Source organism: Labedella phragmitis (assembly GCF_004078635.1).
Lineage (GTDB): Bacteria > Actinomycetota > Actinomycetes > Actinomycetales > Microbacteriaceae > Labedella > Labedella phragmitis.
This window is the reverse complement of sequence record NZ_RZNB01000005.1, coordinates 112,073-168,614: the sequence shown is the minus strand read 5'-3', so window position 1 is coordinate 168,614 and position 56,542 is coordinate 112,073. Positions and strand designations below refer to the sequence as shown.

Genomic DNA, 56,542 nt, shown 5'->3' with positions numbered 1-56,542 from the left:
TCCGCGACGGGCTTGCCCTTGGCCTTCGCGAGTTCGCGGATGTTCTCCCCGACGGTCTGGTCGAGGTGCACCGCCCCGTGGCCCTCGGGCCCCGTGACGATCTTGTCCATGTAGAACACGGTCGACGCGTCGAGCATCGTGCCGCGGTCGGAGACCGCGATCATCGAGATCGCGTTGGGTCGGCCCGTCGCGGTGAGCGACGTGCCGTCGATCGGGTCGACCGCGATGTCGCACTGTGGCCCGGAGCCGTTGCCGACGTGCTCGCCGTTGAAGAGCATCGGGGCCTCGTCCTTCTCGCCCTCGCCGATCACGACGACGCCGTCGAAGTTGACGGTTCCGAGGAAGGTCCGCATCGCGTCGACCGCGGCGCCGTCGGCGCCGAGCTTGTCCCCGCGGCCGATGAACGGCACGGCGCGGATGGCGGCGGCCTCGGTGGCCCGGACGATCTCGAGAGCGAGGTTCCGATCCGGATTCGAGGCGTACGAGGGGGTGTCGTTCTGGACGGTGGGCATGGGTCCTCCCGGGGAGCGCGAGTCGGCGGCGATCAGTCGTAACGGGCGGCGGGTACCCGTCATCGAGTTTAGTGCCGCCCCCTCGATAGACTCGACCCACAGCACCCGTTCGACCGCTAAGGAGCAGTCATGCCCATCGCCACCCCGGAGCAGTACGCCGAGATGCTCGACCGAGCGAAGTCCACGGGCTTCGCCTACCCGGCATTCAACGTGTCGAGCTCGCAGACGATCAACGCGGTGCTCCAGGGCCTCACCGAGGCCGGCTCCGACGGCATCATCCAGGTCACCACGGGTGGTGCCGACTACTTCGCCGGTCACACCGTGAAGAACCGCGCTGCGGGAGCGCTCGCCTTCGCGGCGTTCGCCCACGAGGTCGCGAAGAACTACCCGATCACGGTCGCCCTCCACACCGACCACTGCCCGAAGGACGCCCTCGACGGTTTCGTGATGCCGCTCATCGCGGCCTCGGAGGAGCGCGTCAAGGACGGCGGCAACCCGATCTTCCAGTCGCACATGTGGGACGGCTCGGCCGTGCCGCTCGACGAGAACCTCGAGATCGCGAAGCAGATCCTCCCCCGTATGAAGGCCATCAGCGCGATCCTCGAGGTCGAGATCGGCGTCGTCGGCGGCGAAGAGGACGGCGTGAGCCACGACATCAACGAGCACCTCTACACGACCCTCGACGACGCGATCGCGACCGTCGAGGCGCTCGGCCTCGGCGACGACGGTCGCTACATGGCGGCGCTCACCTTCGGCAACGTCCACGGCGTCTACAAGCCCGGCAACGTGAAGCTCAAGCCCGAACTCCTCGGCGACATCCAGGCGGGACTCGCGGCCAAGTACGGTACCTCCGACAAGCCCCTCGACCTCGTCTTCCACGGCGGGTCGGGCTCGACGGACGAGGAGATCTCGACGGCCGTGGCGAACGGCGTCGTCAAGATGAACATCGACACGGACACGCAGTACGCGTTCACGCGCGCCGTCGCCGGTCACATGTTCTCCAACTGGGACGGCGTCCTCAAGGTGGACGGCGAGGTCGGCAACAAGAAGACCTACGACCCGCGCGCCTGGGGCAAGGTCGCCGAGAGCGCGATGGCGGCCCGTGTCGTCGAAGCGACGCGCCAGCTCGGCTCCTTCGGTCACTCCCAGAGCTGATCGGACGGGCTCCGGCAGGAGCTGAGAAACGAGGAGGGCCCCCGACCGCGGTCGGGGGCCCTCCTCGTTTCTCCGACGGTCACCACGGTTCGAGCCATGTGCCGCGAGCAGGACTCAGGGCGTCGGCGGGGTTCCCGCCATCTCCTGGATGTAGGCCGCGATCGCCGGGTCGATCATCATCGCCGACCCCACGCACACGAGCACGACGACGTTCGCGACGACACCGGCGACGAGCGGGATCCACCAGCTCGACCGGCCGCGGCCGACCCGGCGCTGCACGAGCACGAGCGCGAGCACCCACAGCGCGATGTACACGACGAGCGCCACGAGGCCGAGGACTCGTCCCGCCCCGACAGGACCGTAGGCGTCGAGGTCCTCGGGGGCGAAGAAGGCGTTGATGGCGGCGGGAAGATCGAAGAGGGCGACGGTCGACTGCAGGATGCTGAAGAGACCGAGCCCGAGCAGTCCCCAACTGATGAACCGATCGACGGGGGCGCGCGCCGCGTCACCGGCCGGGCGGGGCGCCTTCGGAGCGGAGGGAACCGATCGTGAGGGAGCCAGGCGTGAGGCCGGACGATCCGCTTCCACGGGGACGGGCTCGGACGAAGTGACGGCATCCGGCACGGCGATCGCCGCGCGCTGCTCCTCGGGCGTCGCGAGTTCACCGAACTGCGGCCGAGGCCGTCGCTCTCCCTCGACGGGCTGATCGTTCACGGGGTGCGCCTCCCGCCCATGGCTCGGGCGTCGCGCGCGCCGTGACGGTCGGTGCGCAGCTCCTTGGGGAGCGAGAACACGAGGTCCTCCTCCGCCGTGGCGACCTCCTCGACGTCGACGTAGCCGGCCTCGGCGAGTTCCGCGAGCAACTCACGTACGAGCACCTCGGGAACGGAGGCGCCGCTCGTCACCCCCACGGTCCTGACGCCCTGGAACCACTCCGGCCGCACCTCGTGAGCGAAGTCGACGCGGTACGCCGCCTTCGCCCCGTATTCGAGGGCGACCTCGACGAGCCGGACGGAGTTGGACGAGTTCGCCGAGCCCACGACGATGACGAGATCGGAGGCGGGAGCGATCTTCTTCACCGCGACCTGCCGGTTCTGCGTGGCGTAGCAGATGTCGTCGGAGGGCGGATCGGCGAGCGCCGGGAAGCGCGTGCGCAGTCGACGGACGGTGTCCATGGTCTCGTCGACGCTCAACGTGGTCTGCGAGAGCCACACGACCCGTTCGGGGTCGGTCACTTCGACGGTGTCGGCGGCCTCCGGCGACGTGACGAGGGTCACGTGATCGGGCGCCTCGCCCGCGGTGCCCTCGACCTCTTCGTGTCCTTCGTGGCCGATGAGGAGGATCTGGAAGTCGTCGCGGGCGAAGCGCGTGGCCTCACGGTGGACCTTCGTGACGAGCGGGCATGTGGCGTCGATCGCGTGAAGACCCCGCTCGGCGGCTGCGGAGACGACGGCCGGAGACACGCCATGAGCGCTGAAGACGATGTGCGAGCCGCTCGGAACCGCGTCGACCTCGTCGACGAAGATCGCGCCCTTCGACTCGAGTTCCTGAACGACGTGGACGTTGTGCACGATCTGCTTCCGGACGTACACGGGGGCGCCGTACCGCTCGATGGCCTTCTCGACCGCGATGACCGCTCTGTCCACACCCGCGCAATATCCACGAGGTGCCGCGAGGAGCACCCGACCCGTACCGGTCATCGCGGTATCCTTGAGCCGGCCACGAGGGCCCGGCACACGGGGTGTCGGCAGTCCGAGAGTCGTCGTGGTCACCATTCGATTCTACGTGGGCGCCGTCGCGCGTCGGCTGAGAGAGGCGGGTCGCGCGTGAGCGAAACACGGACGCCGCGATTCCCCGAAGGCGAACGCGGTCCGGCCACCGCCGAGTCCCCGTGGCCCGTCGCACTCCTCGGCGCCAAGATCCGCGACTACATCGACCGGCTCGGCACCATCTGGGTCGAGGGTCAGATCACGCAGTGGGGCGTCTCGGGCGGCAACGTCTACGGCAAGCTCAAAGACCTCGAGGCGGACGCCACGGTCGGCTTCACCGTGTGGTCGTCGGTCCGGGCGAAGATCCCCGCCGATCTCAAGCAGGGCGATCACGTCGTCGTGCTCATGAAGGCGAACTACTGGGTCAAGGGCGGCAGCCTCACGATGCAGGTGCTCGCGATGAAGCACGTCGGCCTCGGCGACCTGCTCGAGCGGCTCGAGAGACTGCGCTCCTCCCTCGCCGCCGAGGGACTCTTCGACCCGTCGCGCAAGAAGGCGCTGCCGTTCCTCCCCCACCGCATCGGGCTCATCACCGGCAAGGACTCCGACGCGGAGAAGGACGTCCTCCGCAACGCGCAACTGCGGTGGCCGCAGGTCGACTTCCGCATCGTCCACGCAGCCGTTCAGGGTGACCGCACGGTGCCGGACGTCGTCCGCGCGATCGAACGACTCGATGACGACCCGGAGGTCGACGTCATCATCATCGCCCGCGGCGGGGGTGACTTCCAGAATCTGCTCGGCTTCAGCGACGAGAAGGTCGTGCGAGCGGCGGCCGCCGCGACGACCCCGATCGTGTCGGCGATCGGTCATGAGGCGGACAAGCCCCTCCTCGACGACGTCGCCGACCTGCGCGCGTCGACACCCACGGACGCCGCGAAGCGCGTCGTACCCGACGTCACGGAGCAGTCCGCGATCGTCTCGCAGCTCCGGAGCCGCGTCACCGTGCGCCTCAGTTCGATCCTCTCGACGGAGATGCAGCGCCTCGAGTCCCTCCGCACCCGACCGGTCCTCGCGAACGCGCACTGGATCGTCGATCGACGCGCCGAGGACCTCACGCGCTACGTCGCTCGCGGCGTCGAACTCACGGAGCGGGTGGTGCAGCACGAGGAGCGCGTCGTCGCCGAGTCGACCGCTCGACTGCGTGCCCTCTCCCCCCAACGCACCCTCGCTCGCGGCTACACGATCACCCAGACGGCGGACGGTTCGGTCGTCCGGGCCGCGGGCGACGCCGCCGCGGGCGAGACCCTCCGGGTCACGACCGCCGACGGCGCGTTAGGCGCCGTCTCGAGCGGTCCCGTCGACCACTGAGCACCCGACAGCACTCGATAGAATGGACACCATGACCACGCCGAACGACGTCGCGACGCTGAGCTACGAAGAGGCTCGCGACGAACTCGTACGCGTCGTGTCGGAGCTCGAGCAAGGCGCTCCAACGCTCGAGCAGTCGCTCGCCCTGTGGGAGCGCGGCGAGGCGCTCGCGCGTCGGTGCGAGGAATGGCTCATCGGGGCCAAGAAGCGGCTCGACGCCGCTCGCGCCGCGTCCTCGTCCGCGGACGACGCGTGAGCGACCGGACGCCCGGCGCCCGGCGTCCCTCGCGTCAGGGCCGCGTCGTCGCAGAGCTCGGCCGGCCGGAGACGCCCGAGGAGACCGCCGCACGGAAGGCCGAGAACTCCCGCAACCACCGCGCCAGGCAGACCGTCAACAACCTCGTGTTCTCCCTGCTCGCGACCGTCGGCGTCGTCATCCTCATCGTGCTCGTCGTGCCGCGCTCCGACGAGCCCCTCGATCGAGCGGTCGACTGGATGGGCGTCGCGGCGGAGGCCCAGCAGTCCCGCCCGGAGACGCTCGTGAGCCCCGACCTCCCCGACACCTGGTCGAGCAACTACGCGGAGATCCGGTCGACCGGGACGGGCGGCGTCACCTCGTGGAACGTCGGTTTCGTCACGCCGAGCGAGGAGTTCGTCGGCGTGATCCAGGGCTTCGACGCCGACCCCACGTGGCTCGCCGCGCAACTCAACAGGTCGATCGCCTCGTCGGTCACGACGATCGGCGGACTCGAATGGACCGTCTACGACAACCGCGAGTCGACCGACGACGTCGGCAACGTCCACTACGCGATGTCGACCGAGGTGGGATCGAGCACCATCGCGGTATTCGGCACCGGGACGGTCGACGAGATCACCACGGTGGTCGAGGCGATAGCACCTCAAGCAGCCCTCAACGCGTCGAACGGAGACGAGTGATGCCCACGAAACGACCCGGCACGGCCTGGCGCGAGATGCAGCGCGGCAACGCGCGCTTCGTCGCGGGTGAACCGCGACACCCTCGCCAAGACGTCGAGCGACGCCACGAACTCGCGCACCACCAATTGCCCGACGCCGCCCTCTTCGGCTGCGCCGATTCACGGCTCGCCGCCGAGATCATCTTCGACAAGGGTCTCGGCGACCTCTTCGTCGTCCGCAACGCCGGACAGGTGATCTCCGACTCCGTCGTCGGCTCGCTCGAGTACGCGGTGGGCGTGCTGAACGTCCCGCTCATCCTCGTCCTCGGCCACGACGAATGCGGTGCCGTCCGTGCCGCGATCGATTCGCGCGCCGCCGACGCCGCTCCCCTCCCGCCGCACATCGACGGCCTCATCCAGCAGATCGTTCCCGCCGTCACGCGCGTGGCGGGCACCGGCGCCGTCGACCCGACGACGGTCGACGCGTCGCTCGTGGGCAAGGAGCACCTCCGCGACACGGTCTCGGGTCTCCTGGAGCGTTCTGTCATGATTAGCGAGGCGGTTGCGGCGGGAACGCTCGCGATCGTCGGGGCGAACTACAAGCTCCTCGAAGGCACCGTCGTTCCCGATGTCATCGTCGGGAACATCGAGCCGACCGGAGTCGCGTCGTAGCACCGCCCCGACGCCGCCGAACCCCAGAGCCGCAGAACCCCGAAGCACCGAACCCCAGAACCACCGACCTCGGCAGACTCGTCCACGAGAGCCGATCGGACGCAGAGCTGCGTCCCCGCGTAACAAGGAGATCCCGTGTCACTTTCGTCCCCCTCGTCCGCAACCGGAGAATTCCGCGTCGAGCACGACACGATGGGAGAGGTGAGGGTCCCCGCGAACGCGCTGTACGCGGCGCAGACGCAGCGCGCCGTCGAGAACTTCCCCATCTCCGGCACGGTTCTCGAGCCCGCCCAGATCGCGGCGCTCGCTCGCATCAAGAAGGCAGCGGCCGCAGCGAACGCCGAGCTCGGAGTCCTCGCCGAGGACATCGCCGCGGCGATCGGGGCGGCCGCAGACGAGGTCATCTCGGGCGCCCACGACGCCGAGTTCCCGATCGACGTGTACCAGACCGGGTCCGGCACCTCCTCGAACATGAACATGAACGAGGTGCTCGCGACGCTCGCGACCCGCCACCTCGGTGCCCCGGTCCACCCGAACGACCACGTGAACTGCTCGCAGTCCTCGAACGACGTCTTCCCGACATCCGTCCACATCGCCGTCACGAGCGCCCTCATCGACGACCTCATCCCGTCGCTCGACCACCTCGCCGTCGCGCTCGAGGCCAAGGCCGCGCAGTGGAAGGACGCCGTCAAGCCGGGTCGCACGCACCTCATGGACGCCACGCCCGTCACCCTCGGTCAGGAGTTCGGCGGGTACGCGCGGCAGATCCGGCTCGGCATCGAGCGGATCCGCACCGCTCTCCCCCGCGTCGCCGAAGTCCCGCTCGGCGGCACGGCCGTCGGCACGGGCATCAACACGCCCGCCGGCTTCCCGCAGCGCGTCATCGCGCTCCTGCAGGAGGACACCGAGCTTCCCATCACCGAGGCGGCGGATCACTTCGAGGCTCAGGCCAACCGCGACGGTCTCGTCGAGGCGTCCGGCGCCCTCCGGACCATCGCCGTGAGCCTCACGAAGATCTGCAACGATCTCCGCTGGATGGGCTCGGGCCCCAACACCGGTCTCGGAGAGCTGCACATCCCCGACCTGCAGCCCGGTTCGTCGATCATGCCAGGCAAGGTGAACCCCGTCATCCCCGAGGCCGTCCTGCAGGTCTGCTCGCGCGTCATCGGAAACGACGCCGCCGTCGCCTGGGGAGGAGCCTCGGGCATGTTCGAGCTCAACGTGCAGATCCCGCTCATGGGCACCGCGCTGCTCGAGTCGATCCGCCTCCTCTCGAACGCCAGCCGGGTGCTCGCCGACAAGACGATCGACGGCCTCGAGGCCAACATCGAGCGCGCGGCCGCCCTCGCCGGCATGTCGCCGTCCATCGTGACGCCCCTCAACAAGGTGATCGGCTACGAGCAGGCGGCCAAGATCGCCAAGCACTCCGTCGCGAAGGGCATCACCGTCCGCGAGGCGGTCGTCGACCTCGGCTACGTGGAGCGCGGAGAGGTCACCGAGGAGCAGCTCGACGCCGCTCTCGACCTCCTCTCGATGACCCACCCGGGCTGATCGAGACGATCCGACGCGTCCGAGCAATGATCGTCCACACGACGGGCGGCGGCCCTCTCGGGGTCCGCCGCCCGTCGTGTCGTTCCGTGGAGAGTGACGGCGACCTCCGCTACGTCTCGTTCCACAAGCGGCGGTAGTAGTCGATCCTCTCGGCGTCGGGCTCGATCCCATAGCCCTCGAAGTACACGTGCTCGAGGCCAGGGCCGTAGTTCCATCCGATGCTCATCGACCCGACGGCCAGATCCGCCCACCGGTCGGCGAGGCCGAGCATTCCCAGGTCGACATGCGCCACGGGGTTCCCCTCGTCGTCGAGCAGGGTGTTCGGCACGCACGGGTCGCCGTGGCACACGACGAGTCGATCGATCGCTGGAGCCTCGATCAGGTCCGCCGGGACCGCGACACCGCGGTCCGTCGCCTCCGCGATGCGCTCGGCGACGCTCCACGAGAAGCGGCACTCGTCCGAGGGCAGGGACTCGTGGAGGACGCGGAGGCCGGCGCCGCACGCCCGGACACCCTCGATCGGACGGGCGACCCAGCGGGGATCGACGGCGGAACGCGCGTCGATCGTCTCGGTCACGAGGACGACACCGGATTCGGTCTCCGCGTCGTCGAGTTCGATGACCCGGGGGACGCGGAGCCACCGGGAGGCCCAGCTGAGTCGGCGCGCCTCCTCACGGAAGAGCCCGGCGTACGTCGGCGGTCCCCACTTGACGTGTCGGCCGCCATCGAGGCCGTCGAGGCGGTAGGTGAGGCCGCCGTCGGCGTTCTCCCACACGGGCGTCACGGTCGCTCGACCGAGGTGGCGGCGGGCGCGTTCCGGGATCTCGCCACCGGGCGGAGGGATCGTCACCCGTCCAGTATCCTCCGTGCCACCACCACCGCCCGGCCGCGGACGAACGGCCGCTGCGGAACGGCTACGGCTGAACGCCTCGGTCGTCGCATCACGCGACGGAGACGACGGCCACCCAGAACCCGACGAGGAGGAACGGCCCGAACGGAATGCTGCGCGCGCGAACCCTCAGCAGGACGATGAGCCCGACGACACCGCCCGACAGGAAGGCGATGACCGCGGCGAGGACCACCGCGTCAGGCCGCACGAGCGCGAGCACACCCGCGAGCACGACCGCGAGCTTCACGTCGCCCATGCCCATTCCGCCGCCGATCGAGAGCACGACGAAGACGAGCGCCGCGCATCCCACCGTGGCGAGAGCCGCCGTCGCCGCATCCGCGTCGACGACGCCCGAGGCGATGACAGCACCGGCCGTGAGCGCTCCGCAGGGGTACACGAGACCGTTGGGCAGTCGCCGCGCCACCACGTCGACCCTCCAGAGCACGGGAGTCACGACGGCGAGCGCGAGAGCAGGCACGAGAGCAGGAACGGGCCCGAATGCGACGCCGGCGAGGATGGCGAACACCATGCCGACGAGGGCGTCGGCGGGATAACGCCGCCATCGCGAGAACTCTCGCCACCACGGCGAGAAGGGCGCGACTCGCTCGTCGAACGGGGCGTCGTCACGAGGCGCGGAGGACGGACGGAACTCGACGGAAGGCGGCATCCGCAGAGGCTAGCGACGTCACGCCGGCCTCGTCGTCGTTCTCCACACGCGGACGAGGTGAACTCGGAGGCGGAGCAGCTTCCGTCAGTCCCTCAGCGGACGAAGCCCGCGTGCAGCCGACCACCGGCGCGGGACAATTCTTCGTCCACACGTGCAGCGAACGCTGCGACATCCCCGGCGAGCAGCGGCGACGCGAGCAGGTCGGCTCGAGTGGGACTCAACTCGCGAAGCCGTCGCGGCAGGTACTTCCCTGTTCCGATCCAACGTCCGTCGACCAGGAGCATCAGCTCGGCCAGCTTCTCGAACAGAGACCACGCGATGACGTGTCGCTCCAGGTCGTCCACGGCGTCGCGAAGATCGTCCAACAGGTCGGTGATCGCGTAGCGCCGCGTCGCGAGTTCGTGTTCGCCCACGATCGGACCGTCGGCGAGACTCTCCCGCCAGCGATCGCGGAGAGCGGCCAGCGCCTCGCCTCCACGTACCTCCCGGCCCTCGAGGAGCATGTGGACGATGACGGGCCTGTACTGGCTGATGCCGTCGCGTGCCCATTCCGAATAGCCGTCATGGGTGTACGCGAAGACCTCGAAGACCTCGCCCTCGAAGCCGTAGGTCGCCGCCAAGCCCGTGGCATCGTCCGCGAACAGATCGTCGCCGACGATGAGGAGGTCGATGTCGCTGGAGGGAGTGCGGTCGCCGCGCGCTGTGCTGCCACCGACCACGGCGATCTCCGCTGCCGGGAACTCGTGGATGATGAAGCGCTCGCACAGTTGGACGTACCTCATCCAGGCATCGTAACGAGACGGCGCTTTCCTGAGGAAGCGGCCCCGCCGTTGGCGGAGCCGCTCCCATCAGTCGTCGGGGCCCGGCCCCGAACGTGCCGTCCCTCCCCCGATCAGGCGAGCTCGTTGGACTCGAGGAGCTCCGCCACGAGACCGGCGATCGCACTGCGCTCCGATCGCGTGAGTGTGATGTGGCCGAAGAGGCGGTGCCCCTTGAGGGTCTCGATCACGGACGCGACGCCGTCGTGCCGTCCGACCCGCAGGTTGTCGCGCTGGGCGACGTCGTGCGTGAGGACGACGCGGGAGTTCTGACCGATGCGGGACAGCACCGTCAGGAGGACGTTCCGCTCGAGGGACTGGGCTTCGTCGACGATCACGAACGCGTCGTGGAGGGACCGACCGCGGATGTGCGTGAGCGGCAGGACCTCGATGATCCCGCGTTCCACGACCTCTTCGAGGACGTTCTTCGAGACGACGGAACCGAGGGTGTCGAAGACCGCCTGGCCCCAGGGATTCATCTTCTCGCCCTGGTCGCCCGGGAGGTAGCCGAGCTCCTGACCGCCGACGGCGTAGAGCGGCCGGAAGACCATGATCTTCCGGTGCTGCTGCCGTTCGAGCACCGCTTCGAGTCCCGCGCAGAGCGCGAGCGCGGACTTCCCCGTCCCTGCTCGCCCACCGAGTGAGACGATGCCGATCTCGGGATCGAGCAGCATGTCGATCGCGAGGCGCTGCTCCGCGGAGCGGCCGTGGAGTCCGAACACGTCCCGGTCGCCGCGAACGATCGCGAATTCGCGCTTGCCCGTGACGCGCCCGAGTGCCGAGCCGCGGTCCGAGTGGATGACGAGACCCGTGTTGAGGGGCAGCCCGTCGACCTGTGTCGAGGACCCGATCTCGCTCTCGTACAGGTCCGCCATCTCGTTGGAGGACATGTGCAGATCGGCGATGCCGGTCCAACCGGACTCGACCGCCTGTTCAGCGCGGTACTCCTCGGCAGCGAGACCGATCGACGCCGCCTTGACCCGCAACGGCATGTCCTTCGAGACCACGGTGACCGCGAGTCCCTCGTTCGCGAGATTGAGGGCGACGGCGAGAATCCGCGAGTCGTTGTCGCCGAGCTGCAGACCGCTCGGGAGGACGGACATGTTCGAGTGATTGAGCTCGACGCGGAGAGTGCCGCCCTCCGGGCCGGTGGGCACGGGGAAGTCGAGCCGCTCGTGCTCGACGCGCAGGTCGTCGAGCAGCCTCAACGCCTGGCGGGCGAAGTAGCCGATCTCCGGGTCATGCCGCTTCCCCTCGAGTTCGCCGATGACGACGATGGGGATCACCACCGAGTGTTCGGCGAAGCGGAACAGCGCGCGCGGATCGGACAGGAGGACGGAGGTGTCGAGGACGTACGTGCGTTCGGCCTGGTCGGGTGCGCGACCCGCCCCCGACCGCCCGCTCGTCCTGATCTCCGGAGTCCGTCCGCCGACTGTCGCCGTGGAGGTTTTCATCGTTGTCACGAGCACTCCCACCCCGAGCATCGCTCGGAATCTCTCGACGAGCGGCCACGTAGTGGTAACGAGTCGAACGTGTGTGGCCGGCTCGATCAGGCGCCATACCTGATATTGAGGAGGCTACGTCCCACCCGAGACGGCGCATCGTCGACACGCTGGCCCTGAGGTTTCGGGGACGTTAACACTGGGGGCGGATCAGACGGCCAGAGTCGAGTACGAGATGAGGGCGTCGCGCAGCATCCCGAGCGTCTCGGCGCTCGTCCCCGCGTGCACGCTCAGCCGCACGCGACCCTGTCGCGTCGTCGTGGTGATGCCGTGATTGTGGAGGGAGGCGGCGAAGGCGCCGAGGCCGTCGGTTCCGGGCTCCAACACGACGATGCCCGCCCGCTCGTGCTCGGCCCGAGGCGAGTAGACGGGAATGGCGAACTCGTCGGCCATGTCGATGAGCACGGCGACACGCTCGGCGATCGCGGTGGCGATCGCGGGCACACCCGTGGCCACGACCTCCTCGAGCGACGCCGACAGCCGGGCGAGCGCGACGAGATCGGGGTTGGAGACGGAGAAGGCGGACACGTCGTCGGCCGGCTCGGGCACGTCGTCCCACGGCTCCACCCCTCCCGTCCCCGTGAACCCGGAGAGAACCGGGGTCAGGAGCTCGCGCGCGCGATCGCCCATCGCGAGGTACCCGGTCCCCCACCCGGCGCGCAACCACTTCTGCCCGCCGCCCGCGATGACGTCCGCCACATCGTACGGCGCGTCGACGACACCGAAACCCTGGATGCAGTCCACGACGAGGAGCCGGTCGCCGATGACGGAGCGGATGCCCTCGAGGTCCGCGACGAAACCCGTCCGCGGGTCGACGAGACTCACGGCGACAGCGGTCACGTCGTCGTCGAGGTGCGCGGCGATCGACTCCGGTGTGACCCGGCCGTCCTCGGGGCGGAGCCACCGTGGCGTCATCACTCCGAGAGCGTCGGCCGCCCGGCGTGCCGCGACCGGAAGCGACGGGAACTCGGCGGCGGACAGGACGACCGTGCCGCTGAGCCCGAACATGACGTGGAGGAGTCCGTGGCTCGTGGCCGGCTGCGCCACGAACTGGTCGGGCCGGAACCCGCTCACGGCGCTCAGTCCCGCTTGCGCTCGACTCCACGCGCCGGCGAGCGAGTCGAATGCTCCGTAGCGGAAGCGCGAGAGCACGTCGTGCGCGGCGTTCGCCTCCGCAAGCACGGCGGCTGAGAGAGGACCGACCTTCGCGTAGTCGAGGTAGCCGGGGTCTTCGGTGAACCCCGCGACGAAAGCCTCGGCCGACGCGGCGGTCTCGACGGGATCGCCGCCGGCGACGGACGCGGACGTGGAGGGGTCGATGATGCTCATGCTGTCGTGCCTTTCACGATCGGGCGGGTCAACCGCCGAACCGTCGATGACGGCGGGCGTAGTCGCGCAAGGCGCGGAGGAAGTCGACCTCGCGCATGTCGGGGCCGAGTGCTTCCATGAAGTAGAACTCGCTGTGCGCGCTCTGCCAGAGCATGAAGTCGCTCAGTCGTTGCTCTCCCGAAGTCCTGATCACGAGGTCGGGGTCGGGCTGACCGCCCGTGTACAGGTGCTCGCCGATGAGGTCGGGCGTGAGGAGCTCGGCGAGTTCGTCGAGACTGCCGCCTTCGAGGTGATGGTTGCGCACGATCGTGCGCATCGCGTCGACGATCTCATGACGGCCGCCGTAACCCACAGCGAGATTGACGTGGAGACCCGTGTGATCGGACGTGCGCGCCTGGGCAGAGGACAGGGCGGATGTGAGCGGGGCGGGCAGCCGCGCAGCGTCTCCGACGTGCTGGACGCGCCAGTTTCGGAAGTGCGAGACGTCCTCGGCGAGATCGGCGATGATCTCGATGAGTTCACGCAGTTCGTCCGACGGCCGGTTGGTCAGGTTGTCGCTCGAGAGCAGGTAGAGGGTCACGACGCCGATACCGAGATCGTCGCACCACGTGAGGAACTCACGCATCTTCGCCGCTCCGGCGCGATGGCCGTGAGCGACGGTCTCGTAGCCCGATTGACGGGCCCACCGACGGTTCCCGTCGATGATCATCGCGACGTGGTGGGGCAGGGAGTCGGGAACGAGTGCACGCCGGAGCCGCTTCTCGTAGAGCCGGTACAGAACCCCGCGGCCCAACGGCTCCGTCCACCCAGTCACAGGGATACGGTAGTGCACTTCGCTCCGAGAGACTGTCAGCGGACTCCGTCCGGTTGACGGGTAATCTGGAGGACATGGCGACCCCCCATCGCGATGACCGTTCGTCGTCGGCGCCCGCACGCGCGACCCCCGCACCCGATGAGGCGGATCGCGCCGTCACGGCCGACGAGCGTGACGCGCCCGATCTGCCGAGCATCCCCGTCGTCGACGCGACGGCCGCACACCCGGGCGACATGCGGCCCACCTGGCGCGGCTGGATCCACGCGGGGACCTTCCCGATCGCGATCATCGGGGGCATCATCCTCGTGACCCTCGCAGATGGTCCCGTCGCGAAGTGGGCCTCCGCGGTGTTCGCGATGTCGTCGCTCCTGCTGTTCGGCATGTCGGCGCTCTACCACCGATTCGACTGGTCGCCGCGGACGAAGGTCCTCCTCAAGCGGTTCGACCACTCGAACATCTTCCTGCTGATCGCCGGGAGCTACACGCCGATCGCCTTGCTGGCGCTGCCGCCGTCGAAGGGCGTCGTCCTCTTGGTCTCGGTCTGGGCCGGTGCCCTCATCGGCATCGGCTTCCGCGTCTTCTGGATCACCGCACCGCGCTGGCTCTACGTCGCCCTCTACATCGGCCTCGGCTGGGCGGCGATGATGTACATCGTCGATATTCTCAATGCCGACGCCCTCGCGATGATCCTCGTGATCATCGGCGGGCTGCTCTATACCGGCGGAGCCGTGATGTACGCGCTCAAGCGCCCCAACCCCTGGCCCGGGCACTTCGGGTTCCACGAGCTGTTCCACGTCTGCACCGTCATCGCGTTCCTCTGCCACTGGACGGCGATCCTGCTGCTCGCGACCGCGCCCGTCTACAACGGCTGAACGCAGCGAGCGCGTCCGAGGCCGAGCCCGGCGAGCGCGCGCGGCCCAGAGACGGTGCGCGGTCGGAGCGATCGGCTAGCGGCGGTCCGAATCGTCCGGTGCACCGGCGGTCGGCGGCGCGAGCGGGTCGTGACCGCCCGCTTCTGATTCGGCGAGCTCCCGCTCCTCCGCGTCGAGCTCCTCGGCGATCTGGGCACGGTAGTTGACGCGTCGCACGCGACGGACCATGTCGAGCACGAGCAGGATGACGAGGATCGCGAGGGCGAACGTGACGACGAAGCCGACCACGCCCGGCGTCACCTGATCCGTGTCGTAACTCGCGGGGCTCGGCGTCGGCGTGACCTCGGCGAGTGCCGCGAGTCCCCAGCCGACAGCGGTGGTGGTGGTGAGCGTCATTCGGTGTCCTCGATCCCTTCGAACAGGTCGTCCTCCCGGTCACGCACCGGGACGGTGCTCTTCGCGAGCTCGAAGTCCTCGAACGGCCACGCCGTGCGCTGGAGATCGTTCGACCAGAAGAAGAACCGCGAGTCGGGGGCGACCTGGCACTCGTGCGCCAGGAGCGCCTCGTCGCGCTTCTCGAAGAAGTCGCCGACCGGGATGTGCGCCGTCGCCCGGTCCGGGCGGCCCTCGACCCACGCGAGCATCTCGGCGAGCTGCTCCGCGAGCGGCGAGTCGGGCTCCTCCGCGAGGAGCATGTCGACGTTGGCCTTCGTGCGCGGATAGTTGAAGATCTGGTCGTAGTAGACCTTGGAGATCTGCCAGGGCTCCCCCGCCGCCGGGTAGGCGTCCCTCGACGCTGCTGCCTCGAACGCGAACATCGAGATCACGTGGCAGCGGATGTGGTCGGGGTGCGGGTACCCGCCGTTCTCGTCGTACGTCGTCATCACGTGGGGACGGAACTCCCGGATGACGCGGACGAGCGCCTCACCCGAGATCTCCACCGGGATCGACGCGAACGAGTTCGGCGGGAGCGAACCGTCCTCCGACGGCATCCCGGAGTCGAAGTAGCCGAGCCAGCGGTGCTGGACGTCGAGGGCGCGCGCGGCGGCGGCCATCTCGAGTCGCCGGAGCCCCGGCAGATCGCGTTCCGCCATGGCCATACGACTGAGGGCGGGATTCAGCACCTCGCCCCGTTCCCCACCGGTGAGGCTCACGACCAGGACCTCGACGCCGCGCGCCCGATACGCGGCCGTCGTCGCCGCGCCCTTCGAGGACTCGTCGTCGGGGTGAGCGTGAACCGCGAGCAGTCTCAGCGTCATAACTCTTCGTCCTTCGAGGCCGGCCGAGGCCGGCGGGTGGAGATGGAGGTGGTGGAGGTCTGGTGGAGCGAAGCGTCGCGTCGGACCGGGGCGGCACGACTCGACGTCGTGCGCTGCTCAGGTCCGTCGGAGCGGGAGCGACTACCCTGGTAACAAGAGTAATCGCTCTCGCTGACAGCGACGGGACGACGGACGAGGAACACATGACGGACACCGAGAAGCGGCCGCCGGGCGCTCCGGACCTCGACGCACGCTACGGGCGCGGGCAGCGGTCGCGCCGCCTCGAGAAGCGCATCCTCTGGTCGCTCGGCGGTTTCATCGTCGTCGTCTTCGCCGCGTGGGTCATTCTCGTCGCCTTCGACGGCGACGGTGCATCCCTCGAGACCCGCGACGTCGCTCACACGATCGTCGACGAGCACTCCGTCGAGGTCTCGTTCTCGATCAACGTCGCCCCCGGCACGCCGACGGTCTGCGCCGTCCAGGCGCTCAACGAGGCCCACGCGATCGTGGGGTGGAAGATCGTCGAGGTCCCGGCGTCCGACGAGCGGAACCGCGTCATCACCGAGGTCGTCCGCACGAGCGAACAGAGCAACACGGGTTTGATTTCCCGTTGCTGGCTGCCTTAAGATTCTCGGAACACACGATCCGATGATCGTCCACCACGCCCTGGCCCCGCGGTCAGGGCGTCTGTTTTCGTTCAGGAGCATTTCCCATGGTTGATTCGACGAACGTGTCCTTCCTCACCCAGGAGGCCTACGACCGGTTGGCCGCCGAGCTCGAGCACCTGTCGACGACGGGCCGGGAGGAGATCGCCAAGCGCATCGAGATCGCGCGCGAGGAGGGCGACCTCAAGGAGAACGGCGGCTACCACGCCGCGAAGGACGAGCAGGGCAAGCAGGAGGCCCGCATCCGCACTCTGCAGAACATCCTCAAGGAGGCGAAGGTCGGCGAGGCGCCGACCTCGAACGGCGTGGTCGTTCCCGGTACCGTCATCACGGCCGACGTCGCCGGCGGCGAAGAAGTCTTCCTGCTCGGCAGCCGCGAGATCGCGAGCGGATCGGAGCTCGACGTCTACAGCGAGCAGAGCCCGCTCGGCGCCGCCATCCAGGGGCTCAAGGTCGGCGAGTCGACCTCGTACATCGCGCCCAACGGCAAGGAGATCTCCGTCTCGATCAAGAACGTCGAGACGTACAACGGTCAGTGACCCGGCTGCGGGGGCGCGAGTGCGTCCCCGCAGATCGTCCGGCCCGCGAGAGAACCCTCCGGGCCGCCGACCGGCTCGGGTCAGTCGATGACGAGCGGGTCGTAACCGGCTCCGCGAAGCGTCTCGACCACGAGACCCCGGTGCTCGGGGCCGCGAGTCTCGACGCTGAACTCGAGCACGACGTCGTTGATCTGCATCCCGGGTGCACGCCGTGTGTGCAGGACCTCCACGACGTTCGCGTTGACGCTCGCGACGAGCTCCGCGATACGGGCGAGCTGGCCGGGACGGTCGGGCAGCGGGACTCGGATCGTCAGGTACCGGGCCGCCGCCGCGAGACCGTGGCTCACGACGCGCTGCATGAGCAGTGGGTCGATGTTGCCGCCCGAGAGCACGGCGACGGTGGGACCGGAGTTCGTGACGCGTCCCTCGAGGATCGCCGCGACCGCGACCGCGCCGGCGGGCTCCACGACGAGCTTCGCCCGCTCGAGCAGGACGACGAGCGCCTTGGCGGTCTCGTCGTCCGACACCGTCACGACCTCGTCCACGAGCTGGTCGACGATCGCGAAGTTGCGTGTGCCCGGACGACTCACCGCGATGCCGTCCGCGATCGTCGGTTGGATCGGCACGTCCATCGGTGCGCCGGCGGCGAGGGATGGCGGATAGGCCGCGGCGTTGGCCGCCTGGACACCGATCACGCGCACCGTCCGGCCGTCCTCGGCCGCCCGCTGCTTGATCGCCGCCGCGACCCCGGAGACGAGTCCGCCTCCCCCGATCGGGACGACGACGGTCTCGACGTCCGGCCGGTCGCGGTAGATCTCGAGTCCGAGGGTGCCTTGCCCCACGATCACGTCGTGGTGGTCGAACGGGGGGATCAGCACGGCGCCGGTCTCCTCCGCGAACTGCGCGGCCGCTTCGAGCGGCTCGCTCACGGTGTGGCCGCGCAGGATGACCCGCGCTCCGTAGTCGCGCGTGGCCTGGAGCTTGGGAAGCGGCACACCGACGGGCATGAAGATGGTCGACTGGATGCCGAGCTCGCGCGCCGCGAAGGCGACGCCTTGCGCGTGATTGCCTGCCGAGGCGGCGACGACGCCGCGGGCCTTCTCCTCGTCGCTCAACTGCGCGAGCCGGTTGTAGGCGCCCCGGATCTTGTACGAGCCCGTGCGCTGGAGGTTCTCGCACTTGAGATAGACCGGGGCACCGAGGAGATCGCCGAGGAAGCGGGAACTCTCGATCGGTGTCGGTTGCACGACGGCCGAGACCGTGACGAGCGCTCGTTCGAACTCGGCCAGGGTGGGGATGACGGAGTCGGACGTCGGGTCGAGGGACGCGGACGATTCGGTCGTCGAGAGGTCGGTCACGGGCGGTCTCCCTGTCGGGGTCGTGGGGTGTCGTTGTCGGGAAGGGTCGGCGCGGTTCCGGTGCCGGCGGCCGAGCCCGACGGCTCGACCCGGCGCGATCGTCGGGGGCGGGGCGGTTGTCGCGGGACGGTCTGCCACAGGACGTCGCCGTGATACCGCAACGGGTCGTCGGAGGTCCGCCACGCACCGCTCGCGATGTAGCCGATCATGACGTTGACGACCGCCGCGATGGGAACGGCGAAGAGGGCGCCCGGGATCCCGGCGAGCATCGATCCGGCGGCGACGACGAGGACGACCGCGAGCGGGTGCACCTTGACGGCCGCGCCCATCAGGAGCGGCTGGAGCACGTGGCCCTCGAGCTGCTGGACACCGAGGACGACGGCGAGCATCGCGAGGGCGATGCCCGGACCGTTGTAGACGAGCGCGATGAACACGGCGACGCTGCCCGTGAGCACGGCGCCGACGATCGGCACGAACGAGCCCAGGAAGACGAGGACGGCGATCGGGATCGCGAGAGGAAGCCCGAGGAGGAAGGCGCCGGCGCCGATGCCGACGGCGTCGATCGTCGCGACGAGGATCTGGGTGCGTGCGTAGTTGACGAGCGTGTGCCATCCGGCACGACCGGCTCCGTCGAACGCCGGGCGAGCCCGGGTCGGGAGGATCCGCACGACCCACGACCAGATGCTCCTGCCGTCGATGAGGATGAAGAGGAGGCTGAAGAGCGCGAGCAGGACACCGGTCACGACGTGACCGAGCGTCGACCCCACCGACAGGGCTCCGCTCCACAGTGCCTGTCCGTCCTCCTGGACGGATTGCATGACCGATGCGATGAAGCCGTTCAGTTGCTCGCTCGTGATGTGCAGCGGGGAATCGAGGAGGAACGCCGTGAAGGTCCGGTAGGACTCGACGGTGCGCTGCCGCACGGTCGGGAACTCCGAGGTGATCTGCTGGACCGCGAGCCAGAGCAGGCCCGAGACGATCCCGATCGCGACGATCATGGCGACGGCGATCGCGATGCCCTTCGGCCATCGCCTCGCGACGAGGAACGACACGAACGGGACGAGCAGGGCCGACACGAGGACGGCGATGAGGAGCGGGATGACGATGAGACGCAGCTGGACGACGAGGACGATCGCGAGCCCGAGCGCCGCCGCGATGACGATGAGTCGCCAGGACCAGGCCGCCGCGATCCGAACGCCCGGCGTGACGTCGTCGGCCTCCGTCGAGCGGACGGGGACGGCCGGGCCGGGGTCCCGGACCGCGCTGAGGGCCGGGTCCTCCTCGACCGGATCGGCCGACGTCGGTGTCCCGGCGACCTGCTCGGGACGCGCGCGACGGCGGGGGTGCCACGGCAGCCCGAGACTCGACCATCGCTTGTCGTTCACCGGGTCAGTCTACGTCCGCGATCATCCGGCGCCCGGCATGCCCACAGGCCGATCCGGAGGTCGATCGCCCCGCCACCCGGTGCCGGCATCGGGCGTCGGAGGTGCTTGCTAGGGTTCGAGCGATGACCGAGACGATCTCCCTCGACGCCGCGCGCCGCGTCGCCCTGGCAGCGCAAGGCTTCCACCGCTCGCGGCCGGTCTCGCCCACCGCCGACGGTGCGGCGACGTCGGTGGGGATCCGTTCCCTCCGCGCCCTCGTCGAGCGGCTCGGCGTCCTGCAGATCGACTCGGTCAACGTGCTCGAGCGCAGTCACTACCTGCCGGCCTTCGCGCGCCTCGGCCCCTATGCGAAAGCCGACCTGGATCGCCTCACTCATCGGGCCGGTTCCGGGCTCATCGAGTACTGGGGGCACGAGGCCACGTTCATGCCGATCGCATCGTGGCCCCTCTGGCGGTGGAAGATGGCCGCTCGACGCGACAAGGCGGCCGCGGATCCGCAGCACTGGTCGCACGCGAACCAGGCGATGCTGACGTGGCTGCTCGATGATCTCCGGGCGAGCGGTCCCCAGCCCGCGAGCGCCGTCGAGCATGAGGCGTCGGGACGACGCGGTCCCTGGTGGGGATGGTCGGACGTCAAGCAGGGCCTCGAGGTGCTCTTCGCGTGGGGGCTCGTCGTGTCAGCGGGGCGGACGACGGGCTTCGAGCGCATCTACGCGCTTCCCGAGCAGGTCGTCCCGGCCTCCGTCCTCGACGTCGACGTGAGCCGGGGCGACGCGATCCGTTCGCTCGTGAGGCACGCTCTCCGAGCGACGGGATTGGGGACCGCGGCCGATGTGGCCGACTACTACCGCCTCCCGGTCGCCGACACGCGCTCGGTCCTCAGCGAGTTGCAGGACGATGGCGAGGCCATCCCGGTCGTGGTCCGCGCAGCGCGCGGGTCGGAGCGCCCGCGTGCGCAGCCCTCCTGGATCCACCGCGACGCCCACCGTGCGCGCCGCATCCCGCGCGACTCGATCCTCTCCCCCTTCGATCCGGTCGTCTGGACGCGCGGGCGGGCCGAACGGTTGTTCGACTTCCACTACCGGATCGAGATCTACACGCCGGCGCCCCGCCGCGTGTACGGGTACTACGTCCTGCCGGTGCTGCTCGACGGTCGCATCGCTGCGCGCGTCGACCTCAAGAGCGACCGGAGCAGTCGGCGGCTCCTCGTTCAGTCGGCATGGCTCGAACCCGAGGCTCCGGCCGACGCCGCGAACCGCCTCGCCGCCGTGCTCCGGGGCGTCGCCGAGTGGCAGGGTCACGAGAGCATTTCGGTCGGAAACCGCGGCACCTTCGCCGACGCCGTCGCGAGGGAACTCGCCGCCGATCGTCACGAATCGCCCTGACGACCGGAGAGGCCCCATCCGCTTCCCGTCCCGAGGTGCCCGAACCACCGTTCCGGCCCCTCGATATGGGGACTTCTCCCCCGTGTTCGCGCGGATCGTCGCTGGTAGGTTTGGCTCGATCGCATTCGACCGAAGGGGAAGACACAGACATGGTCGCCGACAACAACCCGCCGCAGACACCCGAGCAGGGCCCGCAGGGACAGGGCTCAGCACCGCAGTGGGGTCCGCCTCCCGCGGGCGGCCAGCAGCAGCCGAACACGGGCGCGTACCAGCCCCAGCAGGGATCGAGCGCGTACCAGCCGCAGCAGGGATCGGGGGCGTACCAGCCGCAGCAGAACGCGAGCGCCTACCAGCCGCAGCAGGGATCGGGCGCGTACCAGCCCCAGAACTCCGGCTCGTACCAGCCCCAGCAGGGTGCCACCCCGCCGTCGCAGCCGCAGAACACCGGGTCGTACCAGCCGCCGCAGTCGCCCAACGGCGGTTCCTACCAGCCCCCGCAGGGCGGCGGAGCGGTCCCGCCCCAGAACGGCGCCTACCCCACGACGAACGCCTATCCCGCCGGAACCGGCGGGTACGGTGCGACGCCCCCCGGCGGCCCCGGCGGACCGAAGCGCCCCGGCAACCCCAACAAGAAGAAGATCATCCTCTTCAGCGCCCTCGCCGGCGGACTCGTCCTCCTGCTGATCATCGGTGCCGTGGTCGTGAACGTCGTGAACTCCTCGGTCTACGGACCCGACGCCACCGTGCGCTCGTACCTCTCCGCGATCGCCAAGGGCGACGCGGCGGCCGCCAACAAACTCGCCGATCCGGGCGTGAAGGACGAGCAGGCGGCCCTCCTGACCGACGACGTGTTCGGCGAGGCGAGCGCCTTCATCGAGAACCCCAAGGTCACGAGTTCGCGCGTGAGCGGCGACATCGCGACCGTTCGCGTGTCCTACAGCCTCGACGGGACCGCGTACGACGGCTACATCGAGCTGTCCAAGGCGGGCAAGCAGGGCCTGTTCTTCGACACGTGGAAGATCGACTCGCCGCTCGTCGGCGAGCTGCCCGTCTACGTCTCCAACTCCCCAGCCGAGACCACCGAGGCGGCGATCAACGGCACGACGGTCACCTTCGGCGATGAGTACAGCCTCGCGGCGTACCCGGCCGTGTACACCGTCGGAGCCCCGGGCAACGACTTCTTCACCGCCGAGGAGCAGTCCTACACGGTCGCGACCGGCTCGCGTGCCAGCTACGACGGCGTGACGCTCGAGGTCGCACCGACCGAGGCCCTCACGTCAGCGGTTCAGGAAGCGGTCAACGCCCACCTCGACGAGTGCGTGACGTCGACGGAGCTCGACCCCGAGGGCTGCAACCTGCGGCTCACCTGGTACAGCGACTTCAGCTCGGTCGACAAGGTCGCCTACAAGATCAAGACCTACCCCACGGTCGAGGTCGACGAGTACGGCAGCTACTTCGACGCCACGGGCGGCTCCTACACCGCCGACGTCACCGGAACGACGTACGACGGCTCCAAAGCCTCCCTTCCCTTCGGCCTCGACGACGACTGGGGTCTCACGGGATCGATCGTCATCGATGGAGACACGGTCACGATCGAGGATGTGTACTGATCGGGGTCCCACGACTCTGACGCATCACCGCAGAGCGGGGATCGACCGACCGGTCGATCCCCGCTCCGGCGTTCTGCATAGCGCTGTCCGCTGTCCGCTGTCCGCTGTCCGCGACGATGAGGCATGGTCGGCATGGCGCGCACCCGACACTCAGCGCGACGGTCGGACGATCGTGCTCACGGATCGTCCGTCACCCGAGAGAGATTCTCGGCGGGCCCCGGTGAGGCGTCGGGCCGGACGGTCAGAACTGGACGCGCGGGGGCTCGGCGATCGCAGCGCCGTCGGCGACCTCGAAGAAGTCGCGCTCTCGGAAACCGGCCCGGCGGGCGAAGAGGTTGTTGGGGAAGACCTTGACCTTGGTGTTGAGCTCGCGCACACCGCCGTTGTAGAACCGGCGCGACGCCTGGATCTTGTCCTCCGTGTCGACGAGCTCGCCCTGGAGCTGCAGGTAGTTCTGGCTCGCCTGCAGCTGCGGATACGCCTCGGCGACGGCGAAGATCGACCGCAGCGCCTGCTGCATGTGGTTCTCGGCGACGGACGCCTCGGACGGGCTGCCGGCCGACAACGTCTCGGCCCGGGCCTTCGTGACGTTCTCGAAGACCCCGCGTTCGTGCGCCGCGTACCCCTTCACGGCCTCGATGATGTTCGGGATGAGGTCGGCTCGGCGCTTCAATTGGACGGTGATGTCGCTCCACGCCTCGTCGACGCGCACGGCGAGGCCCACGAGCGAGTTGTAGGTGACCCAGAAGTACACCGCGATGACCGCGACCACGGCGACGATGATCAGGACAGGAATCAGCCATTCCATGCGGGGCTTCCCCTCATTGTCGTGAGCCGGCCTCTTGCCGCACGGCTCGTCCGTCAAGTCTACGTCGTGCGCATCGACGCTCCCGCTGCCGACGTGGGCTCCGGCGCCTTCAGCCTCTCAGGCTTTCAGGCTCCGAGGACGCGGTCGAGGTACGGGTTCGCGAAGACACGCTTCGGGTCGAGGTCGTTCCGGAGGGCGACGAAGTCGTCGAACCGCGGGTACAGCTCTCGCAGTTCGTCCGCACCGAGGTAGTGGATCTTGCCCCAGTGCGGTCGTCCCCCGTGCCGACGGAAGACCTCCTCGACGGCGCGAAAATACTCCGTGTGTGCATCGCGGTAGTACCGGTGGACAGCGACGTAGGCCGTCTCGCGGCCCGACGCCGTCGACAGCCAGAGGTCGTCCGCTGCGGCGAAACGCACCTCGAGAGGGAACGAGATCCTCCACCGCTCGATGTCGATGAGCGCGCGGATCTCCGCGAGCACGGCCGGCAGCTCCGACACCGGTATTCCGTACTCCATCTCCGCGAAGCGGACCGAACGCGTCGTCGTGAAGACACGGTGGGAGTGATCGGTGAAGCGTCGCGAGCCCGTCAGGCGCGTCGCGGCGCGGTTGAGCGTCGGAACGACCGCCGGCACGACGACGCCCGTCGCGCACACGGCCCGATACACCCCGTTGGCCATGACGTCGTCATCGAACCAGCGGCGCGCTCTCGGGAGCGGCTGCCGCCGGCTCCCCGCGGGCAGCCGCGTGTTCGTCTTCGTGAGCGCGGCGTCGGTGTGCGGGAACCAGTAGAACTCGAAGTGGTCGCTCACCCGCGCTCGCGCCTCGGCGGCTTGCACCGTCTCGGCGAACGGTTCCCGGGCCTCGACGGCGCTCAGGACGAAGGCGTCGACGCACTCGACGGTGATGTCGACGAGGACACCGAGCGCGCCGAGGGCGAGTGCGACGGCCGGAAGCAGCTCCGGCGATTCGTCAGCCGAGATGCGACGGAGCGTCCCGTCCCCCGTGACGAGCGTCACCGCGCGGACACGGCCCGCGAGACCCGTGAAGCCGATGCCCGTACCGTGCGTTCCGGTCGAGAGGGCACCGGCGATCGTCTGACGGTCGATGTCACCCAGGTTCTGCAGGGCCAGACCGTGTGGTGACAGGAGCCGGGACACGTCCGACAATCGTGTGCCGGCGAGGATCGTCGCCGAGCGCCGCTCGCGGTCGACTTCCACGAGGCCCGAGAGGTCGTCGAGTTCCAGGAGAACGCCCGTCGCGACGGCGATGCCCGTGAAGCTGTGCCCGGCACCGGCCGCCTTGAGGGGCAGCCCGGAGGCTGCGGCCGCGCGGACGGCCCGCTGCACTGCTCCGGCGCTCGAGGGTCGTTCGACGCGGATCGGGCGCGCGGTCTCCGTCCGCGCCCAGTTGCGCCACGCTGCTCCCGTCGCGGTCATACGAAGCTCCGGCCCTCGCCTCGGTACGTCGGCAGGTCGTCGGTCACCCTCACGATCCCGTCCTCCGCGGCGTCGAGCCAGTGGAAGCGGTCGACGCGTTCCGACAACTCGCCGGACTTCGTGTGACGGAACCACACCCGGTCCCCGATGCGCAGCGATCGCGCCGCGCCGCCGCGGAGGGGAGTCTGAACCTCTCCGGCCGACTCCCGCGGAATGTACTCGAGACCGGCGGGCCAGACGGGAGACGGCAGCCGATCCGGTCCGGGCGGACCCGAGGCGACGAAACCACCGCCCAGGACGGTCGCGACGTCGGCCTCGGGACGGCGGACGACGGTGAGTCCGAATGCCGCGGCGGGCGCGGGAGCGAAATGCCCGTACCCGTCGAACAGGTGCCCGGCGAACACGCCGCTTCCCGCCGCGACCTCCGTGATCGATGGATCCTGCGTCGTCCGTTCGAGCGACCCGGTCCCGCCGCCGTTGACGAACTCGAGATCGGCGATGCGGCGGACGCGCTCCACGGCAGCTCCGCGTCGATCCAGGAGCTCCGCCATGGACCGGTTCTGCATGAAGGCGACCGTCGCGTTGTAGGCGCGTCGGCCCGCACGATCGGCGACACCCGCGATCTGCGCCTCGTACGACATGATCCCGACGAGGGAGAAGCCCGGGCGATCGACGACGGCGCGCGCGACCGTCTCCAGTTCGTGCGGCTCGTGCAGGGGCGAACGGTGCACGCCGACCGTGCCGAGCGGCCCGCGAGAGCGCCAGGAGGCGTCGAGTTCGAGGCAGACCCGAATGGTCTCACGCTCGGCGGGTGCGCGGACGGAGTCGATGAGGTCGAGGTGCTCGACGCTGTCGATCATGACGGTGACGCGAGCGGCGCCGCGCGGGGACGTCGCGAGTCGTTCGAGCGCACCACGGTCGGCGGTCGGATACCCCACGACGACGTCGTCGATCGTCTCGGACAGCCACAGCGCCTCGGGAAGCGTATAGGCGAGGACGCCGGCGAACCCGTCGAGTTCCAGGAGCGCCTCGATGACCGACCGCACGCGCAGCGACTTGGAGGCGATCCGCACCGGTTTGCCCGACGCCCGGCGGACGATGTCGTGCGCGTTGAAGCGCACCGCGTCGGCGTGCAGCACCGCAACGGGCGCATCGACGGACGCCGTTGCGTCGGCGATCGACTTCCAGTGGGCGGCGGGATCCCGCCACGGCGCGCGTGCGACGCTCGCGCGACCGCCGTTCTCGAGGGATATCGGCATGCGTCCTCCGTTTGGCTCACCCTAGCGTCGTCGGGGTGAACAGTGCATCTCGATACGGCGCGGAGGCTTGACCTCATGGCGGCGCGACCCTAGACAGGATGCAGGTGGGAACGAGGGAACCGGCGAAGCGCGATGCCGAGCGCACAGTGGGAGCGTCGATCGCGGCGAGATCCCCCGTCGGTCGAGCCCTGGGCATCCTCGTCGCCGTCATCGCTCTCGTGGCCGTGATCGGCGGTATCGGGCTGAGCGTACTCGTTTCGCCGCAAGCGGCGGCGGCTTCGTCCACCGATGTCGAACCCGCGTCGACCGAGCCGTCGTCGGGGTCGGCCCCGACCTCGCCCGCCCCGATCGACCCTGCCTCGACCGAGCCGACGCCGATCGATCCCGCCTCCACGGAGCCCGCACCGACGCCTTCGAACCCCGCTCCGTCGCCCGACGAGCCCGGGCCGGCAGCTCCCACGATCGTGTCCCCCGCCGACGGCTCGGCCGTCACGTCGGCTCGGACGCTCATCTCCGGAACGAAGAGCGCCGGGACCGGCGTGATCGTCGAAATCGGAGGTGGAACCGTGCTGTGCGTCGTGGACGCAGGGCCCGCCACCTCGTTCTCCTGTTCCGGCGTGGCCCTACCCGCGGGAGGCGCCGTCGTCCTGCGGGTTATCGGCACGGGAACCGACGGAAACGCCGCCGGGAACGGATCGTCGATCGCTGTCACGAGTGTGCCCCCGCCGACCGTTGCGACCTCGGGCACCGCGCCCGTCAACGGCCTCGTCCGCGGAAACGGCATTCCCGGGGCTCGAGTGACGGTCACCTCCACGTCGGGCGAGTCGTGCGGCCTGACCGCCGACTCGAGCGGTGCGTGGACCTGCCTTCTCACCGGATCCGCGCCCGACGGCGCCTACCGGTTGTCGGCGACGCAGGAGGCTCCGTTCGCTCCCGGTGTCCGGTCCGACCCGAGCGGCTCCGTCCGGATCGTGCTCGATCGCACCGCTCCCGTTCCGCCCGTCGTCTCGGCACCGGCAGACGGGGCGACCCTGCCCGTCGGCGAGGTCCGGTTCGCCGGAACCGGCGAGAACGGCGCGACGGTCACGGTCTTCGTCGGTTCCGCGTCGGTATGTCAGGCAATCGTCTCGAGCGGGCGGTGGTCGTGCGTCGCTGCGCTGGCACGCGGAGAGGGGCGGATCGTCGCCGTTCAGCGCGATGTCGCGTCGAACTCGAGTTCCGGAAGCGAAGCCGTCGGCGTCGCGATCGGCGCGCCCTCCACGTCTCCCACGCCGACCCCCACGCCCTCGTCGCCCGCCCCGACGCCGACGGCAGATCCGAGTGACGGCGCGACGCCCGCGCCCGGGACGACGGACTCACCGGCCGACGGGACGCAGCCGGGCGCGCCGGCCGCTCCACCGCCTCCCGGTGCCCGGCCGGGCTCCCCGACAGCCCCGGACGCCTGGGATGCGACGACCCCCTTCTCCGCGCCGCTCTCGCCGCTGCTCGTCTCCGCGACGGGAGCCGACGTCGCGAGGGCCGTCGTCCTCGCCGCCCTCGTCGCGTCGACGATCGCTCTCGGCGCGCTGCTGCTGCTTCGTGGCTCTCCCGCGGCGGAGCACGCCGGTGCCACGCGCCGCATCGTGCTGGCCGGTCGGAACCGGCGTGATGTCGTCGTCACCCGCACTGCTCCGCCGGTCGACGCCTCGCCCGCCTCGGCGACGACGGTCGTGTTCGCACTCCTCGCCGTCGCCGCGCTGCTGATCCTCTCGCGCCCCGTCGACGGAACGCCGGCCTACGCCCGCTTGCTCTTCGCCGCCGTGACGGCGACGGCGGTCATCGCCCTCGTCTCCGTCGTCGTACCGTCGCTCATCTCCCGCTGGCTGGGTGGCGGGCGCCTGCACACGACCGTCGACCCGCGCGGTTTCCTCATCGTCGCCGGCGCCGCCGCCGCGTCGCGGATCCTCGACCTCCACCCTCCCGTGCTGTTCGCCCTCGTCGTCACGGCCAGCACGGCCGCCGCCGTCGGACGCGCGACCGAGGGACGAATCGCTCTCGCTCGCATCGGCGCCCTCGCGGTCCTCGGCGTGCTCGCAGGCGGCGCCGGACTCCTGCTCTCCCCCGCCCTCCAGCCCGGCTTCGCATCGAGCCTCGTGATCGAGACCCTCAACGTGCTCACCGCGGCGGCACTCGGATCCGCCACCATCATGCTCATCCCACTCGGAACGTCCACGGGACGATCGCTGTGGGCGTCCTCTCGGATCGGCTGGCTCGCACTCGCGATCGTCGTGGTCGCGCTCGAGGTCGCGCTCCTCGGCTCGCGGTCGACGGAATCGGCCGACGCCGTCGCGACCCTCGGCGTCGTCGGCGTCGTCGCGTGCGCGACGCTCTTCGTGTCGGTGTGGATCTGGCGGCGCTTCGTGGCCCCGGAGCTCGCTCGTGAGGGCTGAGGGGCACAGGCCGGGCGGCGACGGACGCGTCACACGGTGCCCCCGCTGGGATTCGAACCCAGACTGAGGCGATTTTAAGTCGCCTGCCTCTGCCGATTGGGCTACGGGGGCGGTCGAGCACGAGCCGACCGAGGTGGGTGTCCGCCGACGCGTCCAGCCTATCCATGCACGTGACGGCCGCGGATACGACGAGGGACCGGGCCGATCGGCCCGGTCCCTCGTCGGTCGTCGGTCGTCAGTCGACGCCGAGCAACCGTTGACTACTTGTCGGCGGAGACGGGCTTCGAGTCCGTGCCCTCGGCGGCGCCGCCGTAGGACTCCGCGGGGTCGGCACCCGTGGGCTCGTCGGCCGGCTCGGCCGCTGCCGGCTTCTTGGCCGGGGCCTTGCGTGCGGCGGGCTTGCGGGCAGGCTTCTTCTCCTCGGCGGGAGCGGCGGCGGGCTGCTCGGCGGCCGGCTTCTTCTCCTCGACGGCGGGAGCTTCGGCTGCAGGCGGCTTCGGGCGAGAGGCGAACTGCTCGAAGACGGCGCGCGGGTGCTCGCGCGCCTCGATGCCGACGATGTCGCGACCGAGCCAGATGTTGTTCCACCAGCCCCACACGACGCGGAGCTTGCGCTCCCAGCTGGGCATCGCGAGGCCGTGGTAGCCGCGATGGGCGACCCACGCCGGGAACCCCTTGATGGCGAGCTTGCCGGACTGGAACACGCCCGTACCGAGACCGAGACCGGCGACGGCTCCGAGGTTCTTGTGCATGTAGTTCTTGGGGTCCTCGCCGCGGAGCGTCGCGACGAGGTTCTTCGCGAGCAGCTTGCCCTGACGGACGGCGTGCTGGGCGTTGGGCACGCAGTACCCGCCGACACCGCCGCCGCTCAAGTCCTTGATGGCCGAGATGTCTCCCGCACCCCAGGCGTCGGGCACGATCGTGTCCTCGTCGCCCACGCGGAGGTCCGTACGCACCTTGATGCGACCGCGCTCCTCGACGGGCAGGTCGCTGTTGCGGACGATCTGCGGGTTCGCCATGACGCCCGCGGTCCAGATGATGAGGTCGGACTCGAAGCTCTCGCCGGTCGAGAGCTCGACCTTGCCGTCGACGGCCGACTGGAGCTGCGTGTCGAGGTGCACGAGGGCGCCGCGCTCGGCGAGGTTCTTGAGGACCCAGTGACTCGTGGGGAGCGAGACCTCGGGCATGATGCGCCCCATGGCCTCGATGAGGTGGAAGTGCACGTCGTCGAACGAGATCTGGGGGTAGGACGAGAGCAACGCCGACGCGAACGACCGCAGCTCGGCGAACACCTCGATACCCGCGAAGCCGCCGCCGACGACGACGACGGTGAGCAGGCGGTCGCGCTCGGGCCCGGCCGGGAGCGTCGCCGCGCGGTCGAAGTTGCCGAGGATGCGGTCGCGGATGGCGACGGCCTCCTCGATCGTCTTGAGGCCGATGGCGTTCTCGGCGATGCCCGGGATCGGGAACGTGCGCGAGACGGCGCCGCCCGTGACCACGATGATGTCGTAGTCGAACTCCCACGCGTCACCGAGCTCCGGCGTGATCGTCGCCTTCTTCTCGGCGTGGTTGATCGCCGTCACCTTCGCGGTGATGACCTCGGTCTTCTTGAGGTGACGACGCAGCGCGACGACCGCGTGACGTCCCTCGATCGACCCGGCCGCGACCTCGGGGAGGAAGGGCTGGTAGGTCATGTACGGGAGGGGGTCGACGATCGTGACGTCGGCTTCACCGGGTCGGAGCTGCTTCTCCAGCTTCCATGCGGTGTAAAAACCGGCGTAGCCGCCGCCGACGATGAGGATCTTGGGCACGGTGAATGCTCTCCTACACGTGAGTGTTTGTGTCTTGACTCGATCAGATGATGTACTTGCAGGCCGCCCGCGAGCAAGGCCGGGTGGCTCCGACGACACCGAGCGCATCGAGTCTATCAGCCAGGTTCACAGGTGATTCACTCCTCGCTGTCCCCCGTCTCCCGTCGAGGGCGACAGCTCGACGTCACTCGCCGTCGTCGATGACGACGCACTGGCAGCGCGACGGGCTCCACGTCGAGCGCTCGAGCGCGAGGTCGCCGATGGGGTTCACACCGGGGCCCGCGGCGAGCGAGTGCGCCGCCAGGGCGTGGAGGCACTTGACGCGCGACGGCATCCCGCCAGCGGAGAAGCCCACGATCTCCGGGACGACGTCGACGGCCTCGCGATCCGCGAGGTAGCGCCCGTGCGCCGAGCGGTAATCCGCGGCGACCTCGGGATCCTCGAGGAGCGCGGAGAGCTCCGGCATCACCTGGGTGGCCTCGAGAGCCGACATCGCGGCCGTCGCCGCTGGGTGCGTCAGGTAGTAGAACGTGGGGAACGGCGTCCCGTCCGGCAACCGCGGGGCCGTGACGACGACGGTCGGGCGCCCGCACACGCATCGCGCGGCGATTCCGAGGACGCCGCGCGCCGGCCGACCGAGCTGGGCGCGGAGGACGCGCAGGTCCTCGTCGGTCGCGGGTTCGCCGACGCCGAACGGCTGCGGGACATCGGTGCTGCGGGAGGTCATCCTTCGATTATCCCGCAGGCTGCGCGGGCGAGGCACCGCGTCTGCGGCTGCACGGGCCACCGGGCCCGGGAGCGGGGACCTAGGACGACTATTCGGGAGCCTGCACCTCGTCGGCGTAGGCGGCCGAGAGCAGCGAGGCGAGGAGAGCCTCGGTCCAGTCCGTGTCTGTCGTCGTCAGCTCGTCGCTCACCGGTTCATCGACGTCGGCGAGCACGGCCGGGTCGAGGTCGTTGATGATGAGGAAGCTCACCTCGCCGGGATTGACGTAGAAGAACCGCTCGCGCGCTTGTGTCATGACGAAGGTCGAATCGTCCCACCGCTCCCGCTCCGCCGTGAGTCGCTCGACGGTTTCGCGGTCTTCCGAGAGCTGCGCGTTGAGATCGGCGATCTGCTGCCGCTGCTCGACGAACGCCTTGATGTTGGGGGCGAGAACGACGACGCCGAGGACGAGCAACCCCATCATGAGGAGCGAGAAGCCCGAGAAGCGGATGCCCCGGAGCCAGACGGAGCCCGGCGAGGTGCGCACGGGCACGCGCGGCTCTCTCGTGTTCGGGGCCATGCGTCCTCCGTCGTCTGGATCGGTCTCGACGCCGGCTGGGAGCCGACGCCTGCGTGTATGAGGGTGCGGGCGGAAGAACGGACTCCCCCGGCCGCCCGGTGGTCACCGGGCGAACGAGGGAGTCCGACACGACCGTGTCAGGCCGTGTAGCGCGGGAACGCCGAGCGACCGGCGTAGACGGCTGCGCCGCCGAGGAGCTCTTCGATCCTCAGGAGCTGATTGTACTTCGCGACCCGCTCGGACCGGGCAGGCGCACCGGTCTTGATCTGGCCGGCGTTCGTCGCGACCGCGAGGTCCGCGATCGTCGTGTCCTCGGTCTCGCCCGAGCGGTGCGAGAGGATCGCGGTGTATCCGGAGCGCTGCGCGAGAGCGACGGCGTCGAGGGTCTCCGTGAGCGTTCCGATCTGGTTGACCTTCACGAGGAGCGAGTTGGCCGCGCCGCGTGCGATGCCGTCGGCGAGGCGCTCCGGGTTCGTGACGAACAGGTCGTCTCCGACGATCTGGACCTTCGAGCCGAGAGCCGGCGTGAGGTGGGCGTAGCCGGCCCAGTCGTCCTCGGCGAGCGGGTCCTCGATCGTGACGAGCGGGTACGCGTCGACGAGCTCGGAGAAGTAGGCGGTCATCTCCTCGCTCGAGCGGGCCCGGCCCTCGAACTGGTAGGCGCCTTCGCGGTAGAACTCGCTCGACGCGACGTCGAGGCCGAGCGCGATGTCGGTTCCCGGCGTGAAGCCGGCCGTGCCGATCGCCTCGACGATGAGGTCGAGCGCCGCACGGTTGTGCTCGAGGTCGGGCGCGAAGCCGCCCTCGTCGCCGAGACCCGTGGCGAAGCCCTTCGCCTTCAGGATGCTCTTGAGCGCGTGGTACGTCTCGACGCCCCAGCGGAGGCCCTCCGAGAACGTGGGAGCACCGATCGGGAGGACCATGAACTCCTGGATGTCGACGCCCGTGTCGGCGTGCGCTCCACCGTTGATGATGTTCATGAGCGGAACGGGCAGGACGTGCGCGTTCGGTCCACCGAGGTACTGGTAGAGCGGGAGGTCGGCAGAGTCTGACGCGGCCTTCGCGACCGCGAGGCTCACGCCGAGGATGGCGTTCGCGCCGACGCGCTTCTTGTTGTCGGTGCCGTCGACCTCGATGAGCGCCTGGTCGACGAGGCGCTGGTCGATCGCGGGGAGCCCTTCGATGGCCGGGCCGAGCTCGTCCTCGACGGCCTCGACGGCGCGACGGACGCCCTTGCCGAGGTAACGGGCGGAGTCACCGTCGCGCAGCTCGTAGGCCTCGAACGCACCGGTCGACGCGCCGGAGGGAACGGCGGCCCGTCCGACGGTGCCGTCCTCGAGCAGGACCTCCACCTCGACGGTCGGGTTGCCGCGCGAGTCCAGGATCTCGCGAGCTGCTACAGCCTCAATGAGTGCCACGGTAAATCTCCTCTGAGTGTGGGTTCGTGGGTGATCCGCACCCACCTGGACAGTCTAGCGAGGGGCCCGCCGGGCTCCCCGCACACGTTCAGCAGCTGTTCACGCGAAGGAGCGGAACTCGAGCCGATCGGCCGTCAGGTCCTCGCCCGCGTCGCGCGGGACGGTGGCGAACCGGCCGAAGCCGTCGGCGGCCACGCGGTCGAGGAGCGCCTTGAGGTTCTTCACGCGGCGCTCGAGGCGCACGCGCCCGGCGCCGGCAGCGATGAGCTCGGACTTGAGCCGCAGGAGCACGCGCGGGTCCGCGTCGCCCTCGTGGACGAGCACCACGGCGTCGTCGTCGGGACCGTCGCCCGCGGCGACGATGTCGACGATGCGCTCGAAACCGATGGAGAAGCCCGTCGCGGGGACGTCCTGGCCGAGGAACCGGCCGATCATGCCGTCGTAGCGGCCGCCGCCGCCGAGTGAGTACCCGAAGTCGGGGTGCTCGATCTCGAAGATCGGGCCCGTGTAGTAGCCCATTCCGCGCACGAGGAAAGGATCGAACACCACGAGGTCGCGCGCGAACTGCGGGTCGCCGGGCGGCGGCGCGTCGACGCGTGACTGCGCGGTCGCCGCGAGGCCGATAGCGGCGAGGTCCGCGACGACCGCGTCGTCGGCGCCCTCGGGCAGCGCTCGGCGGATCTGCTTCTCCCCGAACGGCACGAACTCCATCGTCTGCGGGCGCCCGAAGAACGTCTCGAGGGCGTCGACCGCGGAGGCCGTCACGCCGCGCTCGCGCAGCTCCGCGACGACGCCGTCGTGGCCGATCTTGTCGAGCTTGTCGACCGTGATGAGGACGCCGGGGTGCTCGTCCTCCGGGAAGCCGAACCCGTCGAGCATGCCGACGAGCAGCCGACGATCGTTGATGCGGATGCGGAAACCGTCGATCCCGAGAGCGCGCAGGGCGGACGACGTCGCCGAGAGGAGCTCGACCTCCGCGAGCGGACCCGCCTCGCCGATGATGTCGATGTCGCACTGCACGAACTGGCGGTAGCGGCCCTTCTGCGGCCGCTCGGCCCGCCAGACCGGCGCCACCTGGAGGGAGCGGAAGACGGGCCCGAGCTCGGACCGGTGGCTCGCGTAGAAGCGGGCGAGCGGCACCGTGAGGTCGAAGCGGAGGCCGAGGTCGGCGAGGGACGCCGCTCCCGCACCATCCGCAGCCGCGCGCAAGGCGTCGGCGTCGAGACCGCGCTTCAGGATCGAGTACGCGAGCTTCTCGTTGTCGCCGCCGAGTCCCGAGTGCAGCCTGGCGTGGTCCTCGACGACGGGGGTCTCGATCTCGTCGAAGCCGTGCGTGCGGTACACGCGACGGATCGTCGCGAGCGCCGCCTCCCGTCGCGCCTTCTCTGCCGGCAGGAAATCGCGCATGCCGCGCGGCGGGGAGATGGGTGAAGCCATGCCCCGATTGTGCCATGGGCGCCGTCGCCCACTCGTCCACCCGTGCGCGCTACGCTTCGATGGACTCCCCTCCGAGCGAGCGCCCCCTGGAGGTGCGGATGACCCAGAAGCCACTCGTGACGCGCCCGCCCGCACCGCCGGGAGCCGGCGGCATCGTCGTGACGGGGCTCCGGCGTTCCTTCGGCGATGTGCACGCCGTCAGCGACATGACGTTCTCGGCGAGGCCCGGCCGGGTCACGGCCCTCATCGGACCGAACGGCGCCGGGAAGACGACGCTCCTGCTCATGCTCGCGACCCTCCTCGCGCCCGACGCCGGGACGATCTCGGTCGCAGGCCACGACCCCGTCACCTCACCGGAGGCGGTCCGTCGCGTGACCGGGTGGATGCCCGACGTCCTCGGATCCTGGAACACACTCTCGGTACGGCGGGCGATCCGGACCACAGCACTCCTCTATGGCATGTCCGCCGAGCGGGCGACCGAGCGGGCGGAGGAACTGATCTCGCTCGTCTCCCTCGACGCGCTCGCGAATGCGCAGACCCGCTCGTTGTCCCGCGGCCAGAAGCAGCGCTTGTCCCTCGCGCGCGCCCTCGTCCACGACCCCTCGGTCCTCCTGCTCGACGAGCCCGCATCGGGACTCGACCCGGCGGCGCGTGTCGCCCTCCGCGAACTCGTGCGCGGTCTCGCGCGCGACGGCCGCACCGTGCTCGTCTCGAGTCACGTCCTCGCCGAGCTCGAGGAACTCGCCGACGACGCCGTGTTCGTGGAGGCGGGGTCGACCGTGAGCGCGGAGCGGCTCGCCCGAGCGGCGTCCGCGGCCCGCCCGTGGCGCATCCGCGCCATCGGAGCCCCCGACGCCCTCGCCCTGGCGCTCTCCGAGCTTCAGGTCCCGCGATCCGCCGTGTCGACGATCGGCGACTCCGTCGTCGTCTCGGTGACGTCCGAGGATGTGGCGGCCGACCTGCTCGCGGGTCTCGTCCAGCGCGGCGTGCGCGTCACGACGTTCGCCCCCGCCGTCGGCGACTTCGAGCGCACGTTCCTCGACCTCGACCGGGAGCCCCACGCCGGTCGACCGGGCGGCGGCACCGCCGCCTACCCCGCAGGACACGATGGGCCCCGCGAGTCAGGAGACGCCCGATGATCCCGTTCACGCGTGGTCTGCGCATCGTCGTCGGGCTCGAGCTCGCGCAGCGCGTCCGGGGCGTCGCCGTCTACGTCCTCCTCGGTCTCTTCACCGCCCTCGTCGCGGCCGTCACACTCCTGCTGTGGGCGACGTCGAACAACAGCGGCATGGACGGCGGCACCGGGACGGGCGGCTACCTCTTCTCGACGATCGTCTACTTCGTCCTGCTGCTCGGAACCCTGCTCGCTCCCGCCCTCGGCGGCGCGGCCGTCAACGGAGACCGGGAGGCCGGTACGCTCGCGACGACGCAAGTGACGCTCGTCTCGACGAGCCAGATCGTCATCGGCAAGTTCCTCGCGTCGTGGATCACGTCGCTCGCGTTCCTCGTGGTGTCGCTCCCGTTCCTGCTGTTCTCGTTCACGCTCGGGGAGCTGCCGCCCCGGACGGTCCTCGTCTCGCTCCTCGTGCTCGTGATCGAGCTCGCAGTGGTCTCGGCCGTCGGCGTGGGCCTGTCGGCGGTCATCGGCCGACCGCTGTTCTCCGTGGCGACGACCTATCTGGTCGTCGCAGCCCTCTCCATCGGGACGCTCATCGCCTTCGGTCTCGGCGGCCTCGCCGTGCAGACGGAGCAACGCAACACGTACATCGGTGTCGACGCCGCCTACTACGAGGAGGGCGAGACGGGCGCGCCCGACTGTCTCCCTCCGGAGGTCTACACGACGCAGGTGCCACGTTTCGACCTCGTCTGGGGGTTCCTCGCCGCGAACCCGTACGTCGTGCTCGCGGACGCGAGCGGCGGGGATTTCGACGCGAGCGGTTCTCCCGTCGACCTGTTCGGCGCGTTCGCGCTCGGGGCGCGCGCCGCCCAGATTCCGCCGGAGGCCGAGACGGTCTACGACGAGTGCGCCGCCCTCCGATCCGGAAGCATGGAGGACCCGGCGCCGACACCCGAGGACATCTGGAACTCGACGACACCGTCGTGGTTCGTGGGACTCGGCGCCCACGTGGTGCTCGCCGCCGGCCTCCTCGTCTGGGGGATCGCCCGCACGCGCACCCCCGCGCGTCGGCTCCCGAGCGGGCAACGGGTGGCGTGACCGTGAGCGCCGGGAGGAGCAATCGGATCGCCGTCAGCCGTCGGCCGGTTCGCCGTCCCGGTCTCCTCGTGAGCGTTCCGCCGCTCTGACTGTCTCCTGCATCTCCACCGTCGCGCGACGGAGCGCACGCTCGGGATCGAGTCCGGAACGCGCGGCCGCGGCGGTGATCCCGAGGAGGAGCCGACCGAGCGCCTCCTCGTCCCCCGGCACCTCGACGACGGGCGGGGGGACCTCGACGCCGAGCGCCGAGCGCTCGATGCGTCCGATGGTCTTCGCCGCCAGGGCGAGGGCGGGGAGCGCCGACGGGAGACCGTCCATGATGCTCTCGCGAGCGGCCTTCTCCTCCGCCTTGGCGGCGCTCCACACCCGCAGCACGTCCTCGACCGTCGGAGCGTCGACCCCCGCGAACACGTGCGGGTGCCGCCGGATCATCTTGTCCGCCGCCTCCGCCGCGACCTGCTCGACGCCGAAGCCCTCCGACGGCGTCCGCGCGGCGATGGCCGAGTGGAAGACGACCTGCAGGAGGACGTCGGCGAGCTCCTCGCGGATGTGATCGGGCTCGCCGGACTCGACCGCGTCCACGAGCTCGTAGCTCTCCTCGACGAGGTAGGTCAGGAGCGACTCGTGCGTCATGGTCCGGCTCCACACGCAGCGATCGAGCACGTCCTCCATCGCCGCGACGAGTCGCGCCAGTTCGGGAAGGTCCGTCATGGGCGACGCTCCCCCCGTCGCGCGCCCGTACGGGCGATGACACGTCGGATGACCGACTCCCGCCGGGGGGTGAAGGGCGGATACACGAGCGCGAAGGTGTCCGGGGCGAGGGGCTTCCTCAGCACCGCCTTCTCGTGCGTGAACGTGTCGAACGACCGCTTGCCGTGGTACGCACCGGAGCCGCTCGCGCCGACTCCGCCGAACGGCAGACCCGGTACGAGCAGATGGGCCGAGGGCACACCGACACCCACCGCCCCCGACGACGTCTCGCGCAGCAGCCGCCGTTCCACGGAACGCATCGCAGTGAAGACGTAGAGCGCGAGGGGCTTCTCGCGGGACCGGATGACACGAATCGCCTCATCGAGGCCCGCGACGTGCACGATCGGCAGGATGGGGCCGAAGATCTCGTCCGCCATGAGCGCCGAATCGAGCCGGGCGCCGTCCACGACGGTCGGCGCGATGTAGCGGGCGGCCCTGTCGACGGAGCCTCCGATCGCGGGTTGTTCGCCCTCGAGGAGCGCCGCGAGCCTCGCGACGTGCTGATCGGCGACGATGCGGCCGTAGTCGGCACTCGCCCCAGGGTCATCCCCGTAGAAGGCGGTGATTGCGCGGCCGAGGGCCGCGGTCAGCCGCGCGGCCACGGCCGGTGTCGCGAGGACGTAGTCGGGCGCGACGCACGTCTGGCCCGCGTTCATGAACTTCCCCCACGCGAGTCGGCGTGCCGCAGCGTCGACGTCGACCGTGTCGTCGATCCACACGGGCGACTTCCCGCCGAGCTCGAGCGTCGTCGGGGTCAGGTGCTCGGCGGCCGCGCGAGCGACGATGCGGGCCACTCGGGCGCCTCCCGTGAAGAAGATGTGGTCGAAACGCTGCTCGAGCAGCGCCGTCGTGGCGTCGGCCGCACCCTCGGCGACGGCGACCGCTCGGGAGTCGAGGTGCTCCGGCACGAGTCGCGCGAGCACCGCGCTCGTCGCGGGCGCGACCTCGCTCGGTTTCAGGACCACGGCGTTGCCCGAGGCGAGCGCACCGACGAGCGGACCGAGGAGGAGCTGGACGGGGTAGTTCCACGGCGCGATCACGAGGACCACCCCGAGGGGCTCCGGCACGACGCGCGCCGTGGCGGGCGCGACCGCGTAGGGCACGACGACGGGCACGGATCGCGCCCAGCGGCGGAGGTGCCGGAGAGCATGATCGATCTCGGCCATCACGACGCCGATCTCGGAGACCTGGGCCTCGGCCGGCGACTTCCCGAGGTCGCTCACGAGCGCCGCCTCGAGGTCTGGTCCGCCCTCGATCAGTAAGCGGCGGAGGGCGCGCAACTGGGCGCGCCGCCACGCGAGCGGTTTGGTCGTTCCGGAGCCGAAGGTCGCACGGAGGAAGGCCACCAGTCTGGCCGCATCGGTCCCGCTCGTCGACCTCGCGCTCGACCCACCCGCTGGATCCGTCGGCGCAGGTCCTCCATCAGTGGGTGTCACAGCAGATCTCCGTCCGTATCGCTTGGGCTCAGGATATGCCGACAGCCCCGGTAGACTGGAGGACGGAGAGCCGGGAAGTCTGGTCGGCACGCTGCGTACCGCAGCGGAGAAGAACGATCACGCCCACACGAAGGACGGTCATGACCGACACCCCTCCTCCCACGCCCGGTTCGGACGAAGCCGGTCGCCCGGCTCCCGACGCCGACGGATCCCCCTCCCCCCGTACCCCGCCGCTCGAACCGGCTCCCCCGGCCAAGAGCCGCGTCTTCGGGCGCGGAAGCTACGGCGAGGCGCTCCGGATCAACGAGATCCTCCGCAAAGAGAGCGTCGGAGGGGCCCTCCTCCTCGTCGCCGCCGTCGCGGCACTCGTGTGGGCGAACTCGCCAGCATCCGCCGCCTACTACGCCGTGCGCGACTTCACCATCGGCTACGAGCCCTGGCACCTCGAATTGAGCATCGGCCATTGGGCCTCTGACGGCCTGCTCGCCATCTTCTTCTTCATCGTGGGCCTCGAGCTCAAGCGCGAATTCATCGCGGGAGACCTGAAGGACCCGAAGACGGCCGTCGTCCCCGTGCTCGCGGCATTCGGCGGTGTCATCGTGCCCGCTGTGATCTACGCGCTCATCAACGCATCGGACCCGGAGACGGTCCGGGGTTGGGCGATCCCGACGGCGACCGACATCGCGTTCGCCGTCGCGGTGCTCGCGATCATCGGCTCGAAGCTGCCCTCGGCCCTGCGGATCTTCCTCCTGACCCTCGCGGTCGTCGACGACTTCATCGCCATCGGCATCATCGCGGTCGTCTTCACGAACGACATCGACCTCGTCGCCCTCGGACTCGCCGTCGTCCCGATCGCGCTCTTCGGCTTCCTCGTGCAGCGCTTCCGTCGATTCTTCGGCGGACGGAAGTGGACCGGCTGGGTCGTCCTCGTGCCCATCGCCTTCGTCGCGTGGGCGCTCGTGCACGCCTCGGGAGTGCATGCGACGATCGCGGGCGTCGCGCTCGCCTTCACGGTTCCTGTCCTCCGGAGTGCGGCGGCGGGTGGGCCCGACGCCGGTCCCGGCCTGGCCGAGATCTTCGAGCATCACATCCGGCCGCTCTCGGCAGGGGTCGCCGTCCCGATCTTCGCGTTCTTCGCCGCGGGCGTCACCGTCGTCGGGGATGAGCTGGGCGCGGCTCTCACGGACACGGTCACGATCGGCGTGGTCGCGGGTCTCGTGCTCGGGAAGGTCATCGGTATCGCCGGGACGACCTGGCTCGTGACGACCCTCACGAGAGCGAGCCTCGACGCGGCGGTCCGGTGGATCGACCTCATCGGGATCTCGCTGCTCGGCGGGATCGGATTCACGGTGTCACTCCTCGTCGCGGGACTCACGTTCGGCGAGGGCAGCCCCCACGACGATCACGCGAAGGTCGGCATCCTGCTCGCGTCGCTCATCGCCGCCGCCCTCGCGAGCGTCGTGCTCGGATTCCGCAATCGGCACTACGCGAAGATCGCGGCCGAGGAGGCTGAGGACGCGGACGCCGACGGCATCCCCGATGTGTACCAACGGCGCGACTGATATCAACGGCGCGACTGGTATCAACGGCGCGACTGGCGCAGGCTGAGGTTGCGGGACGCTCGATGGGTCAGGCGAGCGTCCCGCGCATCAGGCGGACCGTTCCGCCGGCGCCGGCGCGTCCTTCGGCACCGGCACCATCGCGTCGAGGAACTGGCGGACCCACGCGATGAGCTCGTGATCCGCGAGCGGCTCGCCGTCGACGCGCGGCATGGGCACGACGAGCGCGTTCGTCTGCTTCATGAACTTGCCCTGCGGGTACATCCGCCGGAGCCTCGCCTGGAGGGAGTCCGGCAGGTCGACGGGTGCCGCTCGCAGGTTGCTCCCCATCGCGACGAGCTCGCCGAGGCCCGACCGTTGCGCACGCTGGCGCAGTCGTGCGACCTCGACGAGGGTCGCGACGGCGGCGGGCGGCTCGCCGTAGCGGTCCGTGAGCTCCTCGATGACGAGGTCGATCTGGTCGGGAGAGGCCGTCGGCGCGCTCGCGACGGAGAGCTTCTGGTAGGCCTCGAGGCGAAGTCGCTCGCTGTCGATGTAGTCCTCGGGGATGTGGGCGTCGACGGGCAGCTCGAGCCGCAGCTCGGTCTGGCCCTCCGCGACGTCGCCGCGGAAGGTCGAGACGGCCTCGCCGATCATACGGAGGTAGAGGTCGAAGCCGACACCCGCGATGTGACCGGCCTGCTCGCCGCCGAGCAGATTTCCCGCTCCGCGGATCTCGAGGTCCTTGAGCGCGACCTGCATTCCGCTTCCGAGCTCGTTGTTGGCCGCGATCGTCGAGAGCCGGTCGTTCGCGGTCTCCGAGAGCGGCTTCGTCTCGTCGTAGAGGAAGTACGCGTAGGCGCGCTCACGGCCTCGACCGACGCGACCGCGCAACTGGTGGAGCTGGCTCAACCCGTACTTGTCCGCGCGATCGATGATGATCGTGTTCGCGTTCTGGATGTCGAGTCCCGTCTCGATGATCGTCGTGCAGACGAGCACGTCGAAACGTCGTTCCCAGAAGTCGACGACGACCTGTTCGAGGACGTGCTCCGAGAGCTGACCGTGGGCGACGGCGATGCGTGCCTCGGGCACGAGCTCCGCGATCTGCGACGCGATCCGGTTGATGCTCGAGACCCTGTTGTGCACGAAGAAGACCTGGCCCTCGCGGAGGAGCTCGCGCCGGATCGCCGCGGCGATCTGCTTGTCGCTGCGCGGGCCGACGAAGCTCAGGACCGGGTGACGCTCCTCGGGCGGCGTCGCGAGCGTGGACATCTCACGGATGCCCGTGACGGCCATCTCGAGCGTTCGCGGGATGGGCGTCGCGCTCATCGCCAGCAGGTCCACGTTGGTCTTGAGCTTCTTGAGTGCGTCCTTGTGCTCGACGCCGAACCGCTGCTCCTCGTCGATGATGACGAGGCCGAGGTCCTTGAAGCGGATCCTGTCCGTGAGGATGCGGTGCGTGCCGATGATGACGTCCACCGTGCCGCGCTCGAGCCCGTCGATGACCTCGCGCGCCTCCTTGTCGGTCTGGAACCGGCTGAGGGCACGCAAGTGCACGGGGAACCCGGCGAAGCGCTCCTGGAACGTCTCGAAGTGCTGCTTCACGAGGAGCGTCGTGGGAACGAGGATCGCGACCTGCTTGCCGTCCTGCACGGCCTTGAATGCGGCGCGCACCGCCACCTCGGTCTTTCCGAACCCGACGTCGCCGGACAGGAGCCGGTCCATCGGGATCGGGCTCTCCATGTCGCGCTTGACCTCATCGATCGTCGTGAGCTGATCGGGCGTCTCCGCGAACGGGAACGCCTCCTCGAGCTCGCGCTGCCACGGAGTGTCCGGACCGAAGGCGTGCCCGCGGGAGGCCATGCGCGCGGAGTAGAGCTTGACGAGCTCGACGGCGATGTCGCGGACGGCCTTGCGGGCCTTGCCCTTCGCTTGCGCCCAGTCGCTGCCGCCCATCTTCGAGAGCTGCGGGGCCTCCCCTCCGACGTAGCGTGTGAGGAGGTCGAGCTGATCCGTCGGCACGAGAAGCCGGTCGCCGGGGTAGCCGCGCTTCGACGGCGCGTACTCGAGAACGAGGTACTCGCGCATCGTCTTCGTGGGATTGCGGCCTCCGGACGAGACCTCGCGCTGGCTCAGTTCGATGAACTTGCCGATGCCGTGCGTCTGGTGCACGACGAAATCGCCGGCCTGGAGCTGGAGCGGGTCGACGACGTTCTTGCGGCGCGACGCGAGCCGCTTCACGGCGCGCGAGTCGTACCCTGCCGTGCGTCCGTAGAACTCCGACTCGCCGATGACGGCGAGCTTGATCTCGGGGAGCTGGAAGCCGTTCTCGGCGCTCGCCTGCACGAGGTGCGCGACACCCGGCTCGGCGTCCTCCGGGAGGACGTCGACCATGCGCGCGGCCAGACCGCGTTCGGAGAGCACGTCGCGCGCGCGCTCGACGAGCCCCGCTCCTTGAGCGGCCACGACGACCGACCAGCCGTCGGCGAGCAACGCGGCGACGTGACCGACGGCGCCCTCGACGTTGCCGGAGAAGCTCGGGACGGGGTCGGCGTCGACGCGCACGGTGAGCATCTCGTCGATGTCGATCGGCACAGGTTCGCCGTTCGCGTCGACGGGAGCGTCCGCCGGGCCCATCTGGAACGAGCTGATCGTCCACCAGGGCTCGCGGACACCCTTCTTCTCGCGTGAATCCTTGAGCGTGTTGAGCGAGAGGAACTCACCGCTCTCGAGGTCGATGGGAGCCTCGGCTCCCGCGGTCGCGGCGCTCCATGCGGCGGCGAGGAACTCGCGGTTCGTCTCGGAGAGGCTGATCGATCGTGAGGCGACGCGCTCGGGGGCCACGACGGCGACGGCGGCACCCGTCGGTACGTAGTGCGTCACGGGCACGAGGCTGTCGACGAGCGCGGGGGCGAGCGACTCCATCCCCTCGACGGGGATGCCGTTCGCGACCTTCTCGAGGATCGAGGACAGGCTGGGGAACTCGTGGACCATCTCGGACGCGCGCTTCCGCACGCCCTCGCTGAGGAGCAGCTCGCGGCTCGGGGGCAGCTCGACCTCATGGATCGCGTCCGGCAGGGACCGCTGGTCGGCGACGCTGAAAGCGCGGACCGTCTCGACCTCGTCGCCGAAGAACTCGACGCGTACGGGGTGGGAGGCGACGGGAGGGAAGACGTCGAGGATACCGCCGCGGACCGCGAACTCACCGCGACGCGACACCATGTCGACGCGGACGTAGGCGAGTTCGACGAGCCGCCGCGTGATCTCGCCGAGGTCTTCGCCCCGGGCTCCGGCACGCAGCACGACGGGCTCGATCTCGGTGAGATTGTCGGCGATCGGCTGGAGCGCGGCACGCACGGACGCCGTGACGATGAGCGGATCGACGCCATTCCACGTTCGCATGCGACGAAGCGCGTGGATGCGCTTGCCGACGATCTCCGCGCTGGGGCTGAGCCGCTCGTGCGGGAGGGTCTCCCACGCGGGGAACTCGATGATCTCGGCCTGCGGGAGCAGACTCGCGAGCGCCGCCCGCAAGGCCTCGGCCTCGCGCCCGGTTGGCGTGATCGCGAAGAGCGCCGCCGACTCGCCGCGTTGGCGGCGTGCCTCGACGAGGCTGGCGAGGAGAGGAGCGCGGAGGCCGTCGGTCGCCGAGAAGTCGGCGTCACGACCGGCGTAGCCGAGAGCCTTCTGGAAGCTGGAGGCGCGCGCGAGCGCGGGAATCAGGCCCTGAAGAGTCACCGCACAAGTCTACGCGGCACCGCCGACAGCCCGTCCGGGTTGCGCGAGATCGTGGGGAACGGTGACCAGTGGAAACCGCTCGGTTGTCTTAGATCAGGGGTCGAACCGGCCGAACACCACCGAGATGCGCCGACCCAACGGAGATGGGCACGTCGTCGAAGCCTCACGCACGGTGAAACCGACGCGCGGTTACGGGGCCGGCGAGTGGAAGCGCTGCTGCGCCGCGACGAGGCCGTCCTCGACGATCGCCTCGACAGCGTCGGCCGCGTCCGCGATGAGCGAGGGCAGCGACTGCTTCTCCGTCGAGGAGAAGTCCTTGAGGACGAAATCGGCGGCGTCCTGGCGCCCGGGGGGACGGCCGACGCCGACCCTCACGCGCACGAACGGCGCCGAGTCGGTGGCCTTGATGATGTCCCGGATACCGTTGTGGCCACCGTGCCCTCCGCCGTTCTTGATGCGGACGGTGTCGAACGGGATGTCGAGCTCGTCATGGACGACGATGAGCCGCTCCGGTGCGATCGACAAGTAGTCGAGGAGCGGCGCGACGGCCCTCCCCGACTCGTTCATGTACGTGGTCGGAGCGGCGAGCACGAGCTTCGCCGCCCCAGGGCGGACGCGCCCCTCGGCCACGAGGTTGGGCGTCTTGTGCCGTGAGAACCGCGCCCCGAGGCGGGACGCGAGCTCCGACAGCACCATCTGACCCACGTTGTGACGGTTGGCCGCGTAGCCGGGCCCGGGATTCCCGAGCCCGGCTACGAGCCAGACGTCTGCCATGAGGCGTTCCTGCGGTGGGTCGACTACTCGGAGTCGACACCGGCTTCCGCGCCGGCCTCGGCCGATGCGGCGTCGGCGGCCTCGTCGTCGGACGAGGGGCCGGACGGCGTCGAGATCGCGACGATGAGGGTCTCCGGGTCGCTCAGGAGCGTCGCGCCCGTGGGGAGCTCGAGGTCGGCGGCGGAGATCTGCACGCCCTCCGCGAGGCCCTCGACGGAGACGACGACGCGCTCCGGGATGTCCGTGGCGCTGACCTCGAGCGAGATCGAGTTCGCGTCGAGGTTGGAGATCGTGCCGGGAGCGGACTCGCCCTCGAGCACCACGGGCACGTCGACGGTGACCTTCTCGCCCTTGCGGACGACGACGAGGTCGATGTGCTCGATGATCGAGAGCACGGGGTCGCGCTGGACGTCCTTCACGAGCACGAGCTGCTCGGTGCCGGCGATGTCGAGCGTGATGATCTGGTTGGCCTTACGCACGATGAGCAGCATCTGGTGGCCCGGGAGCGTGACGTGCTGCGGGTCGGTGCCGTGGCCGTAGATGACGGCGGGGATCTTGCCGGCAGCGCGGATCTTGCGGGCAGCGCCCTTGCCGAAGGATTCGCGGGCTTCCGCGATGACCTTGTTGTCGTCGGACATGATGTTCTCCTTGCGGACCTTCACGGTCCAGTTCGGTCGCACGCCGACGGTCGTCGGTTCGTGCGGGACTGCCAGAATCAACTCGAACGCATTGCGCGTGAGGACAAGCCGTGAAGCCCACTCACCGCGTCGATAACGGTTCCCGCTGCCGCCGGTGGCGGTGACGGGTTCCCTCGCCGAAGTTCAGTGGGAGAGTCTACCCCACCAGGGGCCGTCCCCTCGATCGGAGCCGGCGGGGACCGCCACGGTAATGTCTGACCATGATGTCCAGCCTCCACGACCGCGTCCTCGACGACCTCGGGCTGCGGATCGTGTCGGGCGAACTGGCGGCGGGATCCACGATGCTCGCGGAGGCGCTCGCCGAGCGTTACGACGTCTCCCGCTCGGTCGTGCGCGAGGTCCTCCGCGTGCTCGAATCGCTCGGTCTCGTCCGATCCGTCCGGCGCGTGGGCATCCGCGTCCGTTCGGTCGGGTCGTGGAACCTCATCGACCCCCTCGTCATCCGATGGCGGCTCGCCGGCGCCGGTCGGGGTGCGCAGTTCCGCTCCCTCACCGAGCTCCGCAGCGCCCTCGAACCCTACGCCGCCGAGCTGGCCGCGCAGCACGCGCCCGACGACCTCGGTTCGGAGCTCCTCTCCCTCGCCGCGCGGATGCGCAGCCTCGGCCGTGAGGGCAAGCTCGAGGAGTTCCTCCTGCTCGACACCGAGTTCCATGCGCTCGTGCTCCGGGCGAGCGGCAATGAGATGTTCGCCGGTCTCTCGGGAGTGGTCGCCGAGGTCCTGAGCGGGCGGACGGAACAGGGCCTCATGCCGGAGCGCCCCCACGACGAGGCTCTCCAGCTGCACGTCGACGTCGCGGACGCGATCCATGGCGGCAGACCCGACGCGGCCCGCTCGGCCATGGAGAAGATCATGCACCGGACCATGAACGAGGTCGAGTCGATCTGGCGAGGACAGCCGCGCGCTTTCGACGCACGGAGCTGAGTACCCGGAGCGAGGGACACCGGCGTCGTCAGAAGGCGATGACGACCTTGCCGCTCGCGCCCGAGTCCTTGGCCATCGTGAAGGCGGCGATGGCCTCCTCGACGGGGAACTCGTGCGTCACGACAGCCGCAGCGTCCAGCGAACCGTCGGCGAGCGCCTCGATCACCTCGTCGATCTCACCGGAGAATCGGAACGAGCCGACGAGTTCGAGCTCGCGCGTTATGGCGAGCGAGAGGAGCGCCGGCTGCTCGCCGCTCGGCAGGAGCCCGACCATGACGACGCGGCCCCCGCGGGTCGCCGCACGGACGGCCGACATCAGACCTCGCGGGCTGCCCGACGACTCGAACACGACGTCGGCGTCGAGCGCCGCGATCGCATCGGCGTCGGTCGCGAGGACGGTGCGCGTCGCGCCGAGCCGTACCGCCCGCTCGAGCGGCCCCTGCACCATGTCGACGGCCACGATCTCGGAGGCGCCCGCGCGCTTGACGACGGCGACGATGAGGGCTCCGATGGGCCCGGCCCCGATCACGGCGACCCGCTTTCCCGTCACCGATCCCGCTCGCGACACGGCATGCCAGGCGACAGCGGCGGGCTCGGCCACCACGGCGTCCCGGAGGGAGAGCCCGGCCGGGAGAGGACGCAGCATCCGAGCGGGCAGGACGGCTCTTCTGGCGAAGGCGCCGTCGGTGTGCGGCAGCCGGGCGGCGCTCCCGAGGTAGGTTCCGCCGGGCGAGAGGTTCGGACGATCCGTCGGGTACCGCTCCCCCGTCTCGACGACCGTCGCCGGATGGACCGTGACGGGGGTGCCGACAGCGGGGCCCGATCCGTCGACGGCCGCCCGCTCGACCGTGCCCACGACCTCGTGGCCGAGGATCATCGGCTCACGGAGGATCGACTCCCCCGCCGCCCCGTGCGTCCAATAGTGCAGATCGGAGCCGCATACTCCGCCGAACGCGATCCGCACGACGGCTTCATCGGCGCGGGGCTCGCGCAGCGGGATCTCCTCGACGCGGACGTCGTCGCGCGCGTGCGCGACGACCGCGAGAGTGGAGTCGGGCGTCGCGGAGGACGGGGTGGTCGGGGACGGGGTGGTCGGGGACGGGGTGCTCGATGTCATGGCGTTCTCATTCCGTTCGGATCGGGGGGTCAGACGACGACCGTCATCCCGCCGTCGACGAAGACGACCTGCCCGTTGACGAAGTCCGATCCCCTCGACGACAGCCACACGACGGGTCCCGCGAGATCGGCGGGTGTCCCCCATCGTGCTGCGGGGGTCCGCCCGACGATCCACGAGTTGAACGCCTCGTCGTCGACGAGGTTCTGCGTCATCTCGGTGTGGATGTAGCCGGGGGCGACGGCGTTGACCTGGATGCCGTGTGCGGCCCACTCGGCGGTCATGGCGCGCGTGAGGTTGCGGAGACCGCCTTTCGCCGCCGTGTACGGGCCGATCGTCGGACGCGCGAGATCCGACTGCACGGAACAGATGTTGACGATCTTCCCCGTGCCGCGGCCGATCATGCGCCGGGCGACCTCGCGACCGACGAGGAAGGCGCTCGTGAGGTTCACGTCGAGCACGCGCTGCCAGTCGGCGAGGGCGACGTCGACGAGCGGCACGCGGTGCTGGATGCCGGCGTTGTTGACGAGAACGGCGATGGGACCGACGCGGGCCTCGAGGTCTGCGACGGCACGCGCCACCTGCTCCTCATCCGTCACGTCGAACGCCGCTGCCGCGACACGGTCCTCCCCGAATCGGGCGGCGAACTCCGCTCGAGTGGACTCCAGCCGGTCCGCGTCGAGTCCGTTCAACACCACGGTCGCGCCCGCCTCGGCGAGAGCCGCGGCGAGCTCGCGCCCGATGCCGCGGCTCGATCCCGTCACGAGGGCGACCCGATCGTCGAGACCGAAGAGCGATTCGAGAGTCATCGGGAGCCGTCCTAGAACGCGCTGGCGATCAGGAAGATCGCGAGGGACAGGATGAAGCCGCACACGCCGACGAGGGCCTGACCGACCGTCCAGGTCTTGAGGGTCGTCTTGGTGTCCATGCCGAAGAACTTGCTGACGAGCCAGAACCCGGAGTCGTTGACGTGGCCGGCGAAGACCGAACCGGCGGCGAGGCTCAAGACGATCGCCGCGACCTCGATCGGGTTGAACGACGTGGAGTCGACGACGATCGGCTGCACGAGGGCGGCGGCCGTCGTCAGGGCGACCGTGGCGGAGCCCTGCGCGATGCGGACGATCGCGGCGATGAGGAAGCCGGCGACGATGACGGGGAGGCCGATCGCGTCGAGCGACTCGGCGAGGGCCGTTCCGATACCGCTCGAGCGCAGGACGCCACCGAACATGCCACCGGCGCCCGTGATGAGGATGATCGAGCAGACCGGGCCGAGCGCGCCGTCGACCACGGTCTCGACGAGGGTGCGCTCCTTGCGCGCTCCCCAACCGAGCAGCCACATGCCGAGGACGACCGTGATGAGGAGGGCGACGGGCGTCTCGCCGAGAAGACGGAGCGCTTGCACCCACACCTCGTCGAGCGACACCCAGCCGGCCGTCGCCGCGAAGTTGAGGCCCGTGTTGAGGAAGATGAGGATGAGGGGCAGCACGAGGAGGAACACGATCGTGCGGAGCTTCGGCGCCGAGGCGAAGGCGTTGTCGGAGGAGTCGGCCCGCCCGAGGATCTCCGGGACGGCGATGTCGTAGCGGCGGCCGACGAAGCGCCCGAAGTGGTAACCGACGACGTACCAGGTGGGCAGAGCCACGACGAGTCCGAGGAGGAGCACGAGTCCCGGATTGGCGCCGAGCAGCCCGGAGGCCGCGACGGGGCCGGGGTGCGGCGGAACGAAGATGTGCATGACGGAGAACGCCGTCGCGGCGGGGAATGCGTAGAGGAGCAGCGAGCCGCCGAGGCGACGTGCGATGGTGAAGATGATCGGCAGCATCACGACGAGTCCGGCGTCGAAGAAGATCGGGAAGCCCATCATGAGCGACGCCATCGACAGGGCGAGCGGCGCGCGCTTCTCACCGAACCGTCGGATGAGCGCGTCCGTGAGGACCTGTGCTCCCCCGCTCAGCTCGAGCATCCTCCCGAGCATCGCACCGAGCCCGACGAGGAGCGCGACGGTCGCGAGGGTTCCACCGAAGCCCTGCGTGAGGACGGTGACGATCATGCCGACGGGGATGCCGGAAGCGATCGCCGTCAGCAGGCTGACGATGATGAGAGCGAGGAACGCGTGGATGCGGAACTGCATGATGAGCACGAGCAGCAGCGCGATCGCTGCGGCGGCGATCAGAAGGAGCGCAGCGGGCGGCAGCGTCCAGAGCAGGTCGAACTCGACGCCGTTCGGCGTCGTGGCGGTTCGGAACAGGGTCGGAGACATCGGTGTCCTTCGCAGTGAGTGGAGCGGGTGCGGGTCAGGGGGTCGTCACGGCGGGCAGCGCCGCGATGATCTGGTCGGCGAGCTCGTCGGGGCTCGCCGTCACGTCGACGACGACGCCGCGCTCGTCGTCTTCGAGGGGCTCGAGCGTGGCGAGTTGCGACCCGAGCAGTGTCGCGGGCATGTACTCGTGATCGCGCGCGCCCATGCGGTCCGCGATGAGCTCGCTCGATCCGCGGAGGTGCACGAAGATCGCCTCTGGGGCGTGGCGCCGGATGAGGTCGCGATAGCTCTTCCGGAGGGCCGAGCACGCGACGATCGTCGCGTGCCCCTCGACGAGCCCGGCGTCGATGAGCTCTCCGATGCGGTGCAGCCACGGCCATCTGTCGTCGTCGTCGAGCGGATGACCGGCGCGCATCTTCTCGCGGTTCTCATCGGGGTGGAGGTCGTCGCCGTCGATGAAGGGCAGATCGAGGCGCTCGCCGAGCAGGGCGCCCATCGTGGACTTGCCGCTTCCCGAGACGCCCATGACGATGATCGGGGGTAGGGAGTGGGACGACATCGTTCCTCCATCGGTTCCGTCGGACGCATCTTTACATCCGACGAATAACAAGCTGGAGCGCATTACGTCAGATTTAAGGAAGAAGCTATCACGGCGTGCTCGCGCGGTCCAACGACCGTAACGTCTGCCCCCGACGACCGACAGCCCGGGACATGCCGCGGCGATGTCGGTATCGTTGTCCTCGGCCCTGCGCGCGCCCTGCGAAGCGTCGGCCCACGAGAACTGAATCGACAGGAGCACCGTCCATGGCGGAGAACGAGCACGGAACAGCCAACATCGGAGTGGTCGGACTGGCGGTGATGGGCTCGAACCTCGCCCGTAACCTCGCCAGTCGCGAGGGCAACACGGTGGCCGTCTACAACCGGTCATACGAGAAGACGGAGACCCTCCTCTCCGAACACCCCGAGGCCGGTTTCGTCGGCTCGAAGACGATCGAGGAGTTCGCCGCGAGCCTCTCGACCCCCCGGACCGCGATCATCATGGTGAAGGCCGGAGCCGGGACCGACGCCGTCATCGACCAACTCGCCCAGGTCTTCGAGCCGGGCGACATCATCGTCGACGGCGGCAACGCGCTCTTCACCGACACGATCCGCCGCGAGAAGGCCGTGCGCGAGACCGGGATCCACTTCGTGGGCGCCGGCATCTCCGGCGGCGAGGAGGGCGCGCTCAACGGCCCGAGCATCATGCCCGGCGGCTCCGCCGAGTCCTACGAGACCCTCGGTCCGATCCTCTCCTCGATCGCCGCGGTCGCCGAGGGCGAGCCGTGCGTCACGCACGTGGGAACCGACGGCGCCGGTCACTTCGTCAAGATGATCCACAACGGCATCGAGTACGCCGACATGCAGCTCATCGCCGAGGCCTACGACCTCATCCGCCGCGGGACCGGGAAGTCCCCCGCCGAGATCGCCGACGTGTTCGCCGAGTGGAACACCGGTGAGCTCGAGAGCTACCTCATCGAGATCACTGCCGAGGTCCTCCGGCAGGTCGACGCCGAGACGGGCAAGCCCCTCGTCGACGTCATCCTCGACCAGGCCGGCGCCAAGGGCACCGGCGCCTGGACCGTCCAGACGGCCCTCGACCTCGGCATCCCCGTCTCCGGCATCGCCGAGGCCGTCTTCGCCCGTTCGCTCTCGTCGAAGCCGGCTCAGCGTGCCGCCGCGACCGACCTGCCCGGGCCGAGCGACGCCTGGACGGTCGACGACCCCGAGACATTCATCGAGGACGTGCGCCGGGCGCTCTACGCCTCGAAGATCATCGCCTACTCGCAGGGCTTCGACGAGATCGTCGCGGGAGCCGAGCAGTACGGCTGGGACATCGAGAAGGGCGAGATCGCGAAGATCTGGCGCGGCGGCTGCATCATCCGCGCCCAGTTCCTCAACCGCATCACCGAGGCGTACGCCGAGGACGCCGGTCTCGTCGCACTCGTCACGGCCCCGTACTTCCGCGACGCCGTCGCGGGCGCTCAGGACAGCTGGCGCCGCGTCGTCGCCACGGCGGCACACGCCGGCATCCCCGCCCCGGCGTTCTCCTCGTCGCTGTCGTACTACGACGGCCTCCGCGCCGATCGTCTGCCGGCGGCGCTCGTGCAGGGTCAGCGCGACTTCTTCGGAGCGCACACCTACAAGCGCATCGACAAGGAGGGCACCTTCCACACGCTGTGGTCGGGCGACCGCTCCGAGATCAGCGCCGTCGACACGCACTGACCGAGGCCTCGGACACCGGAGAACGATGAGCACCGTCACCGCATCGGACGCCGGGAGCACGTCGGCGAGCACCTCGCTCGCCCGGCTGGTTCCCGGCGTCCTGCTGTCCGTGTCCGGTCTGCTCATGTTCGGGCTGCACTGGCGCCCGGGTGCCTACCTCGTGCTGCTCGCGGCCGTCGCGCTCGGATTCGTCGCCGACCGGTCGCTCGGTCGCGACCTCTCGCTCATCGGCTTCGGGATCGTCGTCGTGAGCCTCGTCGAGGTCAGCACCAACATCGAGTGGGGGCACATGCTCGTGATGGGCGCCGCGCTCGCGGCCGCCGTGCTCGGTCCCTACCTGGCGTCGCGGTTCTGGTTCCGCGATCACGCCGTGCGTTTCCCCGTGCTCACCGGGAAACGCTGGACGCTCCGTGAGTACGGCTATCTCGTCGGCATCGTCGCTCTCGGGTATCTCATCCTGCCCGTCTACATGATCTCGACGGGCGTGTTCGAGAACTGGCCGGCGGCCACGGACGCCGGCGCGGTGTTCCGGCTGTTCCTCGGCACGAACGCGCTCGGCATCTGGGACGAGCTCTTTTTCATCTGCACGTGCTTCGCGCTGCTGCGGCGGCACTATCCGCTGTGGACGGCGAACCTCCTGCAGGCCGTGATCTTCACGTCGTTCCTGTGGGAGCTGGGCTTCCACGCGTGGGGTCCGCTCCTCATCTTCCCCTTCGCGCTGATCCAGGGACTCACGTTCACGCTCACGAAGTCGCTGAGCTTCGTGGTCGCCGTTCACCTGCTGTTCGACTTCGTGCTCTTCCTCGTGCTGATCCACGCGCACAGCCGCGACTGGTTCGCGATCTTCCTCTACTGACGAGACGGCTACACCCGCACGAGGGCGCCACGTCCACGTGGCGCCCTCGTGACCGAAGTGGCGCCCTCGACGATCAGGTCCGGTCGCGCGCCCTCAGGACAACCGCGCGACCGAGCACACCGAAGAGCACGACCCCGAGGGCCGACGCCGCCGCGACGGGCGGCAGCGCGAGCACGAGTACGACGCACCCGACGAGGCCGACGATCGCGGTCGCACGGAGCGCCCGCACCGCGGGCACGCGGGCGGCCAAACGGAACGCCGAGAGGTTGGCGACCGCGTAGTAGACGAGGACGCCGGCGGACGAGAGCGTGACGGCCGTCGGGACGTCGACGAACAGCACGAGGAGCACGACGACGCCCCCGAGCACGAGCTCCGCCCGCACCGGCACGCGCGAGCGCGGGTGCACGTGGTCGAGGAATCGCGGCAGATCCCCCTCCCGCGCCATCGCGAAGCTGGTCCGGCCGATGCCTGCCATGAGTCCGAGGAGGGTTCCGAGCGCCGCGAGCGCCGCCCCGGCCTGCACGATCGGGACTGCCTCCGCCCACCCCGCCGCGCGGACGACGTCGGCGAGCGGCTCGCGGCTCGCCGCGAGGCCGTCGACCCCGAGAGCCAGCATGCAGACGAGCGCCACCGCCGCGTAGACGACGAGCGCGACGACGAACGAGATCGTCACGGCGCGCGGGATCGTGCGCTCGGGAGCACGGACCTCCTCCCCCAACGTGGCGATGCGGGCATATCCCGCGAACGCGAAGAAGAGGAGTCCGGCCGACTGCAGGACGCCGTACACGCTCCCGAGCACTGCCGGGGCGGCGTCGAGAGCGCGCGTGCCCTCTGCCGCGCCGCCCGCCGCGACTCCCGCCGCCACGACGACGACGAGCACCGCGAGCACGAGCACGACGATGACGCGCGTGACGACCGCCGTCTTCGTCACGCCGAGGGCGTTCACGATCGTCAGGGCGACGACCGCAGCGACGGCGACGTAGCGCTCGAGCTCCGCCGGGGCCGCGTAGGCCGCGACGGCGAGGGCCATCGCCGCGCAACTCGCGGTCTTGCCGACGACGAAGCACCACCCGGCCACGAAGCCCCACCAGTGGCCGAGCTCCGCGCGACCGTAGGCGTACGCTCCGCCCGAGGTCGGATGGGCCGCCGCGAGCCGGGCCGTCGAACGCGCATTGCACCAGGCGACGACGGCAACGACGAGCAGACCGACGAACAGGAGCGCGCCGGCCGAGGCCGCGGCGGGCGCGAAGACGACGAACACCCCGGCGCCGATCATCGATCCGAGACCGATCATCACGGCGTCACCGAGACCCAGCCGCCGTTCGAGCCCGGGTGGGTTCGTCGGCGTCGACGCTGGCCCTGATGGCGCTGACATGCTCACGCGATCATGCTCCCCTGCGGCGGTGAACAGCGGGTGACGACGCTCGTACGCCGGGCGGCGCACGAGGTCAGGCGGCTGACGGGATCAGGCGGCGCCGTCGAACATCGACGTCACCGAGCCGTCGTCGAAGACCTCGTGGATCGCGCGCGCGATGAGCGGGGCGATCGGGAGGATCTCGAGCGTCGGGAACCGCTTCGCCTCGGAGATGGGGAGGGTGTCCGTGACGACGACGGAGTCGATCGCGTCCGACTGCAGGAGCTCGGGAGCCGGGTCGCTGAACACGGCGTGCGTGGCGGCCACGACGACACCGATCGCGCCGGCGGCCTTGAGCGCCTCTGCCGCCTTCACGATCGTGCGTCCCGTGTCGATGAGGTCGTCGACGAGCAGGCAGACCCGACCCTCGACCTCTCCGACGATCTCGTGCACGGTCACCTGATTGGGCACGAGGGGATCGCGCCGCTTGTGGATGATCGCGAGGGGGGCACCGAGCTTGTCGCTCCAGATGTCGGCGACGCGCACGCGGCCCATGTCGGGAGACACGACCGTGAGCGTCGACGCGTCGAGCTTCTCGCGGAAGTGCTCGAGCAGGACGGGCATCGCGAAGAGGTGGTCGACGGGGCCGTCGAAGAAGCCCTGGATCTGTGCAGCGTGGAGGTCAACGGACATGATCCGATCGGCTCCGGCCGCCTTGAAGAGGTCGGCGACGAGTCGAGCGGAGATCGGCTCGCGACCGCGGCCCTTCTTGTCCTGGCGGGCGTACGGGTAGAACGGCGCCACGACGGTGATGCGCTTGGCCGATGCGCGCTTGAGCGCGTCCACCATGATGAGCTGCTCCATGAGCCACTCGTTGATCGGTGCGCAGTGCGACTGGATGACGAACGCGTCGCTGCCGCGCACGCTCTCGTCGTAGCGCGCGTAGATCTCGCCGTTGGCGAAGGTGCGGGCGTCCGTGTGGACGAGCTCGGAGTCGAGCTCCTCCGCGATGGCTTCCGCGAGCTCGGGGTGAGCACGTCCCGAAACGAGCACGAGCCGCTTCTCACCACTGATCTTGATGCCGGACACTGGGCCTGCTTCCTGCCGTTTTCCCGGCTCTTGCGCTCTGATGCTCGGCTGGAGGACTACTCGTCGGACGCGACCGCTTCGGCCGCCGACGCGGCAGCACTGCCCGGCCGGTTGGCTACCGTCCACCCCTCGAGGTTCCGTTGGGGTGCCACGTTGATGGCGAGGGCGCCGGCCGGCACGTCCTTGCGGACGACCGTTCCCGCACCCGTGTACGCTCCGTCTCCGATTCTAACGGGAGCGACGAACACGTTGTGCGACCCGGTGCGGACCTCGTCGCCCACGACCGTCGAGTGCTTGTCGACGCCGTCGTAGTTCGCGAAGATCGTGCCGGCTCCGATGTTGGCACCCTCCCCCACCGTCGCGTCGCCGACGTACGACAGGTGCGGGACCTTGCTGCGGGGGCCGATCTTCGCGTTCTTCGTCTCGACGAACGTGCCGATCTTCCCCGCGGCGCCGAGGTAGGTGCCGGGACGCAGGTACGCGAACGGCCCGACCGTCGCGCCGGCGCCGATGACCGCGAGCGTTCCGTCGGTCCGGCGGACCTCGGCGTCCTGTCCGATCTCGCAATCGACGAGGGTCGTGTCGGGTCCGACGCTTGCTCCCGTCTCGACGACGGTCGCCCCGAGGAGCTGCGTCCCCGGCTTGATCGTGACGTCCTGCGCGAGCGTCACGGTG

At 69.8% G+C, this 56,542-nt stretch carries 51 protein-coding genes and 1 tRNA gene (2 of these 52 cut by a window edge); 18 read left to right on the top strand and 34 right to left on the bottom strand.

Annotation, left to right across the window (positions count from 1 at the left end):
* On the bottom strand, positions 1–512 hold the 5' portion of the coding sequence (gene glpX, locus ELQ90_RS12900; RefSeq protein WP_128495695.1) for a class II fructose-bisphosphatase. It extends 481 nt beyond the left edge of the window; only the first 512 of its 993 coding nucleotides appear in the window; its start codon is at positions 510–512; its stop codon lies off the left edge, out of view.
* Between the two features lie 129 nt (positions 513–641).
* Between glpX and fbaA the strand changes: the two genes are divergently transcribed.
* Positions 642–1,667: a class II fructose-bisphosphate aldolase gene (gene fbaA, locus ELQ90_RS12895; protein ID WP_128495694.1), complete on the top strand. Its 1,026-nt coding sequence runs from the start codon at positions 642–644 to the stop codon at positions 1,665–1,667.
* 114 nt (positions 1,668–1,781) lie between these two features.
* On the opposite strand, the gene ELQ90_RS12890 is transcribed toward fbaA, so the two are convergent.
* Positions 1,782–2,381, bottom strand: a complete 600-nt coding sequence (locus ELQ90_RS12890; protein ID WP_128495693.1) for a DUF6264 family protein — start codon at positions 2,379–2,381, stop codon at positions 1,782–1,784.
* Complete coding sequence (locus tag ELQ90_RS12885; protein WP_128495791.1) at positions 2,378–3,367, bottom strand: 4-hydroxy-3-methylbut-2-enyl diphosphate reductase; 990 nt, start codon at positions 3,365–3,367, stop codon at positions 2,378–2,380. Before ELQ90_RS12885 ends, ELQ90_RS12890 begins: the two co-directional genes overlap by 4 nt.
* A gap of 126 nt (positions 3,368–3,493) precedes the next feature.
* Here ELQ90_RS12885 and xseA point away from each other — a divergent pair, with 126 nt between their 5' ends.
* The 5 genes from xseA to ELQ90_RS12860 all read left to right on the top strand — a co-directional run bounded on the left by xseA (position 3,494) and on the right by ELQ90_RS12860 (position 7,881).
* Positions 3,494–4,744 carry an exodeoxyribonuclease VII large subunit gene (gene xseA, locus ELQ90_RS12880; RefSeq protein WP_128495692.1) on the top strand — a complete coding sequence of 417 codons (1,251 nt, stop codon included), beginning with the start codon at positions 3,494–3,496 and terminating at the stop codon, positions 4,742–4,744.
* Between the two features lie 22 nt (positions 4,745–4,766).
* Positions 4,767–5,000: an exodeoxyribonuclease VII small subunit gene (locus tag ELQ90_RS12875; protein ID WP_128495691.1), complete on the top strand. Its 234-nt coding sequence runs from the start codon at positions 4,767–4,769 to the stop codon at positions 4,998–5,000.
* Positions 4,997–5,680 carry a DUF4245 domain-containing protein gene (locus tag ELQ90_RS12870; RefSeq protein WP_166409050.1) on the top strand — a complete coding sequence of 228 codons (684 nt, stop codon included), beginning with the start codon at positions 4,997–4,999 and terminating at the stop codon, positions 5,678–5,680. Before ELQ90_RS12875 ends, ELQ90_RS12870 begins: the two co-directional genes overlap by 4 nt.
* Entirely contained in the window at positions 5,680–6,330 is a 651-nt protein-coding gene (locus ELQ90_RS12865) for a carbonic anhydrase (RefSeq protein ID WP_128495689.1), read from the top strand. Before ELQ90_RS12870 ends, ELQ90_RS12865 begins: the two co-directional genes overlap by 1 nt.
* Before the next feature lie 135 nt (positions 6,331–6,465).
* Positions 6,466–7,881, top strand: a complete 1,416-nt coding sequence (locus tag ELQ90_RS12860; RefSeq protein ID WP_279432140.1) for a class II fumarate hydratase — start codon at positions 6,466–6,468, stop codon at positions 7,879–7,881.
* Between the two features lie 109 nt (positions 7,882–7,990).
* Here the strand turns inward: ELQ90_RS12860 and ELQ90_RS12855 are convergent, their stop codons facing one another.
* The 6 genes from ELQ90_RS12855 to ELQ90_RS12830 form a co-directional block, all read right to left on the bottom strand.
* A complete protein-coding gene (locus ELQ90_RS12855; RefSeq protein ID WP_128495688.1) occupies positions 7,991–8,731 on the bottom strand; it encodes an aminoglycoside 3'-phosphotransferase in 741 nt (246 codons plus the stop codon).
* Positions 8,732–8,822: 91 nt separating this feature from the next.
* Complete coding sequence (locus tag ELQ90_RS12850; protein WP_128495687.1) at positions 8,823–9,437, bottom strand: prepilin peptidase; 615 nt, start codon at positions 9,435–9,437, stop codon at positions 8,823–8,825.
* 92 nt (positions 9,438–9,529) lie between these two features.
* On the bottom strand, positions 9,530–10,219 hold the full coding sequence (locus ELQ90_RS12845; RefSeq protein WP_128495686.1) for a nucleotidyltransferase domain-containing protein: 690 nt from the start codon (positions 10,217–10,219) through the stop codon (positions 9,530–9,532).
* A 110-nt stretch (positions 10,220–10,329) separates the two neighbouring features.
* Positions 10,330–11,709, bottom strand: a complete 1,380-nt coding sequence (locus ELQ90_RS12840; RefSeq protein WP_128495685.1) for an RNA 5'-3' helicase PhoH2 — start codon at positions 11,707–11,709, stop codon at positions 10,330–10,332.
* A gap of 198 nt (positions 11,710–11,907) precedes the next feature.
* Entirely contained in the window at positions 11,908–13,086 is a 1,179-nt protein-coding gene (locus ELQ90_RS12835) for an aminotransferase class V-fold PLP-dependent enzyme (protein WP_128495684.1), read from the bottom strand.
* A gap of 28 nt (positions 13,087–13,114) precedes the next feature.
* On the bottom strand, positions 13,115–13,900 hold the full coding sequence (locus ELQ90_RS12830) for an isoprenyl transferase (RefSeq protein WP_128495683.1): 786 nt from the start codon (positions 13,898–13,900) through the stop codon (positions 13,115–13,117).
* 233 nt (positions 13,901–14,133) lie between these two features.
* Between ELQ90_RS12830 and trhA the strand changes: the two genes are divergently transcribed.
* Complete coding sequence (gene trhA / locus ELQ90_RS12825; protein ID WP_243696184.1) at positions 14,134–14,772, top strand: PAQR family membrane homeostasis protein TrhA; 639 nt, start codon at positions 14,134–14,136, stop codon at positions 14,770–14,772.
* Positions 14,773–14,847: 75 nt separating this feature from the next.
* On the opposite strand, the gene ELQ90_RS12820 is transcribed toward trhA, so the two are convergent.
* Positions 14,848–15,168, bottom strand: a complete 321-nt coding sequence (locus ELQ90_RS12820) for a hypothetical protein (RefSeq protein ID WP_243696172.1) — start codon at positions 15,166–15,168, stop codon at positions 14,848–14,850.
* Positions 15,165–16,031, bottom strand: a complete 867-nt coding sequence (gene mca, locus ELQ90_RS12815) for a mycothiol conjugate amidase Mca (RefSeq protein WP_128495681.1) — start codon at positions 16,029–16,031, stop codon at positions 15,165–15,167. Before mca ends, ELQ90_RS12820 begins: the two co-directional genes overlap by 4 nt.
* A 203-nt stretch (positions 16,032–16,234) precedes the next feature.
* Between mca and ELQ90_RS12810 the strand changes: the two genes are divergently transcribed.
* Positions 16,235–16,657, top strand: coding sequence for a DUF4307 domain-containing protein (locus ELQ90_RS12810; RefSeq protein ID WP_128495680.1), 423 nt, complete (start codon positions 16,235–16,237; stop codon positions 16,655–16,657).
* Positions 16,658–16,743: 86 nt separating this feature from the next.
* Positions 16,744–17,235, top strand: coding sequence for a transcription elongation factor GreA (gene greA / locus ELQ90_RS12805; protein WP_128495679.1), 492 nt, complete (start codon positions 16,744–16,746; stop codon positions 17,233–17,235).
* An 80-nt stretch (positions 17,236–17,315) separates the two neighbouring features.
* Here greA and ilvA read toward each other — a convergent pair whose 3' ends face one another.
* Positions 17,316–18,533: a threonine ammonia-lyase gene (gene ilvA, locus ELQ90_RS12800; RefSeq protein ID WP_243696183.1), complete on the bottom strand. Its 1,218-nt coding sequence runs from the start codon at positions 18,531–18,533 to the stop codon at positions 17,316–17,318.
* A 56-nt stretch (positions 18,534–18,589) separates the two neighbouring features.
* On the bottom strand, positions 18,590–19,978 hold the full coding sequence (locus ELQ90_RS12795; RefSeq protein WP_243696171.1) for an AI-2E family transporter: 1,389 nt from the start codon (positions 19,976–19,978) through the stop codon (positions 18,590–18,592).
* A 122-nt stretch (positions 19,979–20,100) separates the two neighbouring features.
* Between ELQ90_RS12795 and ELQ90_RS12790 the strand changes: the two genes are divergently transcribed.
* Together ELQ90_RS12790 and ELQ90_RS12785 are read left to right on the top strand one after the other, a co-directional pair.
* Entirely contained in the window at positions 20,101–21,363 is a 1,263-nt protein-coding gene (locus ELQ90_RS12790; protein WP_128495677.1) for a winged helix-turn-helix domain-containing protein, read from the top strand.
* 149 nt (positions 21,364–21,512) lie between these two features.
* Entirely contained in the window at positions 21,513–22,973 is a 1,461-nt protein-coding gene (locus ELQ90_RS12785; protein WP_128495676.1) for a proline-rich domain-containing protein, read from the top strand.
* 241 nt (positions 22,974–23,214) lie between these two features.
* Here ELQ90_RS12785 and ELQ90_RS12780 read toward each other — a convergent pair whose 3' ends face one another.
* The 3 genes from ELQ90_RS12780 to ELQ90_RS12770 all read right to left on the bottom strand — a co-directional run bounded on the left by ELQ90_RS12780 (position 23,215) and on the right by ELQ90_RS12770 (position 26,479).
* Positions 23,215–23,781, bottom strand: a complete 567-nt coding sequence (locus ELQ90_RS12780; protein ID WP_128495675.1) for a LemA family protein — start codon at positions 23,779–23,781, stop codon at positions 23,215–23,217.
* 125 nt (positions 23,782–23,906) lie between these two features.
* Positions 23,907–25,220 (bottom strand): D-arabinono-1,4-lactone oxidase, encoded by a 1,314-nt coding sequence (locus tag ELQ90_RS12775; protein ID WP_128495674.1) that lies wholly within the window; start codon positions 25,218–25,220, stop codon positions 23,907–23,909.
* Positions 25,217–26,479 (bottom strand): alanine racemase, encoded by a 1,263-nt coding sequence (locus ELQ90_RS12770; protein ID WP_128495673.1) that lies wholly within the window; start codon positions 26,477–26,479, stop codon positions 25,217–25,219. Before ELQ90_RS12770 ends, ELQ90_RS12775 begins: the two co-directional genes overlap by 4 nt.
* A gap of 98 nt (positions 26,480–26,577) precedes the next feature.
* On the opposite strand from ELQ90_RS12770, the gene ELQ90_RS12765 reads away from it, so the two are divergent.
* Positions 26,578–28,908, top strand: coding sequence for a hypothetical protein (locus ELQ90_RS12765; RefSeq protein WP_128495672.1), 2,331 nt, complete (start codon positions 26,578–26,580; stop codon positions 28,906–28,908).
* Positions 28,909–28,945: 37 nt separating this feature from the next.
* On the opposite strand, the gene ELQ90_RS12760 is transcribed toward ELQ90_RS12765, so the two are convergent.
* The 6 genes from ELQ90_RS12760 to hisS form a co-directional block, all read right to left on the bottom strand.
* Positions 28,946–29,019, bottom strand: a tRNA-Leu gene (locus ELQ90_RS12760).
* Positions 29,020–29,168: 149 nt separating this feature from the next.
* Complete coding sequence (locus tag ELQ90_RS12755) at positions 29,169–30,719, bottom strand: NAD(P)/FAD-dependent oxidoreductase (RefSeq protein WP_128495671.1); 1,551 nt, start codon at positions 30,717–30,719, stop codon at positions 29,169–29,171.
* Positions 30,720–30,903: 184 nt separating this feature from the next.
* Complete coding sequence (locus ELQ90_RS12750) at positions 30,904–31,446, bottom strand: DUF501 domain-containing protein (protein WP_128495670.1); 543 nt, start codon at positions 31,444–31,446, stop codon at positions 30,904–30,906.
* Positions 31,447–31,534: 88 nt separating this feature from the next.
* Entirely contained in the window at positions 31,535–32,005 is a 471-nt protein-coding gene (locus tag ELQ90_RS12745) for an FtsB family cell division protein (protein WP_128495669.1), read from the bottom strand.
* Between the two features lie 137 nt (positions 32,006–32,142).
* Positions 32,143–33,423, bottom strand: coding sequence for a phosphopyruvate hydratase (eno, locus tag ELQ90_RS12740; RefSeq protein ID WP_128495668.1), 1,281 nt, complete (start codon positions 33,421–33,423; stop codon positions 32,143–32,145).
* A 99-nt stretch (positions 33,424–33,522) separates the two neighbouring features.
* On the bottom strand, positions 33,523–34,860 hold the full coding sequence (hisS, locus tag ELQ90_RS12735) for a histidine--tRNA ligase (protein ID WP_128495667.1): 1,338 nt from the start codon (positions 34,858–34,860) through the stop codon (positions 33,523–33,525).
* Between the two features lie 98 nt (positions 34,861–34,958).
* Here hisS and ELQ90_RS12730 point away from each other — a divergent pair, with 98 nt between their 5' ends.
* Both ELQ90_RS12730 and ELQ90_RS12725 read left to right on the top strand, forming a co-directional pair.
* Positions 34,959–35,999, top strand: coding sequence for an ABC transporter ATP-binding protein (locus tag ELQ90_RS12730; protein ID WP_128495666.1), 1,041 nt, complete (start codon positions 34,959–34,961; stop codon positions 35,997–35,999).
* Complete coding sequence (locus ELQ90_RS12725; protein ID WP_128495665.1) at positions 35,996–37,075, top strand: ABC transporter permease; 1,080 nt, start codon at positions 35,996–35,998, stop codon at positions 37,073–37,075. The genes ELQ90_RS12730 and ELQ90_RS12725 overlap by 4 nt, the downstream gene beginning before the upstream one ends.
* Before the next feature lie 33 nt (positions 37,076–37,108).
* Here the strand turns inward: ELQ90_RS12725 and ELQ90_RS12720 are convergent, their stop codons facing one another.
* Both ELQ90_RS12720 and ELQ90_RS12715 read right to left on the bottom strand, forming a co-directional pair.
* Entirely contained in the window at positions 37,109–37,786 is a 678-nt protein-coding gene (locus ELQ90_RS12720; RefSeq protein WP_128495664.1) for a MazG nucleotide pyrophosphohydrolase domain-containing protein, read from the bottom strand.
* Entirely contained in the window at positions 37,783–39,261 is a 1,479-nt protein-coding gene (locus ELQ90_RS12715) for an aldehyde dehydrogenase family protein (protein WP_128495663.1), read from the bottom strand. The genes ELQ90_RS12720 and ELQ90_RS12715 overlap by 4 nt, the downstream gene beginning before the upstream one ends.
* Before the next feature lie 140 nt (positions 39,262–39,401).
* Between ELQ90_RS12715 and nhaA the strand changes: the two genes are divergently transcribed.
* Positions 39,402–40,823 (top strand): Na+/H+ antiporter NhaA, encoded by a 1,422-nt coding sequence (nhaA, locus tag ELQ90_RS12710; RefSeq protein WP_128495662.1) that lies wholly within the window; start codon positions 39,402–39,404, stop codon positions 40,821–40,823.
* 87 nt (positions 40,824–40,910) lie between these two features.
* On the opposite strand, the gene mfd is transcribed toward nhaA, so the two are convergent.
* The 3 genes from mfd to ELQ90_RS12695 all read right to left on the bottom strand — a co-directional run bounded on the left by mfd (position 40,911) and on the right by ELQ90_RS12695 (position 45,949).
* Entirely contained in the window at positions 40,911–44,537 is a 3,627-nt protein-coding gene (mfd, locus tag ELQ90_RS12705; RefSeq protein ID WP_128495661.1) for a transcription-repair coupling factor, read from the bottom strand.
* Between the two features lie 189 nt (positions 44,538–44,726).
* Complete coding sequence (gene pth / locus ELQ90_RS12700; RefSeq protein WP_128495660.1) at positions 44,727–45,311, bottom strand: aminoacyl-tRNA hydrolase; 585 nt, start codon at positions 45,309–45,311, stop codon at positions 44,727–44,729.
* Positions 45,312–45,334: 23 nt separating this feature from the next.
* Complete coding sequence (locus tag ELQ90_RS12695; RefSeq protein ID WP_128495659.1) at positions 45,335–45,949, bottom strand: 50S ribosomal protein L25/general stress protein Ctc; 615 nt, start codon at positions 45,947–45,949, stop codon at positions 45,335–45,337.
* Positions 45,950–46,209: 260 nt separating this feature from the next.
* Between ELQ90_RS12695 and ELQ90_RS12690 the strand changes: the two genes are divergently transcribed.
* Positions 46,210–46,932 (top strand): FadR/GntR family transcriptional regulator, encoded by a 723-nt coding sequence (locus tag ELQ90_RS12690; RefSeq protein WP_128495658.1) that lies wholly within the window; start codon positions 46,210–46,212, stop codon positions 46,930–46,932.
* Between the two features lie 28 nt (positions 46,933–46,960).
* Here the strand turns inward: ELQ90_RS12690 and ELQ90_RS12685 are convergent, their stop codons facing one another.
* The 4 genes from ELQ90_RS12685 to ELQ90_RS12670 are packed head-to-tail and all read right to left on the bottom strand — an operon-like array spanning position 46,961 to position 50,865.
* Positions 46,961–48,049 (bottom strand): L-idonate 5-dehydrogenase, encoded by a 1,089-nt coding sequence (locus tag ELQ90_RS12685; protein WP_128495657.1) that lies wholly within the window; start codon positions 48,047–48,049, stop codon positions 46,961–46,963.
* 29 nt (positions 48,050–48,078) lie between these two features.
* A complete protein-coding gene (locus ELQ90_RS12680) occupies positions 48,079–48,855 on the bottom strand; it encodes an SDR family oxidoreductase (protein WP_128495656.1) in 777 nt (258 codons plus the stop codon).
* Between the two features lie 11 nt (positions 48,856–48,866).
* A complete protein-coding gene (locus tag ELQ90_RS12675) occupies positions 48,867–50,306 on the bottom strand; it encodes a GntP family permease (protein ID WP_128495655.1) in 1,440 nt (479 codons plus the stop codon).
* Between the two features lie 34 nt (positions 50,307–50,340).
* Positions 50,341–50,865, bottom strand: coding sequence for a gluconokinase (locus tag ELQ90_RS12670; RefSeq protein WP_243696169.1), 525 nt, complete (start codon positions 50,863–50,865; stop codon positions 50,341–50,343).
* Positions 50,866–51,110: 245 nt separating this feature from the next.
* Between ELQ90_RS12670 and gndA the strand changes: the two genes are divergently transcribed.
* Both gndA and ELQ90_RS12660 read left to right on the top strand, forming a co-directional pair.
* The gene (gene gndA, locus ELQ90_RS12665) at positions 51,111–52,568 is read left to right on the top strand and encodes an NADP-dependent phosphogluconate dehydrogenase (protein WP_128495654.1); all 1,458 of its coding nucleotides are present in this window, start codon (positions 51,111–51,113) and stop codon (positions 52,566–52,568) included.
* A 25-nt stretch (positions 52,569–52,593) separates the two neighbouring features.
* A complete protein-coding gene (locus ELQ90_RS12660; protein WP_128495653.1) occupies positions 52,594–53,424 on the top strand; it encodes a CPBP family glutamic-type intramembrane protease in 831 nt (276 codons plus the stop codon).
* Positions 53,425–53,497: 73 nt separating this feature from the next.
* On the opposite strand, the gene ELQ90_RS12655 is transcribed toward ELQ90_RS12660, so the two are convergent.
* The 3 genes from ELQ90_RS12655 to glmU form a co-directional block, all read right to left on the bottom strand.
* Positions 53,498–54,799: an APC family permease gene (locus tag ELQ90_RS12655; protein WP_128495787.1), complete on the bottom strand. Its 1,302-nt coding sequence runs from the start codon at positions 54,797–54,799 to the stop codon at positions 53,498–53,500.
* Positions 54,800–54,889: 90 nt separating this feature from the next.
* Positions 54,890–55,867, bottom strand: a complete 978-nt coding sequence (locus ELQ90_RS12650) for a ribose-phosphate diphosphokinase (RefSeq protein WP_128495652.1) — start codon at positions 55,865–55,867, stop codon at positions 54,890–54,892.
* Between the two features lie 56 nt (positions 55,868–55,923).
* Positions 55,924–56,542: the 3' portion of a bifunctional UDP-N-acetylglucosamine diphosphorylase/glucosamine-1-phosphate N-acetyltransferase GlmU gene (gene glmU, locus ELQ90_RS12645; protein ID WP_279432139.1), read on the bottom strand. 827 nt of this gene lie beyond the right edge of the window; the window shows 619 of its 1,446 coding nt (coding positions 828–1,446); its start codon lies off the right edge, out of view; the stop codon is at positions 55,924–55,926.

Bases quoted from the DNA above. Each gene is read 5' to 3' on its own strand.
- ELQ90_RS12765 (WP_128495672.1), top strand. From the start codon at position 26,578: ATGCAGGTGGGAACGAGGGAACCGGCGAAGCGCGATGCCGAGCGCACA.
- ELQ90_RS12690 (WP_128495658.1), top strand. From the start codon at position 46,210: ATGATGTCCAGCCTCCACGACCGCGTCCTCGACGACCTCGGGCTGCGG.
- pth (WP_128495660.1), bottom strand. From the start codon at position 45,311: ATGGCAGACGTCTGGCTCGTAGCCGGGCTCGGGAATCCCGGGCCCGGC.
- hisS (WP_128495667.1), bottom strand. From the start codon at position 34,860: ATGGCTTCACCCATCTCCCCGCCGCGCGGCATGCGCGATTTCCTGCCG.
- ELQ90_RS12885 (WP_128495791.1), bottom strand. From the start codon at position 3,367: ATGACCGGTACGGGTCGGGTGCTCCTCGCGGCACCTCGTGGATATTGC.
- ELQ90_RS12840 (WP_128495685.1), bottom strand. From the start codon at position 11,709: ATGAAAACCTCCACGGCGACAGTCGGCGGACGGACTCCGGAGATCAGG.
- ELQ90_RS12720 (WP_128495664.1), bottom strand. From the start codon at position 37,786: ATGACGGACCTTCCCGAACTGGCGCGACTCGTCGCGGCGATGGAGGAC.
- ELQ90_RS12820 (WP_243696172.1), bottom strand. From the start codon at position 15,168: ATGACGCTCACCACCACCACCGCTGTCGGCTGGGGACTCGCGGCACTC.
- ELQ90_RS12750 (WP_128495670.1), bottom strand. From the start codon at position 31,446: ATGACCTCCCGCAGCACCGATGTCCCGCAGCCGTTCGGCGTCGGCGAA.
- ELQ90_RS12865 (WP_128495689.1), top strand. From the start codon at position 5,680: ATGCCCACGAAACGACCCGGCACGGCCTGGCGCGAGATGCAGCGCGGC.
- ELQ90_RS12780 (WP_128495675.1), bottom strand. From the start codon at position 23,781: ATGGAATGGCTGATTCCTGTCCTGATCATCGTCGCCGTGGTCGCGGTC.
- ELQ90_RS12675 (WP_128495655.1), bottom strand. From the start codon at position 50,306: ATGTCTCCGACCCTGTTCCGAACCGCCACGACGCCGAACGGCGTCGAG.
- ELQ90_RS12810 (WP_128495680.1), top strand. From the start codon at position 16,235: ATGACGGACACCGAGAAGCGGCCGCCGGGCGCTCCGGACCTCGACGCA.
- ELQ90_RS12745 (WP_128495669.1), bottom strand. From the start codon at position 32,005: ATGGCCCCGAACACGAGAGAGCCGCGCGTGCCCGTGCGCACCTCGCCG.
- fbaA (WP_128495694.1), top strand. From the start codon at position 642: ATGCCCATCGCCACCCCGGAGCAGTACGCCGAGATGCTCGACCGAGCG.
- ELQ90_RS12730 (WP_128495666.1), top strand. From the start codon at position 34,959: ATGACCCAGAAGCCACTCGTGACGCGCCCGCCCGCACCGCCGGGAGCC.
- ELQ90_RS12785 (WP_128495676.1), top strand. From the start codon at position 21,513: ATGGTCGCCGACAACAACCCGCCGCAGACACCCGAGCAGGGCCCGCAG.
- ELQ90_RS12685 (WP_128495657.1), bottom strand. From the start codon at position 48,049: ATGACATCGAGCACCCCGTCCCCGACCACCCCGTCCCCGACCACCCCG.
- nhaA (WP_128495662.1), top strand. From the start codon at position 39,402: ATGACCGACACCCCTCCTCCCACGCCCGGTTCGGACGAAGCCGGTCGC.
- ELQ90_RS12770 (WP_128495673.1), bottom strand. From the start codon at position 26,479: ATGCCGATATCCCTCGAGAACGGCGGTCGCGCGAGCGTCGCACGCGCG.
- ELQ90_RS12875 (WP_128495691.1), top strand. From the start codon at position 4,767: ATGGACACCATGACCACGCCGAACGACGTCGCGACGCTGAGCTACGAA.
- ELQ90_RS12670 (WP_243696169.1), bottom strand. From the start codon at position 50,865: ATGTCGTCCCACTCCCTACCCCCGATCATCGTCATGGGCGTCTCGGGA.
- ELQ90_RS12695 (WP_128495659.1), bottom strand. From the start codon at position 45,949: ATGTCCGACGACAACAAGGTCATCGCGGAAGCCCGCGAATCCTTCGGC.
- trhA (WP_243696184.1), top strand. From the start codon at position 14,134: ATGCGGCCCACCTGGCGCGGCTGGATCCACGCGGGGACCTTCCCGATC.
- ELQ90_RS12790 (WP_128495677.1), top strand. From the start codon at position 20,101: ATGACCGAGACGATCTCCCTCGACGCCGCGCGCCGCGTCGCCCTGGCA.
- ELQ90_RS12845 (WP_128495686.1), bottom strand. From the start codon at position 10,219: ATGAGGTACGTCCAACTGTGCGAGCGCTTCATCATCCACGAGTTCCCG.
- ELQ90_RS12835 (WP_128495684.1), bottom strand. From the start codon at position 13,086: ATGAGCATCATCGACCCCTCCACGTCCGCGTCCGTCGCCGGCGGCGAT.
- ELQ90_RS12655 (WP_128495787.1), bottom strand. From the start codon at position 54,799: ATGTCAGCGCCATCAGGGCCAGCGTCGACGCCGACGAACCCACCCGGG.
- ELQ90_RS12725 (WP_128495665.1), top strand. From the start codon at position 35,996: ATGATCCCGTTCACGCGTGGTCTGCGCATCGTCGTCGGGCTCGAGCTC.
- ELQ90_RS12660 (WP_128495653.1), top strand. From the start codon at position 52,594: ATGAGCACCGTCACCGCATCGGACGCCGGGAGCACGTCGGCGAGCACC.
- ELQ90_RS12680 (WP_128495656.1), bottom strand. From the start codon at position 48,855: ATGACTCTCGAATCGCTCTTCGGTCTCGACGATCGGGTCGCCCTCGTG.
- gndA (WP_128495654.1), top strand. From the start codon at position 51,111: ATGGCGGAGAACGAGCACGGAACAGCCAACATCGGAGTGGTCGGACTG.
- ELQ90_RS12850 (WP_128495687.1), bottom strand. From the start codon at position 9,437: ATGCCGCCTTCCGTCGAGTTCCGTCCGTCCTCCGCGCCTCGTGACGAC.
- mca (WP_128495681.1), bottom strand. From the start codon at position 16,031: ATGACGCTGAGACTGCTCGCGGTTCACGCTCACCCCGACGACGAGTCC.
- ELQ90_RS12775 (WP_128495674.1), bottom strand. From the start codon at position 25,220: ATGACCGCGACGGGAGCAGCGTGGCGCAACTGGGCGCGGACGGAGACC.
- greA (WP_128495679.1), top strand. From the start codon at position 16,744: ATGGTTGATTCGACGAACGTGTCCTTCCTCACCCAGGAGGCCTACGAC.